This window comes from Curtobacterium sp. PhB137 (assembly GCF_003814955.1).
Lineage (GTDB): Bacteria > Actinomycetota > Actinomycetes > Actinomycetales > Microbacteriaceae > Curtobacterium.
This window is the reverse complement of the sequence record NZ_RKQO01000011.1, coordinates 1-54358: the sequence shown is the minus strand read 5'-3', so window position 1 is coordinate 54358 and position 54358 is coordinate 1. Positions and strand designations below refer to the sequence as shown.

General features: G+C 71.1%; 59 protein-coding genes and 2 pseudogenes (1 of these 61 cut by a window edge). 25 read left to right on the top strand and 36 right to left on the bottom strand.

From position 1 onward, the window contains the following. Positions 1-432, top strand: partial view of a serine hydrolase gene (locus EDF28_RS18500; protein ID WP_123939366.1) — the 3' portion only. It extends 414 nt beyond the left edge of the window; only the last 432 of its 846 coding nucleotides appear in the window; the start codon falls outside the window, past its left edge; its stop codon occupies positions 430-432. A gap of 167 nt (positions 433-599) precedes the next feature. On the opposite strand, the gene EDF28_RS18495 is transcribed toward EDF28_RS18500, so the two are convergent. Continuing rightward, complete coding sequence (locus tag EDF28_RS18495; RefSeq protein WP_123939365.1) at positions 600-1649, bottom strand: methionine synthase; 1050 nt, start codon at positions 1647-1649, stop codon at positions 600-602. A 32-nt stretch (positions 1650-1681) separates the two neighbouring features. Then, the gene (locus EDF28_RS18490) at positions 1682-2656 is read right to left on the bottom strand and encodes a putative oxygenase MesX (RefSeq protein ID WP_123939364.1); all 975 of its coding nucleotides are present in this window, start codon (positions 2654-2656) and stop codon (positions 1682-1684) included. Between the two features lie 119 nt (positions 2657-2775). On the opposite strand from EDF28_RS18490, the gene EDF28_RS18485 reads away from it, so the two are divergent. After that, positions 2776-3717 carry a LysR family transcriptional regulator gene (locus EDF28_RS18485; protein WP_123939363.1) on the top strand — a complete coding sequence of 314 codons (942 nt, stop codon included), beginning with the start codon at positions 2776-2778 and terminating at the stop codon, positions 3715-3717. 75 nt (positions 3718-3792) lie between these two features. On the opposite strand, the gene EDF28_RS18480 is transcribed toward EDF28_RS18485, so the two are convergent. After that, positions 3793-5286 carry a family 20 glycosylhydrolase gene (locus EDF28_RS18480; protein ID WP_123939362.1) on the bottom strand — a complete coding sequence of 498 codons (1494 nt, stop codon included), beginning with the start codon at positions 5284-5286 and terminating at the stop codon, positions 3793-3795. A 90-nt stretch (positions 5287-5376) separates the two neighbouring features. Here EDF28_RS18480 and EDF28_RS18475 point away from each other — a divergent pair, with 90 nt between their 5' ends. Then, entirely contained in the window at positions 5377-6555 is a 1179-nt protein-coding gene (locus tag EDF28_RS18475; RefSeq protein WP_185094301.1) for a GDSL-type esterase/lipase family protein, read from the top strand. A gap of 82 nt (positions 6556-6637) precedes the next feature. Then, positions 6638-7072 (top strand): hypothetical protein, encoded by a 435-nt coding sequence (locus EDF28_RS18470; RefSeq protein WP_123939360.1) that lies wholly within the window; start codon positions 6638-6640, stop codon positions 7070-7072. A 122-nt stretch (positions 7073-7194) separates the two neighbouring features. Here the strand turns inward: EDF28_RS18470 and EDF28_RS18465 are convergent, their stop codons facing one another. The 7 genes from EDF28_RS18465 to EDF28_RS19645 all read right to left on the bottom strand — a co-directional run bounded on the left by EDF28_RS18465 (position 7195) and on the right by EDF28_RS19645 (position 16452). Next, positions 7195-8031, bottom strand: coding sequence for an alpha/beta fold hydrolase (locus tag EDF28_RS18465; protein ID WP_123939359.1), 837 nt, complete (start codon positions 8029-8031; stop codon positions 7195-7197). A gap of 47 nt (positions 8032-8078) precedes the next feature. Beyond that, positions 8079-8795 carry an alpha/beta fold hydrolase gene (locus EDF28_RS18460; protein ID WP_185094300.1) on the bottom strand — a complete coding sequence of 239 codons (717 nt, stop codon included), beginning with the start codon at positions 8793-8795 and terminating at the stop codon, positions 8079-8081. 138 nt (positions 8796-8933) lie between these two features. After that, complete coding sequence (locus tag EDF28_RS18455) at positions 8934-11666, bottom strand: AAA family ATPase (protein WP_123939358.1); 2733 nt, start codon at positions 11664-11666, stop codon at positions 8934-8936. 55 nt (positions 11667-11721) lie between these two features. Next, positions 11722-13188 carry an SDR family NAD(P)-dependent oxidoreductase gene (locus EDF28_RS18450; RefSeq protein WP_123939357.1) on the bottom strand — a complete coding sequence of 489 codons (1467 nt, stop codon included), beginning with the start codon at positions 13186-13188 and terminating at the stop codon, positions 11722-11724. An 18-nt stretch (positions 13189-13206) separates the two neighbouring features. Beyond that, positions 13207-14280 carry a low specificity L-threonine aldolase gene (locus EDF28_RS18445; protein WP_123939356.1) on the bottom strand — a complete coding sequence of 358 codons (1074 nt, stop codon included), beginning with the start codon at positions 14278-14280 and terminating at the stop codon, positions 13207-13209. A gap of 4 nt (positions 14281-14284) precedes the next feature. Further along, positions 14285-14974, bottom strand: coding sequence for an SDR family oxidoreductase (locus tag EDF28_RS18440; protein WP_260155088.1), 690 nt, complete (start codon positions 14972-14974; stop codon positions 14285-14287). Continuing rightward, complete coding sequence (locus EDF28_RS19645) at positions 14971-16452, bottom strand: DUF6421 family protein (RefSeq protein ID WP_260155087.1); 1482 nt, start codon at positions 16450-16452, stop codon at positions 14971-14973. The genes EDF28_RS18440 and EDF28_RS19645 overlap by 4 nt, the downstream gene beginning before the upstream one ends. A 223-nt stretch (positions 16453-16675) precedes the next feature. Here EDF28_RS19645 and EDF28_RS18435 point away from each other — a divergent pair, with 223 nt between their 5' ends. Both EDF28_RS18435 and EDF28_RS18430 read left to right on the top strand, forming a co-directional pair. Continuing rightward, positions 16676-17251: a TetR family transcriptional regulator gene (locus EDF28_RS18435; RefSeq protein WP_123939354.1), complete on the top strand. Its 576-nt coding sequence runs from the start codon at positions 16676-16678 to the stop codon at positions 17249-17251. A gap of 32 nt (positions 17252-17283) precedes the next feature. Further along, the gene (locus EDF28_RS18430; RefSeq protein ID WP_123939353.1) at positions 17284-17505 is read left to right on the top strand and encodes a hypothetical protein; all 222 of its coding nucleotides are present in this window, start codon (positions 17284-17286) and stop codon (positions 17503-17505) included. 46 nt (positions 17506-17551) lie between these two features. Here the strand turns inward: EDF28_RS18430 and EDF28_RS18425 are convergent, their stop codons facing one another. After that, the gene (locus EDF28_RS18425; protein WP_123939352.1) at positions 17552-18196 is read right to left on the bottom strand and encodes a GntR family transcriptional regulator; all 645 of its coding nucleotides are present in this window, start codon (positions 18194-18196) and stop codon (positions 17552-17554) included. Between the two features lie 120 nt (positions 18197-18316). Between EDF28_RS18425 and EDF28_RS18420 the strand changes: the two genes are divergently transcribed. The 4 genes from EDF28_RS18420 (at position 18317) to EDF28_RS18405 (ending at position 22042) form a co-directional block, all read left to right on the top strand. Next, positions 18317-19024, top strand: a complete 708-nt coding sequence (locus EDF28_RS18420; RefSeq protein WP_123291728.1) for a DUF969 domain-containing protein — start codon at positions 18317-18319, stop codon at positions 19022-19024. Then, positions 19021-20091, top strand: coding sequence for a DUF979 domain-containing protein (locus EDF28_RS18415; RefSeq protein ID WP_123939351.1), 1071 nt, complete (start codon positions 19021-19023; stop codon positions 20089-20091). Before EDF28_RS18420 ends, EDF28_RS18415 begins: the two co-directional genes overlap by 4 nt. Next, positions 20078-21133 (top strand): DUF2891 domain-containing protein, encoded by a 1056-nt coding sequence (locus tag EDF28_RS18410; RefSeq protein ID WP_260155086.1) that lies wholly within the window; start codon positions 20078-20080, stop codon positions 21131-21133. Before EDF28_RS18415 ends, EDF28_RS18410 begins: the two co-directional genes overlap by 14 nt. Before the next feature lie 150 nt (positions 21134-21283). After that, the gene (locus tag EDF28_RS18405; protein ID WP_123939350.1) at positions 21284-22042 is read left to right on the top strand and encodes a glycoside hydrolase family 16 protein; all 759 of its coding nucleotides are present in this window, start codon (positions 21284-21286) and stop codon (positions 22040-22042) included. A gap of 11 nt (positions 22043-22053) precedes the next feature. On the opposite strand, the gene EDF28_RS18400 is transcribed toward EDF28_RS18405, so the two are convergent. The 4 genes from EDF28_RS18400 to EDF28_RS18385 all read right to left on the bottom strand — a co-directional run bounded on the left by EDF28_RS18400 (position 22054) and on the right by EDF28_RS18385 (position 24708). Next, positions 22054-22356, bottom strand: coding sequence for a putative quinol monooxygenase (locus EDF28_RS18400; RefSeq protein ID WP_111086660.1), 303 nt, complete (start codon positions 22354-22356; stop codon positions 22054-22056). 80 nt (positions 22357-22436) lie between these two features. After that, positions 22437-23321 carry a biotin-dependent carboxyltransferase family protein gene (locus EDF28_RS18395; RefSeq protein WP_123939349.1) on the bottom strand — a complete coding sequence of 295 codons (885 nt, stop codon included), beginning with the start codon at positions 23319-23321 and terminating at the stop codon, positions 22437-22439. After that, entirely contained in the window at positions 23318-23950 is a 633-nt protein-coding gene (locus EDF28_RS18390) for an allophanate hydrolase subunit 1 (RefSeq protein ID WP_123939348.1), read from the bottom strand. Before EDF28_RS18390 ends, EDF28_RS18395 begins: the two co-directional genes overlap by 4 nt. Continuing rightward, positions 23947-24708, bottom strand: a complete 762-nt coding sequence (locus EDF28_RS18385) for a LamB/YcsF family protein (RefSeq protein ID WP_123939347.1) — start codon at positions 24706-24708, stop codon at positions 23947-23949. The genes EDF28_RS18390 and EDF28_RS18385 overlap by 4 nt, the downstream gene beginning before the upstream one ends. 172 nt (positions 24709-24880) lie before the next feature. Between EDF28_RS18385 and EDF28_RS18380 the strand changes: the two genes are divergently transcribed. After that, a complete protein-coding gene (locus EDF28_RS18380) occupies positions 24881-25063 on the top strand; it encodes a hypothetical protein (RefSeq protein ID WP_123939346.1) in 183 nt (60 codons plus the stop codon). 154 nt (positions 25064-25217) lie between these two features. On the opposite strand, the gene EDF28_RS18375 is transcribed toward EDF28_RS18380, so the two are convergent. Beyond that, positions 25218-25802, bottom strand: a complete 585-nt coding sequence (locus EDF28_RS18375) for a TetR/AcrR family transcriptional regulator (RefSeq protein ID WP_123939345.1) — start codon at positions 25800-25802, stop codon at positions 25218-25220. Between the two features lie 132 nt (positions 25803-25934). Here EDF28_RS18375 and EDF28_RS18370 point away from each other — a divergent pair, with 132 nt between their 5' ends. The 3 genes from EDF28_RS18370 (at position 25935) to EDF28_RS18360 (ending at position 29380) form a co-directional block, all read left to right on the top strand. Next, the gene (locus EDF28_RS18370; RefSeq protein ID WP_123939344.1) at positions 25935-27299 is read left to right on the top strand and encodes an MFS transporter; all 1365 of its coding nucleotides are present in this window, start codon (positions 25935-25937) and stop codon (positions 27297-27299) included. A gap of 99 nt (positions 27300-27398) precedes the next feature. After that, the gene (locus EDF28_RS18365) at positions 27399-28232 is read left to right on the top strand and encodes a sugar phosphate isomerase/epimerase (protein WP_123939343.1); all 834 of its coding nucleotides are present in this window, start codon (positions 27399-27401) and stop codon (positions 28230-28232) included. After that, positions 28229-29380 carry a Gfo/Idh/MocA family protein gene (locus EDF28_RS18360; RefSeq protein ID WP_123939342.1) on the top strand — a complete coding sequence of 384 codons (1152 nt, stop codon included), beginning with the start codon at positions 28229-28231 and terminating at the stop codon, positions 29378-29380. The genes EDF28_RS18365 and EDF28_RS18360 overlap by 4 nt, the downstream gene beginning before the upstream one ends. Before the next feature lie 101 nt (positions 29381-29481). Here EDF28_RS18360 and EDF28_RS19460 read toward each other — a convergent pair. From EDF28_RS19460 to EDF28_RS18345, 4 genes and pseudogenes are all read right to left on the bottom strand, one after another. Then, positions 29482-29604 (bottom strand): annotated as a pseudogene (locus EDF28_RS19460) (DivIVA domain-containing protein); the annotation flags it as partial. A 39-nt stretch (positions 29605-29643) separates the two neighbouring features. Continuing rightward, positions 29644-29736, bottom strand: a pseudogene (locus EDF28_RS19455) (DivIVA domain-containing protein); the annotation flags it as partial. Between the two features lie 75 nt (positions 29737-29811). Next, entirely contained in the window at positions 29812-30156 is a 345-nt protein-coding gene (locus tag EDF28_RS18350; RefSeq protein WP_123939340.1) for a hypothetical protein, read from the bottom strand. Between the two features lie 146 nt (positions 30157-30302). Next, positions 30303-31133 (bottom strand): alpha/beta hydrolase, encoded by an 831-nt coding sequence (locus EDF28_RS18345; protein ID WP_123939339.1) that lies wholly within the window; start codon positions 31131-31133, stop codon positions 30303-30305. 64 nt (positions 31134-31197) lie between these two features. Between EDF28_RS18345 and EDF28_RS18340 the strand changes: the two genes are divergently transcribed. Then, complete coding sequence (locus EDF28_RS18340; RefSeq protein ID WP_123939338.1) at positions 31198-31806, top strand: LppP/LprE family lipoprotein; 609 nt, start codon at positions 31198-31200, stop codon at positions 31804-31806. Here the strand turns inward: EDF28_RS18340 and EDF28_RS18335 are convergent. Next, a complete protein-coding gene (locus EDF28_RS18335) occupies positions 31797-32462 on the bottom strand; it encodes a hypothetical protein (protein WP_123939337.1) in 666 nt (221 codons plus the stop codon). The genes EDF28_RS18340 and EDF28_RS18335 overlap by 10 nt on opposite strands. Continuing rightward, the gene (locus EDF28_RS18330) at positions 32459-33142 is read right to left on the bottom strand and encodes a hypothetical protein (protein WP_123939336.1); all 684 of its coding nucleotides are present in this window, start codon (positions 33140-33142) and stop codon (positions 32459-32461) included. The genes EDF28_RS18335 and EDF28_RS18330 overlap by 4 nt, the downstream gene beginning before the upstream one ends. A gap of 57 nt (positions 33143-33199) precedes the next feature. Between EDF28_RS18330 and EDF28_RS18325 the strand changes: the two genes are divergently transcribed. The 3 genes from EDF28_RS18325 (at position 33200) to EDF28_RS18315 (ending at position 35165) form a co-directional block, all read left to right on the top strand. After that, positions 33200-34231 (top strand): YeiH family protein, encoded by a 1032-nt coding sequence (locus EDF28_RS18325; RefSeq protein WP_123939335.1) that lies wholly within the window; start codon positions 33200-33202, stop codon positions 34229-34231. 92 nt (positions 34232-34323) lie between these two features. Next, positions 34324-34935: a hypothetical protein gene (locus EDF28_RS18320; protein ID WP_123291744.1), complete on the top strand. Its 612-nt coding sequence runs from the start codon at positions 34324-34326 to the stop codon at positions 34933-34935. Next, positions 34935-35165: a helix-turn-helix transcriptional regulator gene (locus EDF28_RS18315; protein ID WP_123291745.1), complete on the top strand. Its 231-nt coding sequence runs from the start codon at positions 34935-34937 to the stop codon at positions 35163-35165. The genes EDF28_RS18320 and EDF28_RS18315 overlap by 1 nt, the downstream gene beginning before the upstream one ends. Positions 35166-35243: 78 nt before the next feature. Here the strand turns inward: EDF28_RS18315 and EDF28_RS18310 are convergent, their stop codons facing one another. From EDF28_RS18310 to EDF28_RS18290, 5 genes are all read right to left on the bottom strand, one after another. Continuing rightward, positions 35244-36320, bottom strand: a complete 1077-nt coding sequence (locus tag EDF28_RS18310) for an ABC transporter permease (RefSeq protein ID WP_123939334.1) — start codon at positions 36318-36320, stop codon at positions 35244-35246. Continuing rightward, a complete protein-coding gene (locus EDF28_RS18305) occupies positions 36317-37198 on the bottom strand; it encodes an ABC transporter ATP-binding protein (RefSeq protein ID WP_123939333.1) in 882 nt (293 codons plus the stop codon). The genes EDF28_RS18310 and EDF28_RS18305 overlap by 4 nt, the downstream gene beginning before the upstream one ends. Positions 37199-37566: 368 nt before the next feature. Beyond that, the gene (locus EDF28_RS18300) at positions 37567-38271 is read right to left on the bottom strand and encodes a response regulator transcription factor (RefSeq protein WP_123939332.1); all 705 of its coding nucleotides are present in this window, start codon (positions 38269-38271) and stop codon (positions 37567-37569) included. Next, positions 38253-39527 (bottom strand): sensor histidine kinase, encoded by a 1275-nt coding sequence (locus tag EDF28_RS18295; protein ID WP_228505808.1) that lies wholly within the window; start codon positions 39525-39527, stop codon positions 38253-38255. Before EDF28_RS18295 ends, EDF28_RS18300 begins: the two co-directional genes overlap by 19 nt. A gap of 10 nt (positions 39528-39537) precedes the next feature. Further along, positions 39538-40212 (bottom strand): peroxiredoxin-like family protein, encoded by a 675-nt coding sequence (locus tag EDF28_RS18290; RefSeq protein WP_123939331.1) that lies wholly within the window; start codon positions 40210-40212, stop codon positions 39538-39540. Positions 40213-40359: 147 nt separating this feature from the next. Here EDF28_RS18290 and EDF28_RS18285 point away from each other — a divergent pair, with 147 nt between their 5' ends. Continuing rightward, positions 40360-40698, top strand: a complete 339-nt coding sequence (locus EDF28_RS18285) for a YciI family protein (protein WP_123939330.1) — start codon at positions 40360-40362, stop codon at positions 40696-40698. On the opposite strand, the gene EDF28_RS18280 is transcribed toward EDF28_RS18285, so the two are convergent. Beyond that, the gene (locus tag EDF28_RS18280) at positions 40604-41857 is read right to left on the bottom strand and encodes an MFS transporter (protein WP_185094298.1); all 1254 of its coding nucleotides are present in this window, start codon (positions 41855-41857) and stop codon (positions 40604-40606) included. The genes EDF28_RS18285 and EDF28_RS18280 overlap by 95 nt on opposite strands. 23 nt (positions 41858-41880) lie before the next feature. Here EDF28_RS18280 and EDF28_RS18275 point away from each other — a divergent pair, with 23 nt between their 5' ends. After that, positions 41881-42441, top strand: a complete 561-nt coding sequence (locus EDF28_RS18275; RefSeq protein ID WP_123939328.1) for a TetR/AcrR family transcriptional regulator — start codon at positions 41881-41883, stop codon at positions 42439-42441. A 119-nt stretch (positions 42442-42560) separates the two neighbouring features. Further along, complete coding sequence (locus EDF28_RS18270) at positions 42561-43454, top strand: alpha/beta hydrolase family protein (RefSeq protein WP_221182589.1); 894 nt, start codon at positions 42561-42563, stop codon at positions 43452-43454. Between the two features lie 118 nt (positions 43455-43572). Here the strand turns inward: EDF28_RS18270 and EDF28_RS18265 are convergent, their stop codons facing one another. The 3 genes from EDF28_RS18265 to EDF28_RS18255 are packed head-to-tail and all read right to left on the bottom strand — an operon-like array spanning position 43573 to position 45194. Continuing rightward, on the bottom strand, positions 43573-44055 hold the full coding sequence (locus EDF28_RS18265; protein WP_123939327.1) for a RimK/LysX family protein: 483 nt from the start codon (positions 44053-44055) through the stop codon (positions 43573-43575). Between the two features lie 33 nt (positions 44056-44088). Further along, the gene (locus EDF28_RS18260) at positions 44089-44721 is read right to left on the bottom strand and encodes an RES family NAD+ phosphorylase (RefSeq protein ID WP_123939326.1); all 633 of its coding nucleotides are present in this window, start codon (positions 44719-44721) and stop codon (positions 44089-44091) included. After that, positions 44718-45194 (bottom strand): hypothetical protein, encoded by a 477-nt coding sequence (locus tag EDF28_RS18255; RefSeq protein WP_123939325.1) that lies wholly within the window; start codon positions 45192-45194, stop codon positions 44718-44720. Before EDF28_RS18255 ends, EDF28_RS18260 begins: the two co-directional genes overlap by 4 nt. A 347-nt stretch (positions 45195-45541) precedes the next feature. Here EDF28_RS18255 and rimK point away from each other — a divergent pair, with 347 nt between their 5' ends. The 4 genes from rimK to EDF28_RS18235 are packed head-to-tail and all read left to right on the top strand — an operon-like array spanning position 45542 to position 51574. Next, the gene (gene rimK / locus EDF28_RS18250) at positions 45542-46720 is read left to right on the top strand and encodes a 30S ribosomal protein S6--L-glutamate ligase (protein ID WP_123291758.1); all 1179 of its coding nucleotides are present in this window, start codon (positions 45542-45544) and stop codon (positions 46718-46720) included. A 53-nt stretch (positions 46721-46773) separates the two neighbouring features. Continuing rightward, complete coding sequence (locus tag EDF28_RS18245; protein ID WP_123939401.1) at positions 46774-47880, top strand: 3-oxoacyl-ACP synthase III; 1107 nt, start codon at positions 46774-46776, stop codon at positions 47878-47880. After that, on the top strand, positions 47877-50591 hold the full coding sequence (locus EDF28_RS18240) for an alpha/beta fold hydrolase (protein WP_260155084.1): 2715 nt from the start codon (positions 47877-47879) through the stop codon (positions 50589-50591). The genes EDF28_RS18245 and EDF28_RS18240 overlap by 4 nt, the downstream gene beginning before the upstream one ends. Further along, positions 50588-51574, top strand: a complete 987-nt coding sequence (locus EDF28_RS18235) for an NAD(P)-dependent oxidoreductase (RefSeq protein ID WP_123939324.1) — start codon at positions 50588-50590, stop codon at positions 51572-51574. The genes EDF28_RS18240 and EDF28_RS18235 overlap by 4 nt, the downstream gene beginning before the upstream one ends. Here the strand turns inward: EDF28_RS18235 and EDF28_RS19640 are convergent. The 5 genes from EDF28_RS19640 to EDF28_RS18210 form a co-directional block, all read right to left on the bottom strand. Beyond that, positions 51550-52200 carry a gamma-glutamylcyclotransferase family protein gene (locus EDF28_RS19640; protein ID WP_260155083.1) on the bottom strand — a complete coding sequence of 217 codons (651 nt, stop codon included), beginning with the start codon at positions 52198-52200 and terminating at the stop codon, positions 51550-51552. The two genes, EDF28_RS18235 and EDF28_RS19640, sit on opposite strands and share 25 nt — an antisense overlap. A 73-nt stretch (positions 52201-52273) precedes the next feature. Beyond that, the gene (locus tag EDF28_RS18225; protein ID WP_123939323.1) at positions 52274-52465 is read right to left on the bottom strand and encodes a hypothetical protein; all 192 of its coding nucleotides are present in this window, start codon (positions 52463-52465) and stop codon (positions 52274-52276) included. A 38-nt stretch (positions 52466-52503) separates the two neighbouring features. Beyond that, a complete protein-coding gene (locus EDF28_RS18220) occupies positions 52504-52920 on the bottom strand; it encodes an MFS transporter permease (RefSeq protein WP_123939322.1) in 417 nt (138 codons plus the stop codon). Continuing rightward, positions 52917-53999: an Asp23/Gls24 family envelope stress response protein gene (locus EDF28_RS18215; protein ID WP_123939321.1), complete on the bottom strand. Its 1083-nt coding sequence runs from the start codon at positions 53997-53999 to the stop codon at positions 52917-52919. Before EDF28_RS18215 ends, EDF28_RS18220 begins: the two co-directional genes overlap by 4 nt. 76 nt (positions 54000-54075) lie before the next feature. Then, positions 54076-54249, bottom strand: coding sequence for a CsbD family protein (locus EDF28_RS18210; protein WP_123291762.1), 174 nt, complete (start codon positions 54247-54249; stop codon positions 54076-54078). Between the last annotated feature and the right edge of the window lie 109 nt (positions 54250-54358).

The following is a 54358-nucleotide window of genomic DNA, read 5'->3' as shown; positions in this document are numbered from 1 at the left end:
GAGGTACACGGCGACTGGTTCGCCGCCGTGCGCCAGCAAGTCTTAGACCCGGTGGGGATCAGCTCGGCGGCCCTCGTGCCAGCGGACGCAGACCGCGTGGTGCCGAAGCTGTTCGGTCGTCCGATCAGGCCGTGGGCGCTCGGAGAATCGTCGTTCGCGGCGGCTGGCGGCGTCTGGTCCACGTTCGACGACCTCTGCCGCTACGCCGATTGGGCGCTCGAGCCCGGCGCTGCGCATTCCCGCACGGTGAGCTGGCAGCGGGAAAGGGCATCGATCTGGATCAACGGAGAGGTGCGAGCGGCAGGTGCGGTCATCGCCAACGCGGCAGGAGTCACCGCCGCGGTCCATGCGCTCGCGAAGGCTCCGCACGCGGCAGACAGGATCGCCACGGCGCTCATCGAGCAGGAGGTGCGGTCGACACGCGACGGCTGATGTCCGCGGTTGACGGGCGGTGAAAGGTGACGCCGGTACCGACGCGACCCGTCAGCCGGACGGCAGCCGCGCCTCCAGACCGGATCGCGAGCCGGCCACGGGAAGGACGCAACGAACAGAGCGGCCCTCCTCCTTCCGGAGGGCAGCCGCCCTGCAGATGGTGACGGCTAACGCGCCGACGGGACCGCCGTTCCGACGAGCTCGGCCCGCACGATGGCCGCCCCAGCGGACAGCGCCCCGAGCTTGTCCAGCGCGGCCCCACGGGCGAGGGGAGCCATCCCGCAGTTGGAGCTGGGGATGAGCTTGTCGGCGTCGACGAACTCGAGCGCCCGACGCAGCACCTCCGCGACCTCCTCCGGCGCCTCCACGGTCTCGGTCGCGACATCGATCGCCCCGAGCATGACCTTCTTCCCACGGATCAGCTCGACGAGGTCGAGCGGCACGTGTGAGTGGATGCACTCCAGCGAGACGATGTCGATCGACGACTGCTGCAGGAGCGGGAACGACTGCTCGTACTGCCGCCATTCGGCCCCGAGCGTCTCCTTCCACTTGTTGTTCGCCTCGATGCCGTAGCCGTAACAGATGTGCACGGCGGTCTCGGCGCGCAGGCCCTCGGTCGCGCGTTCCAGCGCGGCCACACCCCAGTCCTGCACCTCGTCGTGGAAGACGGTGAAGGCGGGCTCGTCGAACTGGATGATGTCGACGCCGGCGGCTTCGAGTTCGCGCGCTTCCTGGTTGAGGATCGTGGCGAACTCCCACGCCAGCTTCTCGCGGCTCTTGTAGTGCTGGTCGGAGAGGGTGTCGATCATGGTCATCGGGCCGGGCAGTGCCCACTTGATCGGCCGGTCGGTCTGCGCGCGCAGGAACTTCGCGTCCTCGACGAACACCGGCTTCCGGCGACTCACGGCACCGACCACGGTCGGGACGGCCGCGTCGTACCGGTCACGGATCCGGACGGTCTCCTTGCGCTCCAGGTCGACGCCGTCCAGGTGCTCGATGAACGTCGTGACGAAGTGCTGGCGGGTCTGCTCGCCGTCGCTGACGATGTCGATGCCGCGGCGCTCCTGCTCGTGGACGGCGGAGCGGAGTGCGTCCTGCTTGCCCTCGGTGAGTGCTGCGCCCTGCAGGTTCCAGGGGGACCAGAGCTTTTCGGGCTCGGCGAGCCAGGACGGCTTCGGCAGGCTGCCGACGATCGAGGTGGGGAGGAGGGACGTCATGCGGGTGCGGGTCCTGTCAGGAGGGAACGAGGTCAGAGGGAAACGGCGGCGTCGGCAGCGAAACGCGAGAGGAGCGCGTGGTGCGGCGTCACGAGGTGCTCCTCGGTCCACCGACCCTGGGTGATCCCGAGGCGGCTGCGCTCCGCACGGTCGTAGGTGACCGGGGTGGGCGTGAAGTCGGTGTGGTCGAGGGTGGGGCGGTAGGTGCTCCCGGCCGGGGTGTTCGCGGCGTAGATCTCCGGGCGGTAGATCTTCTGGAACGTCTCCATGGTGGCGATCGTGCCGATGAGCTGGAGGTCGGTGTAGTCCCCGGTCAGGTCGCCGCGCGTGTAGAACGCGAGCGGGGCCGACGCTCCGGCGGGCTGGAAGTACCGGACCCGCATGCCCATCCGACCGAAGTAGTCGTCGGTGAGCGAGGAGTGCTCGTGCTCGTACTCGGCGCCGAGGACTGGGTGGACGTACCCGGTCCGGCGGTAGGTCTGGCTCGTCGAGACGCTGATGCAGACGACGGGCTCGGCACTGAAGTCCGAGCGGAACGCGGAGGACTCCAGGAAGCGCTGGAAGAGCGCCCCGTGCAGCGCCCCGAAGTCAGACGGCAAGCCCGGCGATGACGGCAGCAGCACCGAGAAGTCGTAGTCGCGCAGGTACGACGAGAAGTTGTTGCCGAGGATGCCGTGGTGGTGCTCGCCGGTGTGCTGGTCGACGATCGTGACGTCGAGCATCTCGAGCAGCGGGAACTCGGCGTCCGATCCTCCGTCGGAGAACGCCAGTGCGGCCGAGACGATGTCGAGCTGCAGTCGGTAGCGGTCACCGGCAGCGCCAGCAGAAGCCCCCGCGAGGTCGTTCGCGCGCCCGTCGATCATCGCCAGCGCAGCACGGAGGTTCTGCTGACGGTGCTCGCCGCGCGCCAGGTTGGCGAAGTTCGTGGTCAGCCGGGAGCTGTCGGCGGGGGAGTAGTCCTCGTCGAACCGGGTCCGGGTGATGCTGAAGGTGAGGTCGTTCGCCATGGTCGGCAATCTGTTCGTCGAGCGCCCGAGGGCACTGGGGAAGGGGTACGTCGATCATGACGGGAACCGCAGGCCATCAGGTAATACCGAGACGCTATGCGGCGGTATAGCCTCGGCCTATGGCTCGGGTCCCGAACGACATCACCCTGCAGCAGCTCCGGTACTTCATCGAGGTCGCGACCGAGGGCTCGATCAGCGCCGCGGCCGATCTGCTCTACGTGTCGCAGCCGACGATGTCCGCGGCGATGAAGGATCTGGAGACGCGGATCGGGCGCCCCCTCTTCGTCCGCTCGGCACGGGGCGTCGTGCTCACCGTCGACGGTGTCGAGTTCCTCGGGTACGCCCGGCAGGTCATCGAGCAGGTCTCCCTGCTCGAGCAGCGGTACGTCGGCCGGCAGCGGTCGCGCCGGCTGCTCGGGGTGTCCTCCCAGCACTACTCGTTCGCCGTGGAGGCCTTTGTCCGCATGGTCGAGGGCGCGGCCGCGGACGAGTACGAGTTCTCGCTGCGCGAGACACGCACCTGGGACATCATCGAGGACGTCCGCACCCTGCGGAGCGAGGTGGGCATCCTCTACCGCAACGACTTCAACAAGCAGGTGCTCGGCAAGCTGCTGCGGGACGCAGGGGTCGTGTTCACGCCGCTATTCGTCGCCGAGCCGCACATCTTCGTGGCCCGCCGGAACCCCATCGCGTCACGGGAGCGTGCGACCCTCGACGACCTCGCCGACCTGCCGCGGCTGACGTTCGACCAGGGCGCGAACAACTCCTTCTACCTGGCTGAGGAGATCCTGTCGACGATGTCGAGCAAGCGGGAGATCCGCGTCTCGGACCGGGCGACGATCTTCAACCTCATGATCGGCCTCGGTGGGTACACGATCTCCACCGGGCTCATCAGCGACGACCTCGATCCCGAGATCGTCGCCATCCCCCTCGACGTCGACGAACGCATCGAGATCGGCTGGATCGCGCACGCTTCGGTTCCGCTCACCGTGCAGGCGCAGACGTACCTGGACGAGTTGCGCGCGGTGGTCACCAGTTACGGCGTGGAGCCGCTGGGGTAGGTCCGGCGGTGGATCCGGCGGGTCCGGTTGGTCCGGCTGTTCCGGCGGTCGGCCTGGAGGCCCGTCACGCGTCCGTCAGGAGGCTGCGGTCTCGATCATCGCCTTCACGTGCGGCGCGCTCCACCGCAGGAGCGCGTCAGCAGGTGGACTCTCGAGGTCCTCGCCCCAGATCGCGACGGCCGCGCCCGACATCGGAGCAGCGAGACGTGCTCCGGAGTCGCCGTCCCACGTCCGGAGCGACCAGTGCTGGCGGAGGTCGGCGACGGTGTACTCGCTGTCGGCCGGGTCGAGGTCGGTCGGCACCTCGTACAGGTAGTACGAGTTGTAGTTGAGCAGGTCGATCCCGGCCTGCTGCAGGTCGACCGCACTCGCCCGTCGCGCTCGGCGTTCGCGGCGCTCGGCTGCGTCCTCGGTGTCACCGTCGAAGCTCCAGTACGTGACGTGGATGCGCGGATCCAGTCGCCCGACCGCAGCGCGATCGATCCCGTCGTTCCAGGCCCACACCTCGCGGTTGCCGAGCGCGGCCGCCATCGCGTTCATCCACGCGACGCGTTGGACGGCGGTGACGTCGCCGCCCCATTCGTCTCCACCGATGTGCACGGTGCGACTGGACGGGAACGTCCGCTGCACCTCGGCGTACAGCTTGGTCGCCAGCGCGAGACTGCCCGGCGCCGACGGGTCGAGCTCGCTCTCGCCTGAACGGATGCGGTCGACCCACTTCGTGCCGTGCTCCGCCTCGAGCAGGGCGAAGGCGGCAGCCATGTGGCCGGGGGTGTCGACCTCGGGCACGATCGCCACGCCCCGCTTCGCCGCGTACTCGGCGATCGTGCGTGCCTGTGCGGCGCTGAGGAACGGACGACCGGTCACGCGGCTCGTGTAGACCCCGTGGTCGAGATCGGCGTTCGCGAGGGTCTGACCGAGGACCTTGCTCTCGATCCCGACGTTCTGGTCATCGGTGAGGTGCAGGTGCAGGAAGCGGCCGCCGTCGTCGGCGAGCAGGTCGATGTACCGCTTGATCAGTGCCACGGGGTAGTAGGCGCGAGCGACGTCGAGCATCACGCCGGTCTGGGGACGTGGTCGGGGCGTCGGCTTGGTGGTGACGGTCGAAGCAGACGTGCGGCAGTGCTGCCCGGAGTACGCACCCACGCAGGCGAGGACCGAGTACTTCCCGGCCGCGGCACGGGAAGGCGTCGTGCGGACCGCGCTGACCGTCGTGCTCGAGCCCGGGGCGAGTGGTTTCACCGCGACCCGGCCGAGCGAGTACTTCTCCGTGCCGGTCGACAGGGAGAGCCAGGCCGACGAAGCTGGCTTCCGCACCGAGGTGGTGTTCGTGACCTTCAGGGTGGCCCGCACGGCGCTGCCGGTCGAGGTGACGGTGGACGCCGCGGTGACCTTGGTCACCGTCACCGGCGACGCCGCGGTGTCAGCGGACCCGGCGACCGCATCGATGCCGACCAGCGCTGCTGCCGACACGGCGATCGCCAGACCGACCGCGATGGTCCGTCTGACGGAGTGCGGCGCGGTCGGCGGACCGGCAGTCGGGTCCGGAGTTCCGGTGGAGGAGGGCACGGAGACGACGGTAGTTCACCAGGGTTGCGCGGTTAGCATTGCCCGACCCGGCGCCCGGTCGCGGACCACATCCCACCCAGGGGAGACAACGTGAACGGTCACGAGCGCACCACCGATCGCGGTCGGCGTCGCGGGGCACCCCGGCTCGTCGCTGGCCTGGTCGTCGCACTCGTGTCGATCGTCGCGACGGGGTGCTCCGCGGAAAAGCCCCCGGAGGTCGCCGAGCCGCTCGCGACCTGGAACGCCGCCGTGGCCGACCGGACCGAGGCGCCCGCGAACTGGGTCGCCCTGGGGGACTCGATCACCGAGGGGCAGGGCGCCTCGTCACGCTCCACCCGGTGGATGGACCTCACGCTCGACCAGCTGCGCACGGAGCACCCGACGGACGGGGTCGCCGGAGGGGCCGGGTACCTGCCGGCACAGTTCGCCGTGTACGCACCGGACTCGACCTGGGGTGACTGGGCGGCCGCGCGCACGGGGGAGAGCCAGTTCGACATCACCACCCCCGACCTCGGCTACCGATCGGTCGCGATGCAGGCGGGCGCCTCGCGGAGCTACGGCTTCACGGGCACCGGGATCGACATCTGGTGGGCGCGCTACCCCGGGTCCGGCGACTTCACCTACAGCGTCGACGGAGCAGCACCGACGACCGTCGCCACCACCGGGACTGCCAGTACCGGGACGATCACGAAGGTGGACGGACTGTCGAGCGGGGAGCACACGGTGACCGTCACCGCCGTCGCGCCGTTCTCCTTGCTGGGGTTCACGATCTACGACGGTGACCGGGACAAGGGGATCCACCGCTACGACTCCGCGCACTCGGGCTCGACGATTGCGACGTTCACCGATGACCAGGAGGGCTTCCTGACGGCGATGCGTCGTGCTGCACCGGACCTCATCACCATCACGCTGGGTGGCAACGACGCGGCGAACCTCACACCCGACGAGCTCGGCGCCCAGTACGTGGCGTTCCTCGAGACGCTCGCGGCGCTGCCCACGAAGCCCTCGCTACTCGTGATCGGCGAGTTCACCCCGGCCTCGAGCATGACGGACGGCATGTCGGAGCCGTGGTCGAACTACCTCGCCGAGATCAAGCGTGCCGCAGCGAAGGGCGGAGCCGCGTACGTCAGCATGGCTGACACCTTCCCCGAGGCCGACACTTCCGGGACGGGGATCTACTCGACGGACGGCATCCACCCCAACGACGAAGGGCAGCGTCGGATCACGAAGCTCGTACTCGCCACCCTGGCTGCGCACGAGGGCGACTGAGGGGCGGAGCTGCTCCGTGCGGCCGTCGAGCCCTGGACCGAGGCATCCCCGGAGTGGTGCGACGATCCACTACCGTGAGCGCATGGGGGAACAGCGCAACCAGTGGTTCGGCCCCGATGAGGACGCGTACCTCCGCCCGGCACGAGCGCAGCCTCGGACACCGTACGTCCCGACGAAGCCCGGCGCGATCGACCTCGTCGTGACCGCTGTCACGCTGGCCGTCACCTACGTCGCCGCGCCCCTCGCCTGGTTCTGGGTCGTGCTCAGCCAGATGGCCTTCGTCGGGTGCACGGGCACCGCGAGGAACTGCAACTACGACGCGAGTTCGATCGTCCTCATCGCGTATCCGCTCGTGTCGGGTGTCATCGCCGTCGTCGGGACGTGCTGGGTCGTCGCCCGTCGGCGCCGGTGGCAGCCGGGGTCCTTCGCCGCTCTGGGCACGCTCGCCGGCCTCCTGGCGGCCTTCGTCGTCGCTGAGTTCGTCACGGACGTCGCGTCCGGCGGCTACCTGTTCTGAACCGCCGGCCGGTCCGCTGACGCACGGTGGGCAACGGACTGGAGGCGCGGTGCAGGTGAGTCGATCGACTCACCTGTACCGCGCCTCCAGTCCGGGTCGCTGCGAACGCAGCGTCAGCGACGTCAGCCGCGGATGAACGCGAGGATGTCGGGGTTGATGACGTCCGCGTGGGTCGTCAGCATGCCGTGCGGGTAGCCCTCGTAGACCTTCAAGGTCGAGTCGCCGAGGAGTTCGGCCTGCTTCAGCGAGGCGTCCGCGTAGGGCACGACCTGGTCGTCGTCGCCCTGCAGGACGAGGACGGGCACGGTGATCGCGCGCAGGTCCTCGGTCTGGTCCGTCTCCGAGAACGCTTTGATGCCCTCGTAGTGCGCGACGGCACTGCCCGTCATGCCCTGACGCCACCAGTTGGCGATGACCGGCTCGGACGGCGTCACGCCGTCTCGGTTGAAGCCGTAGAACGGGCCGGAGGCGACGGCCTGGAAGAACTCGGCGCGGTTGGCGGCGAGTGCCTGGCGGAACCCGTCGAAGACCGCGATGTCCGTGCCCTCGGGGTTCGCGTCGGTCTTCACCATCAGGGGCGGCACGGCGGACACGAGGACGGCCTTGGCGACCCGGCCCTGCGGCTGACCGTACTTCGCGACGTAGCGGGCGACCTGGCCACCACCGGTGGAGTGTCCGATGTGGATCGCGTCGTGCAGATCGAGGTGCTCGACGACGGCGGACACGTCGCTGGCGTAGTGGTCCATGTCGTGGCCGGTGCCGATCTGCGAGGAGCGCCCGTGACCCCGTCGGTCGCTCGCGATCACGCGGAAGCCCTCGGCCAGGAAGTACAGCATCTGCGCGTCCCAGTCGTCGGAGGACAGCGGCCAGCCGTGGTGGAACACGATCGGCTGCGCATCGGCGTTGCCCCAGTCCTTGAAGTAGATCTCTGCACCGTCGTCGGTGGTCACGTAACCCATGGTCGGTCTCCTGTGGCTGGTGTTCGGTTGTGGTGGTCGGTGGGTGGTCAGCCGAGTTCGGCGATGGCGTCCGTGATGAAGGCCGCGACCTCGGCGGGGTGCGTCTGCATCACCAGGTGTGGTCCGTCGATCTCGACCACCTTGCGGACCCCGGCGCGCTGGTAGCCGAAACGCTCGACGTCCGGGTTGATGGTGTGGTCGGCGCTGGAGACGATGCCCCAGGACGGCTTGGTCTTCCACGCCGCGACGGATGCGGGTTCGCCGAACGCAACCGCGGACAGCGGGCGCTGCGACACTGCGAGGACCTTGGCCTTCTCGAGGTCGAGGCCGCCCGCGAAGACCGCGGGGAAGGCGTCGATGGCCACCGAGACGTCGGTGCCGGGCTCGGCGCCGTCGACGGGGTAGGGCGCGTAGACGAGGTTCGCCGCGAGGTCGCTGTCGGGGAACCCGCCCTGGAGGGCGCCGAGGCTCTCGCCCTCCTCGAGCGCGTAGGCGGCGACGAACACGAGCCCGACGACGTTCTCGGCGATGCCTGCGACGGTGAGGATCGCGCCGCCGTAGGAGTGCCCGGCGAGCAGGACCGGTCCGTCGATCTGCTCGACGAACGACTTGATGTAGGCCGCGTCGCCGGACAGGCTGCGGTTGAACACGGGCGGAACGAGGACCTCGTGCCCCTGATCGAGGAGGAGCTTCGTGACGGGCGCCCAGCTGGCGGCGTCGGCGAAAGCTCCGTGGATGAGCACGATGGTGGGCGATTCGGTCACGGTGCGGTCCGTCCCGGTCCGCAGCCGGTGCCGTGGACCTCCGTCGGTGGTGGAAGCATCTGCTTCCCTCCGTGACGCTAGGGCCGCGGGCCGGCGGTGCACATCGGTCACGATGACCGAGATGTGGCGTCGTGTGACTTAGTCGTCCGCCGCGGTCGCCCCGGGTGCCAGGACCGACGGCAGCTGCTGCCTGGTCGAGATGCCGAGCTTCTGGAACGCCGCGTACAGGTGGGCGCCCACCGTCCTGGGGGAGACGAAGAGGTGTTCGCCGATGGCGCGGTTGCTCAGGCCCTGGGCTGCGAGCGTGCAGACCCGGAGCTCCTGCGGGGTGAGCAGGTCGATGCTGCGTTGCCCCGTCGTCGGCAGGCGCTCGCCCGTGGCCCGGATGGCGTCTCGTGTCCGCTCTGCCCAGATCGGTGCGGGCATCGCCTCGAACAGGTCCAGGGCTGCGTGCAGGACTGCTCGGGCGGTGGTGCTCCGCCCTGCGCGACGCAGACGGCGACCGAGTCGGAGGAGCGCTCGCGCTTGCACGTACGGGACCGGCCAACGATCGTGCTGCAGGGTCGCCCACGCCGACTCGAGGTCGTCGTCCGACAGGAGCGCGGTCCGGGCGGAGTGGACGGCCGTGCGCACCAGGGGAGCGTGCCACCGCTCGTGGAGCCGCTCGAGGTCCGCCAACCGCTGCTCGGCGTCCGGTCGGTTGCCGGACTCCAGCGCGGCATCGACGTAGTCGTGGGAGGTCAGCACGGCGAAGGTCGGGTTGAACGCGTCGTCGTCGGGGTCGAAGAGACGTCGCAGGGGCTCGAGTGCGTCCGCTGCCCGGCCGGAGACCAGGTGCGCCAATCCGGTCGCGCCGAGCAGCGTTGCGCGCATCGCACTCGAGCGGAGCACCTGCGCGCCCGCCTCGGTCCCGCCGGCGATCCGCTCGGTGTCGGGCTGTTCGCCCTCGAGGGCGTCGAACCAGGCGAGCGCGCACCGCGCCGCGGCGGAGAACCCGGCGTCGCCCAGGTCCCGTCCGAGCGACGCGGCCTGCTGCGCGAGGGCGCGCGCCCGGGCGACGTCCCCGGCGAGGTACGTGGTCATCGAGGTCCCCATGAGGGCCTGCGGGAACGTCCGCAACTCGCCACGCGTCTGCATGCTCGCGAGGGCACGGTCGAGCAGGACACGAGCCGTGTCGATCTCGCCCACGAGGTTGAGCGCGTACCCGAGGAGCCACGCTGTCTCTTCGTCCAGGGCCGCGGGCGCCGCCGCCAACGCGAGCTCCAGCACACGATCGCCCCGGGCCAGCGGCTCGGTCCGGGCCGCCAGCAGGATCGACCGCGGGTCGTCCTCTGGAAGCGCGAGGGCTTCGACGACGACGAGCATCGGGTCGCCCGGGTCCGCCTCGGCAGTGTGGTCCCAGGCGATCGCGGCCAGGTGGAGCAGTGCGGCGGTGGCGTGTTCGACCCCGCCTGCCAGCTGCATCTCGGAGACGGCGTGGAGCGCCGGTCCGAGGTCGCCGACTGCCAGGCCCGTCCGACCAGTGGGCAGGGTCTCGGTGACCCACGCTGCGCGCGCCGCGAGCAACCCGGGAGGCGCCTCGTCGCGAGCCTGTTGCACCAAGAGCGACGCGTCTGAGGTCCTGCCGGACAGCCCGGCGAGTTCCGCCGCGACGATGCGACGCTCGACGCGTCGGGCCACGTCCGACGTCAGCTCGGCGGCACGCTCGTACGCCCGGCTCGCGACGAAGGTATCGGACATCGCGGTCCGTTCGTCGCCGAGCGCGGCGATCTCGTCCGCGAGGGGATCGTCGTGACCGGTGGCGAGCTCGGCGCGCCACCAGATGGTCCGCGCCGGGTCGTCCTGGTGCTCGAGCACGAGCGACCGGAGGACCGCGGTGCGTTCCGGCGGTGACGCCACCGACAGGACCGCCGACTGCACGAGCGGATGCCGGAACCGGATTGCACGGGGTGCGACCCACTCGAGGAGCGAGGCCGCTGATGCCTGCTCGGTCCAGGTCGGCGTCGGGAACCTGCCGATTGCGCGTGCGGCGACTCGGGCGGCTTCCTCGGCAACGGTGCCGCCGGACAGTGCCACGGCGAGGATCGCCAACCGGACCCCTTGGTCGAGCTCCGTGTACCGATCCGCGAACTCCTGCTCGACCCGTCCGACGACGGGTCGTTCCCGCGTGCGCTCGGCCGCCGCAGTAGACCGGCCGAGCTCGTGCAGTGCCAGGGGGTTGCCCTCGGCGCGGAGCACGAGGTCGCGTCGCGCCTGCCCCGTCGGCGCTCCAGGCACTCCGTCGAGCAGTTCGTCGGCAGCGGACTGGTCGAGTGGACGGAGGTGCAGGCGTCGGATGCCCGGGTTCTCCACCGCATCGGTGTTCCGCGTGGTCATGACGATGACGACCGGGTCCTCACCGACGCGACGGGCCATCATGCGGAGCGCCCACTCGGAGGGTGCATCCATCCAGTGCAGGTCCTCTGCGACGATCAGGAGCGGACGTTCGGCCGCCGCGTCCGAGAGCAGGGTCAGCGCGGCGAGTCCGGCGAGGAGCGGCGACGGCTGGATTCCCGTGGCGACCCCGAACGCGACGTCCAACGCCCGTCGCTGCGGCGACGGCAGGTTCGCGATGCCGCCGCGCAACGGGTACAGGAGCATGTGGAGCGCTGAGTACGGCTCCGCCGACTCGGCGAGGGTGCCGGTCGTCGTGAGCACTCGCAGTCCGTGGAGGCTCGCGTGCTCGAGTACATCGGCGACCAGCGACGACTTGCCGATGCCCGCTTCGCCGTCGATCACGAACGCGGAACCACCGCTGTCCACGTGACCGACCGCGTCTCGGAGAGCCGAGGTCTCCCGCTCACGCCCGATGACGGGCTGCGCCTTCGTCACGTCGTCAGTATGGCAGCGCTGCTGGACCGCAGTGAAGCGGCTCCGGCCGCCGAGCTCACCAGGAACTGGGCTTGTAGTCCTTCAGGAACACGCCGAACACGTCCTCGCCCGCCTCGCCCCGCACGATCGGGTCGTACACGCGGGCAGCCCCGTCGACGAGGTCGAGCGGCGCGTGGAAGCCTTCTTCGGCGAGCCGGACCTTCGTCGGGTGCGGTCGCTCGTCGGTGATCCACCCGGTGTCGACGCTCGTCATCAGGATGCGGTCGGTCTCGAACATCTCCTGCGCACTCGTGCGGGTGAGCATGTTCACGGCAGCCTTCGCCATGTTCGTGTGCGGGTGCCCCGGTCCTTTGTAGGCGCGGCCGAACACGCCCTCCATCGCGCTGACGTTCACCACGTAGGTACGGTGCGCTTCGCTCGCCGCCATCGCGGGGCGGAGCTTCGAGATCAGGATGAAGGGGGCCGTGGTGTTCGCGAGCTGGACCTCGAGCATCTCGAGCGGGTCGACCTCGTCGACGGCCTGCGTCCACGAGTTCACGTCGTGCAGGTCGGGCACGAGGCCACCAGCATCGATCGCGGTGCCCATGGCCAGACGCTCGAGCGAGCTCGACCCCGGAGCCATGGCCCGCTCGGTCAGCTCGTCGGCGCGGGCTGCGGCGGCCGCGAGGATCGGGTGCGCCGTCACCGACCGGGCGAGCGCCTGCGGGTGCTGGTCGTTCGTGTGCCCGAAGGTCACGAGCTCGGGCAGCGGGCCGTCCGGCAGCGGCGCGAGTTCGGCGTCGACGAGGGGTTGGTACGCGCCGGGCGACCGGCGGACGGTCTGCGTGGCGTTGTTGATCAGGATGTCGAGCGGGCCGGCAGCGGCGACGTCCTCGGCGAGACCGATGACCTGGGCCGGGTCGCGCAGGTCGATGCCGACGACCTTGAGGCGCGAGATCCAGTCGGCCGAGTCCGGCAGGCTCGTGAACCGGCGCACGGCGTCGCGGGGGAACCGCGTCGTGATGGTCGTGTGGGCGCCGTCGCGCAGCAGGCGGAGCGCGATGTACATGCCGATCTTCGCGCGGCCACCGGTCAGCAGCGCCCGCTTGCCGGTCAGGTCCGTCCGGGCATCACGCTTCGCGTGGCTCATCGCCGCGCACGAGGGGCACAGCTGGTGGTAGAACGCGTCGACGACCGTGTACTGCTGCTTGCACATGTAGCAGGGGCGTGACTTCAGCAGGGTGCCGGCGGTGGACGCCGTGGTCGAGGTGCTGATCGGGACGCCGCGGGTCTCGTCGTCGATCCGGTCGGCGGCTCCGGTCGCGGTGGCGGCGATGACGAGGCGGTCGGCCTCGGCGATGACCGCGCGCTTCTCGAGCCGGTGCGCACGCTTCACGGCCTTGAACATCTTCGCCGTGGCCTGACGCACCCGCACGAAGTCGGGGTGCGTCTCGTCGATGTCGCTCATCTGCTCGAGCACCCGGAGCGTGGCGTCGAGGTCCTCGGGGAGGATGCCGCTGGGTTCGGGGTGCTCGGAGATCACACGGGATTCTACGTTGGATCAGGCCGCGTCGAGCTCCCGCGTCAACGCCGCCACGAAGTCGTCGATGTCCTGCTCCGACGTGTCGTACGCGCACATCCACCGCACCTCGTTGCGGCTGGCGTCCCAGTCGTAGAACCGGAAGTGCTTGCGCAGCCGCTCGGCCACCCCCGCGGGCAGGGTCGCGAACACCCCGTTGGCCTGGGTCTCCTGGCTGAACCCGACGCCCTGGATGCTGCCGTCGGCGATCCGGGCCTCGAGTGCGCCGCGGAGTCGGGCGGCCATGGCGTTGGCGTGCCCGGCGGAGCGCAGGTACAGGTCGTCGGACAGCAGCGCGATGAGCTGCGCCGAGACGAACCGCATCTTCGACGACAGCTGCATGTTCATCTTGCGCAGGTAGTGCAGTCCCTCTGAGGCGTCGGGGTTGAGCACCACGATCGCCTCGCCGTAGAGCATGCCGTTCTTCGTGCCGCCGAAGCTCAGCACGTCCACGCCGGCATCGGTGGTGAAGTCGCGCAGGGGCAGGCCGAGGGTCGCAGCGGCGTTGGAGATGCGCGCGCCGTCCATGTGCAGCGTCATGCCGAGCGGGTGGATGTGGTCCGCGATCGCCCGGATCTCGTCGACCGTGTAGGCGGTGCCGAGTTCGGTGGTCTGCGTGATCGAGACGACGAGCGGCTGGGCGCGGTGCTCGTCGCCCCAGCCCCAGGCCTCCTTGTCGATGAGCTCGGGGGTGAGCTTGCCGTCGGGGGTCTCGACCGGCAGCAGCTTGATCCCGCCGATGCGCTCGGGAGCGCCTGCTTCGTCGGTGTGGATGTGCGCGGTCGTGGTGCAGACGACGGCGCCCCACCGCGGCAGCATCGACTGCAACCCGACGACGTTCGCGCCGGTCCCGTTGAACACCGGGAACGCCTGCGCCTGCGAACCGAAGTGGTCGCCGATCACCTCGTTGAGACGGGCCGTGTAGACGTCCTCGCCGTAGGCGATCTGGTGGCCGTCGTTGGCCGCGGCGATCGCGTCGAGGATCTCGGGGTGGACACCGGCGTAGTTGTCCGAGGCGAAGCCCCGCAGGTCCAGGTCGTGGAGTCGAAGGGTCACTGGTTCATCCTAGGTTCGAGGCCGCAGCTGGAGCGGCCGAGAGCGGGAGACGGGCGCCGTTCACGTCGGCCGGCGGTGCCGTCCAGAGCCGCACGACCTCGTCGCCGAGCCGCTCTTCGAGACCGGCCAGAGCGCCGACGACGAACACGGTGGCTGCCGCCGAGTCCGGTGCGTCCTTCCGGAAGCCCTGGGCGACGGCACGGACCCACGCGTCGGAGGCGGCCTTGGCGGCTGCGTAGTTCGCGGCACCCGCGGTGGGGGAGTCGACGGTGGTGGACGAGACGAACGCGAGCCGTCCGGCCGGCGACGCCACCAGGTCGTCGTAGAAGACGCGTGTGGTGTTCCGCAGGGTGCGGAACGCCCGGTCGAAGAAGTCCCAGTCGTCGTCCGACTGGCCGGCGATGCCGCCGCCCCCGCGCCACCCACCGACCAGGTGGACCAGCCCGTCGACCGATCCCGCCGTCTCGTGGACCGCAGCCGCGAGCGCGGTGACCGCGCCGAGGTCTGCGAGGTCGCACGTGTGGGTCGTGACGCCCGGGACGGAGGCGTGCAGGGCCTCCAGTGCGTCTGGTCTGGTGCCGACCGCGACGACGGCCGCCCCGGCGGAGGTGAGTGCGCGCGCGACCGCCGCGCCGCTGGTGCTGGTCGCGCCCGCGACCAGCACCGTGCGACCGGACAGGGAGCCAGCGCTCACGCGGCGACGTCCGGAACGGACGGAGCAGCGGACGGGGCGGCCGACGACGAGCCGGTGATGCCGGCCGTCGAAGCGATGACCGCAGCCATCTTCTTGTTCAGCGCCTCGTAGAACATCGACAGCGGGAATTCGTCGTCGAGCACGGCGTCGGTGTAGCCCTTGGGCATTCCGGCGAGCGTTTCCTCCGGCAGTCCCCGCGCCCATTTCGACGCCGGGTGCGGCGTGAGCGTCCGGGTCAGCATCTCGTACGCGGCGAGCCAGTGCGCCGATTTCGGCCGGTCGATCGACCGCCGGTACAACTCGTTGATCTGATCACTGAGCGCGATGATCACGTCGGGAACGGCATCCCAGTCGATCGTGAGTTGCGTGTCCGTCCAGTGCAGGACATCGTGCTGGTGCATCCACGCGAACAACAACTGCCCGCCGAGCCCGTCGTAGTTCCGGACGCGGCTGCCGGTGATCGCGAACCGGAAGATGCGGTCGAAGACGACGGCGTACTGCACCAGGTGGGCGTGGTCGCGGATTGCGCGTTGCGCCTCGTCGAGATCTGCATCCGGCACCGCGGAGAGCGCGCGTTCGAGCCGCACGGATTCCCGGAACGCCGTCAGGTCGCAGCGGAGTTCTTCCAGCGAGTAGAGGAAGAACGGCATCCGCTGCTTGATCATGAACGGGTCGAACGGCAGGTCTCCGCGCATGTGCGATCGGTCGTGGATGATGTCCCACATCACGAAGACCTGTTCCGTCAGCTCCTGGTCGTCGAGCATTGCTGCAGCGTCGTCCGGCAACTCCAGTTTGGTGATCTCCGCAGCGGCACGGACGACTCGGCGGTAGCGAGCGGCTTCGCGGTCCTGGAAGATCGCGCCCCACGTGAACGTCGGGATCTCGCGCATCGCGACCGTCTCGGGGAACAGCACCGCAGAGTTCGTGTCGTACCCGGGCGTGAAGTCGACGAACCGCAACGCGACGAAGAGCGTGTTGCTGTAGTCGCCCGCTTCGAGTTCCGCGATGAACTCCGGCCAGATGACCTCGACCAGGACGGCTTCGACGAACCGCGAGGAACTGCCGTTCTGCGTCACCATCGGGAAGACGACCAGGTGGCCGAGTCCGTCGATGCGGTGCTGTTGCGGCTGGAATGCGTTGAGGGCGTCGAGGAAGTCGGGAACGCCGAAACCGTCGCGTTCCCAGCGTGCGAAATCGCGCTGCAGTGCAGCGAGGTACGCCGCATCGTGCGGAAAGAACGGGGCCAGTTCGGCAACGGCCGGGAGGATCGTGGCCAGGTGCTCGGAAGCGGTCGCGTGGTCCGCATGGTCGGGTATCGAGCCGTCGGCCGTTTGCAGCGCACGGAACGACACGACAGCGGCTTTCAACCGCTTCCACGCGGGATGCTCGGCGACCTCGCGCACCGACGTGCGGTCCTCGACGACCTCGGGTTCTCCGACGATGGCGCCCTGCGTGAACTCCTGGACGAACTGTGACATGTCGAACCTCCCGTCATTGGGCCGGCCGCGGATCTGCGGCGTGGTGGTGCGCTTGTCATGAGCCTAGGGAGGATCGGGGGACGCATTCTTGCCCATCCGCGGGGGTTTCGTGCGCCGGGGCATTCTCCGCGCACGCGATGCTGTTCGGCGCGCAACGTTTCGTCGCTGCGGCGTGGATCTGGCGGTCGAGCGCGGTGCGGACTCGGTCGATACGGTTGTCTGCATGGCACGCTTCACGCCCCCAGCCGCCGACGCGATGCGCGCACGACTCCTGCTCGCAGCACGCGACGAGTTCGCCGCGGCTGGGCTCGTCGGCGCCAAGATCGAGCGGATCGCCGCGGCGTCGTCGAGCAACAAGGCGCAGATCTTCCACTACTTCGGCAGCAAGGAGGGGCTGTTCGACGCCCTCCTCGCCCAGACCGTCGCCGAGACGTTCGACGAGGTCCCCGTCGACACCGACGGCCTCGCCGAGTGGGCTGCTCGCCTGCACGACTCGTACGTCCGGCGTCCTTGGGCCGAACGGCTCGCGACGTGGCACCGCCTCGAGCGGGGGAGTGACGGTGCGCTCGAAGCGGTCATCGCCAGGAATGCCGAGGCCGTCGCCGCGGTCGAGCATGCCCAGCGCGCCGGGGTCCTGCCGCGCAGCTACCGGCCGGCAGTGTTGCTGGGCCTGGTGATGCACCTCGCCGCGTTCTGGAGCTCGGCCTCTTCCGAGTACGGCTCGTTGGTCGCGGCGGTCGCACCTGCGAGGCGTCGGCAGATCGTGATCGACGCGGTGAAGGCACTCGTCGGGGGCTGACGTGGCGCACGCTCGGGCGTAGGGTTCGGCTCATGAGCGGCGACAACCGGTTCCTTCGTGCGACGTTCGGGCGGCCGCTCGTCTGGGTCGGCGTGGTGTGGATCGCGGTCGGGGTGCTCTGGGGTGTCATGGCCGTGATCGGACCGGACGTCTTCCGCACGATCATGGCCGTCGTGTGGCTCGTGCTCGGCGGCAGCATGCTCGCCGTCGCACTCCGCGACAGGAAGCGCGGCCTCGGCCGGTACCAGCGCTAGTCGAGGCGATCCGAGCGCGCAGGCAGGACCCGCACCGGGCCTCCCGTCAGCCCACCGCGCCAGCGGCCACCCGCAGCGTCCGCTCCGCATCGTCGAGGTAGTCCGCCAACAGCGCCGACGCTCGTGCCTGGTCGCCGGCGCGCAACGCCGCGACGATCGCGTCGTTCCGGTCCACGAACTCGGCGTGGAACGACCCCGGGTCGTCGGTCGTCAGGAACGCCAGCCGCATCTCGGCGAGCAGCCCGTCCATCAGGCCGTGGATCCGCGTGCTCGGGACCGCTCGGACGAGCTCGGAGTGGAACCGGATGTCCGCGGTGCCCACGGCGCCCCAGTCGCCCGCGGCGGCAGCGTCCCGTGCAGCCGTGACGGCCGCAGCTGCTGCATCGAGGGCCGGTGACGTCGGCGAGCACGAGCGGACCGCGGCTTCCTCGAGCACCCGCCGGGCGGCGTACAAGTCCGTGACGTCCTCGGCGGAGAGCCGTCGTACGAAGACCCCACGGTTGAACACGTGCTCGACCAGCCGGTCCCGCGCGAGCAGCCGGAAGGCCTCGCGCAGGGTGTTCCGTGACACCCCGAGCTGGTCGCTCAACCGTTTCTCCGACAGCTGTGCCCCGGGGGAGAACTCGCCCGCCGCGATCATGGTGCGCAGCCGGTCGGCCGTCGAGTCGGCACCACTGACGGTTCGGGTCATGTCCCGATCCTGACACGGCCTCGGGCATCGCAGGTGCGAACCCCGCACCGTGTGACCGTCGTGTTACAGAGCAGAACACCCCCTTGCGATTGTTGAACAATGCGGTCCAGACTGTCCCGCATGTTCGTCCTCATCGGCGTCGCCGTCGTCATCATCGGGTTCGCGTTGCGCATCAACGCGCTGCTCGTCGTGACCGTCGCGGGCATCGTCACCGCGGCCATCGGCGGGATCGGTCCCGTCGGCATCCTCACCGCGTTCGGCGACGGCTTCGCGTCGAGCCGGTCCGTCACGACCTTCGCGCTCGTCCTGCCGGTCATCGGTCTGATCGAGCGCTACGGGCTGCAGGACCAGGCCAAGCGCCTGATCGCGAAGCTCGACAAGCTCACGACGGGTCGTCTGCTGGCCGGGTACCTGGCCATCCGGCAGGTCACGGCCGCGGTCGGCCTCACCAGCATCGGCGGGCCGGCGCAGACCGTGCGGCCCCTCGTCCACCCGATGGCCGAAGGGGCGGCGATCAAGAAGTACGGCCGGATCGACGAGCGGATGCGCGAGAAGATCAAGGGCTACTCGGCGTCGTCGGACACCGTCGGGGTCTTCTTCGGCGAGGACGTCTTCGTCGCCGTCGGCTCGATCCTGCTCATCACGACCTTCGTCGACGCCACCTACGGTCTGTCGCTCGAACCCATCGACCTGGCGCTGTGGGCGATCCCGACCGGCATCGCCGCGCTCCTGGTCCACGGCACGCGACTGCTGTTGTTCGACCGCACGCTCGACAAGATGGCCGCCGACGCACGCGTCGACGCCCCGACGCAGGGAGCCGCAGCGTGATCACCAGCGAATGGCTCTACTGGCTCATCGGCGCGTTCTTCATCGCGGTGGCCGTCCTCATCGTCACGGACACCTCGCACGCGAAGCGACTCGGCAACGCGGCGTTCTGGGGGATCCTCGGGGTCTCGTTCTTCTACGGCACCTTCGTCGCCGCGAAGACCGCTCCGTCGTGGGTGCTCGGCTTCGCGGTCCTGGTGATGGTCGCGCTCGCCGGACTCGGGTTCACCGGGACCACCAGTCGCACGCGGGTCGCCAGCATCCCGGGTGCCGGAACGGGGGCGGAAACCGGCCCGGCCGAACCCATCGCTGCGGCCACGAAGCCGTCCGCCAGCACGAGTGTCCTCGCCACCACCAGCCCCGACGAGCGCGCGGCGTTCGCCACCCGGTTCGGCAACAAGCTCTTCATCCCGGCGCTCGTCGTGCCCGTGGTCGCCGTCCTCGTGGCGACGCTCGGTCCGCTCGTCTCGATCGGCGGTGCACCCCTGCTCGCCGAGGGCAGCGCGACCCTGACCGGCCTGGGCATCGGCTCGGTGCTGGCCGTGGTCGTCGCGGTGTTCGTCCTGCGCCCGCCGAGGATCGCCACGCCCATCCGCGAGGGCGGTCGTCTGCTGCAGGCCATCGGGTGGGCAGCGCTGCTGCCGCAGATGCTCTCCACCCTCGGCATCGTGTTCACCCAGGCCGGGGTCGGCGACGCCGTCGGCACGATCATCAAGTCGATCCTGCCCGGCGGGTCGCTGATCGCCGCGGTGGTCGTCTACTGCCTCGGCATGGCGCTCTTCACGATCATCATGGGCAACGCGTTCGCCGCCTTCCCGATCATGACGGCCGCGATCGGCTGGCCCGTCCTGGTGCAGGGCTTCGACGGCAACCCCGCCGCGATCTTCGCCATCGGCATGCTCGCCGGCTTCTGCGGGACGCTGGTCACGCCGATGGCCGCGAACTTCAACCTGGTGCCGGCTGCCCTGCTCGAGATGCGGGACAAGTACGGTCCGATCAAGGCGCAGATCCCGACCGCCGCCATCCTGCTCGTCGTCAACATGGGAGTCATGTACCTTGTCGCTTTCTGATGCTGCCCCGCTCGACCTGACCCGGGCCGCGTGGGCCGACCGCTTCGCGGCCGTCGCAGCCGAGAACACCACCCGCGAGTACCCGTACGCGGCGCACCACACGACGTCCGGCCCGGACGACCGGGCGCTGCCGGTCGAGCTGCACCCCGCCTTCGCCACGTCGTACGACTGGCACTCGTCCGTGCACATGCACTGGCTCGCAGCGCGTCTGGTCGCGCACGGTCTGCCGGCCGACCTGGAGGCCCGGCTCACCGCGATCCTGCAGGCCCACCTGAGTGCGGATCACCTGGCCACGGAAGCCGCCTACTTCCACACGACGCCGCACTACGAGCGCCCCTACGGGTGGGCCTGGCTCGCGAAGCTCGCCGCCGAGGTCTCCGCGTCCGAGGTGCCGGCCATCCGGCAGCTCGCCCCCGGGTTCGCGCCCGTCGTCGACGTGCTCGAGGACCTCGTCACACGCTGGGTCGACGGCGCTGCCCACCCGGTGCGGCACGGGGTGCACTCGAACTCGGCGTTCGGGCTGCTGCTCGTGCTCGAGGCCGCACGGGCGCTCGGCCGCGACGAGCTCGCCGCGACGGTGGAGCGGGCGGCGCGCGAGTGGTTCGGCGAGGACGCCGGGTGGCCGTTCGCCTGGGAGCGCAGCGGACACGACTTCCTGTCCGCCGGACTGGCCGAGGCCGACCTGATGCGCGCCGTGCTGACCCCGGCCGAGTTCGCGACGTGGTCGGACGGCTTCTTCGCCCAGGTGCGGTCGGGCGACGCGATCCTGCAGTCGACCGTGGTCCGCGACGAGAACGACCCGCAGCAGGTGCACCTGTTCGGGCTCGACCTGTCGCGAGCGGGATCGGCCCGGCGCATCGCGGACGCCCTGCGCGCCGGTGAGCTCGACGACGACGGGCTCGCGAGCCTGCTCGACGAGGCGGCGGACCGGCTGCTGGCCTCGGGTCTGGCCGCCAGCGTCGGCGAGGAGTACTACTCCACGCACTGGCTCGCGAGCTTCGCCTGGGACGCCATGGAAGCACGCGAGCACGCCGCGCGCTGACCCTCGAACGAGGGGCATGGTCGCCGGTCCGGCGTGCTGCTGTCAACCCCCTGCATCGGTTGCAGAATGCACCTACCCTCGGTGCGCAGCCGAGATCCGGCTGGGTGCCCGAGGGGAACGGGTGCCACCAGTCACACCAGGGAGTGACACATGCAGCACCGCAGGATCAGGCGGACAGCACTCATCGCCGCACTCATCGGAGCCGTCGTCGTGGCGGCACCGCTCGGAGCGGGAACCGCTGCCTACGCGGGGGTCACCGCCCCGGTCGGCAACGTCGGCAAGTTCAAGCAGACCTTCGTCGAGAACTTCAGCACGACGGCCTCGGCCAACGGCCAGTTCGCGAAGACCTACGCGAACTCGTGGCAGCCCTACCCGGACGGGACGGGCGGCACGTACTACTCGGGCTCGCAGGTCAGCGCCCGCAACGGCTACATGGACGTCACGCTCGACGGCAAGCACGGAGCCGCGGGGACCTTCGGGACCCCGAACGGCGCGTGGTCGCACGTGGGCGGCAAGTTCAGCGTCCGCGCGAAGGCCACCGGCGGCGACGGGAACGGTGCAGCGTTCATGCTGTGGCCGTCGTCGAACGTCTGGTCGGACGGCGAGATCGACTACCCCGAGGCGAACTTCGAGGGGTCGCCGATGCTCCACCACCACTCGATGGTCGCCGGGCAGGAAGCGAACTCGACGAGCATGAGCACCGGGGTGACCTGGCGCAGCTGGCACGTCTACTCGGTCGAGTGGATCCCCGGCAAGTCGGTGCAGTACCTGCTCGACGGCAAGGTCATCAAGACGGTCACGTCGAACGTGCCGAAGACCGCGCACCGGTACATGTTCCAGGTCGGCAACTGGGGTGCCGCCGGGCACCTCGACATCGACTGGGTCAGCACCTACGAGTACACGGGCTGACCCACAGCAGGTCAGCTGATCGCGATCGTCCGGGCGAACGTCCGTGCGACGGGCGGAGCGGCGACGATCGGTCCGATCGCTGCGGCACCGTCCGGGGTCGCCCGCCATGCCTCGTAGGCGTCGTGGGCGGCCCCGCTCGTCCAGGACTCGACGACGACCATGCGCGTCGGGTCGGCGTCGTCGACCAGCACCTCGAGGGACTCGCAGCCGTCGAAGGCCCGGGTCTGCGCGAGCGTCTCGCGGATCGCCGCCTCGACGGTGTCGGCAGGGACGTCGCTCCGGAACTGGACCTCGAGCAGGACGGTGATCGACATGTGGTGCACCTTTCGTCAGCAGTGTCCGACTCAACCCGCAGCGGCGCCGACCTGTTCCGGATCGGTCAGCGAGCCGGTCGTCAGTGGACGAACCGGAAGCGGATGGCGTCGCCCGGGCGGAGCTGCGCGGCACGGTCGACCGACTCCGGCGTGAGGACCGCCACGACGGGGTAGCCGCCGGTGACCGGGTGGTCGGCGAGGAACAGCACCGGGAAGCCCTCGGGCGGGACCTGCAGCGAACCGGTCTCCACCCCTTCGCTCGGCAGCTCGTTCGTCACGGCGCGGACGAGCGGCTGCGGAGCCGTGGTGCGGACCCCCACGCGGTCGCTGTCCGACCCGACGGTGAAGTCCTGAGCGGTCAGTGTGTCGCGCCAGTCCGGCGTGAACCAGTCGTCGCGGGGGCCGGCGATGACGTCGAGGACGACCGGGTCGTCTGGCCAGTGGTCGTCGGGTTGCGGCACGGCGTCGACGATCGGCCACGAAGCGCGCGCGTCGCCGATCGGCAGGACGTCACCCGGCGACGACGGCGGCGGCCCGAGGCGTGCAAGTGAGTCCCACGAGCGACTACCCAGTACGGGCTCGACCGCGAACCCGCCGAGGACCGCGATGTAGGAGCGCAGCCCGGCGGTGGCCGTACCGATCCGGAGCGTGTCACCCGGTGCGAGCATCAGGACCTCGTGCGAGGCTGCACCGCGGACCCGGCCGTCCGCCCGCTCGATCTCGACCGGGCAGGCGGCCCCGGCGGTGGCGACGACCACGTACGCGTCGGTCCGCAGCGTGACGGAGCCGAGCAGGGCCTCCAGGACGGCCGCATCGGGACGGTTGCCGACCAGCCGGTTGGCCAGTGCTGCGGAACCACGGTCGGCGGCGCCCGCCGCGCCGAGGCCCATGTCACTGAAGCCCGGCCGCCCCAGGTCCTGCGTTGCCGCGCCGTAGCCGACCTGCAGGACGGTCAGCGCGCTCATGCCGCACCCGCGTCGACGAACCGGACCCGGGTGCCGGCGGGTGCCAGCGCCGGCGGTTCCCGCTCGAGCGACCACATCGGCACGTCGGTGCGGCCGATGAGCTGCCAGCCGCCGGGGGAGACGCGCGGGTAGACGGCGCTGAACTCGCCCGCCAGTGCGACGGCACCGCTCGGCACGGCGGTGCGCGACGTGCTCCGGCGCGGCAGGTCGAGTGACGGCTCGGTGCCGGTGAGGTAGCTGAAGCCCGGGGCGAAGCCGCAGAACGCGCTCGTCCAGAGCTGGCCGGTGTGCCACGCGATCACGCGGTCGCGGCGCATGCCCGTCAGGGCGACGACCTGGTCGAGGTCCTCGCCGTCGTAGACCACCGGGATGACGAGGGGGTCCGCGGCGCTCGCCGCGTCGGCGTCGGCGGACGGGACGACCCGTTCGAGTGCGCCGCGGAGTCTCACGGCGTCGGTCGTCGCCGGGTCGTAGCGGAGCAGCAGGGTCCGCGCGCCGGACACGACCTCGGTGAGGCCGGGCAGCCGAGCCGCGGTCAGCCCGGCACGGAACGCGGCGACCTGCGGCAGGGAGTCGAAGGTGGCGAGCAAGGCGGTGCGCCCAGCTGGTCGGAGGTCGAGGACGGTCACGGTGCGAACGGCGCGATCGTGACGCCGTGCTCGGTCAGCAGTGATCGGATCGCGCGGGCCATCGCGACGGCACCGGGGGAGTCGCCGTGCACGCAGACGGAGTCGGCGCTGACCCGCAGCTCGGAGCCGTCGACGGCGGTCGCGACCCCATCGGTGACCATGCGGAGGACGCGGGCGGCGACCTCGTCTGGATCGTGGAGCACCGAACCCGGCGTGCCGCGGGACACCAGGGAGCCGTCGGGTTCGTAGGCGCGGTCGGCGAAGGACTCCGCGACCGCGCGGAGCCCGTGGCGTTCGGCAGCGAGCAGGAGTTCGGAACCCGGCAGCGCGAGCACCGCGAGCGAGCTGTCGACGTCGGCGATCGCCCGGACCACGGCCTCGGCCTGGACCGGGTCGGCGCACGCGGTGTTGTACAGGGCGCCGTGGGGCTTGACGTAGGTGACCGCGGTGCCGGCGACCCGCGCGGTGGCGGCCATCGCGCCGAGCTGGTGCACGACGTCGGCGTGGAGTTCGTCCGGGGTGACGTGCACCGGACGGCGACCGAAGCCGGCGAGGTCGCGGTAGGCGACGTGCGCTCCGATGGCGACCCCGCGCCCGGCGGCGGCGCGGGCGGTGGCGAGCATGATCGTCGGGTCGCCGGCGTGGAATCCGCAGGCGATGTTGGCGCTCGACACGACGTCGAGCATCGCGGCGTCGTCGCCCATCGTCCAGGCGCCGAACCCCTCGCCGAGGTCGCTGTTCAGGTCGATCGTCGTCACGGGGACTCCCTGTCGTCGCGGGTTGTTGAACAATCTACCGAGCGGCGACTCCGCTGTCGACCGATCGGGGCACGCGGCTGGTGGGTGGATTCCGAGCAGCGGCACGTAGCGTCCGAGGTCAGCACCTGCCGGGGGCGTCGCCCTCGGTTCGACCACTGCACTGGAGCAGACCATGACCGACAGCAGCAACACGCACGACGACGACGCCAAGGCCCCCGTGAACGACTCCGAGGGCACCGAGAAGCCGGGCGGGCTCGGCGACGACAACACCATCCCCAACGACCCGGACGGCCTCGCCGCTGGGCACGTCGGGGACGACTCGCACTTCAACCCGGAAGAGGACGGCGAGGAGTAGGGGTCGTTCGTCGACTCGGAACGACGTCCTCGTTGTCGTACGACGACGAGGACGTCGTTCCACGTCGACCCGGTGTCGTTCCGAGTCGACCCGGTGTCGTTCCACGTCGACCCGGTGTCGTTCCACGTCGACCCGCCGACCGCCCGAAAGTCCCCTACAACACCCGCTCCAGCAACCGCAGCGTCCCCGCGATGTCGACGTTCCGGTCCAGCAGCCACTGCACCTGCAGCCCGTCGAACGCCGCGATGATGAGCGACGCCACCTGCTCGAGGTCAGCGTCCGAGTGCCGCCTCGACGCCGCGAGCTCGTCGTGCAGCTGGGCGACCAGGTTCCCCCGCGCCTCGTCGAACCGGGCGGCGAAGAACTCCCGCGCCGTCTCGTTGCCGGACTCCACCGAAGCCCCGAGCAGGGTCGTGTAGAGCGTCACGAGTGCCGGCTCGCTGACGTTCCGGTCGGCGACGAAGGCCAGTCGGGTGAAGACCCCGGCCGTGTCGCCGAGTGCCCGGTCCGAGGCGGCATCGCGTTCCCGCAGGACCTCGACCAGCAGCGCTTCGCGTGACGAGAAGTAGTGCTTCAGTGCCGCGTGCGAGACCCCGATCGCATCGCCGATGGCGCGCAGCGAGGTGCCGTCGATCCCGCGCGAGGCGACGACGTCGAGCGTCTGGTCGAGGATCTCCCGCCGACGCTGCACGCCCTTGGCGTAGGGGCCCCTGGTGCCGATTCCATCGTTGGAGGTCACGCGTGCCAATGTACCGGCGCAACAATCGGGACAAAAACTTCCGGTCGGAGGTTTCCGGTGCTACAGTCCCGATCACCTAGCAGCACTAGGTATTCGAGGGCCCCGAAGCCCCCTATGACTCGAGGAGGAGTCATGTCGACACCGACGTCGAAGGAAGAACCCACCCGCGGCATCGCCGGGACCGCATCACCAGCGGTCACCGCAGCCGCCGGTGCCACCGCCTCGGACGCCGCGGCGCCCCGAGCGTTCTCGGTCGAGGGGATCACGCAGTCCGTCAGCACGATGCGTGTGGGCCGCGGCTACCTCTGGGGCCTCAGCTTCGCCCAGTTCGGCCTGTTCGTCGCCCTGCTCACGCCGGTCTTCGTGAGCATGTCGATCAAGGCGACCGAGCTCAACCCCACGAGCCCCGAGACCGTGGTCGGCTCCGTCCTGCCGTTCGGTGCCCTCGGTGCACTGTTCGCAAACCCGCTGTTCGGCGCGATCTCCGACCGCACCCGCAGCCGGTGGGGACGCCGACGCCCGTGGATGCTCGGCGGCGTCATCGTCTTCGTCGGTTCGCTCGCCTGGCTCGCGTTCTCGCCGAACGTCCTGCAGCTCACGCTGGCCTGGGTCCTCGCGCAGGTCACGGCGAACGCCGTCCTCGCCACGCTGACCGCGAGCTTCGCCGACAACGTGCCGGAGTTCCAGCGCGGCAAGGCCTCGAGCGTCATCGCCCTGGCGCAGAACATCGCGATCCTCGCCGGCCTGTACCTGGCCGTGTACCTGGTCGGGAACCTGCCGGTCCTCTTCATCGCCCCCGGTGTCCTGGCGATCATCGCGATCCTCGTCTACTGCTTCGTGGCCCGCGACGACCTGCCGACGACGCCGGTCAAGCCGTTCAGCTGGATCAACCTGATCAGCTCGTTCTGGACGAACCCGTTCAAGCACCGCGACTTCGGACTCGCCTGGTGGGGTCGCTTCCTCATCACCTTCGGCACGTTCATGTTCACGACGTACCGCCTGCTCTACATGCAGGACCGCATCGGTCTGCCGCAGGCCGAGGCAGTCGGGGTCGTCGCGTTCGGTGTCCTGCTGTACACGGTCGCCCTGCTCGTCAGCGCCGCCGTCTCCGGTTGGGTGTCGGACCGCGTCCAGCGCCGCAAGGTGTTTGTCTGGGGCTCCACTGCGCTGACCGCGGTCGGCCTCGTGATCCTGGCCCACGTCGACACCGTCGGCGGCTTCTACTTCGCCGAGATCGTCCTCGGCTTCGCCTTCGGCATCTACGCTGCCATCGACACCGCCCTGATCGTCGACGTGCTGCCCGACCCGGAACGCCCCGGCAAGGACCTCGGCGTCATCAACATCGCGAACGCGCTGCCGCAGTCGCTCGCTCCGGCCGTCGGCCTGTTCCTGCTCGGCATCGGCGGTGGTCAGAACTACACGCTCATGCTCTGGGGTGCCGGCGTCGCCGTCATCCTCGGCGCCCTCGTGATCCTGCCGATCAAGTCGGTCCGGTAGGCACCGCACCAAACCAGCGGCCTGGAGGCGCGGCGTGCGTCTGCAACGCGAGTCGCGCCTCCAGGCAGTCACCTGTACCACCCCCGGAAAGGACCCGACATGGCTCCCGCCATCTCCCTGCAGCTCTACACGGTGAACGCCGCGCTGGAGCCCGACCTCGACGGCGGCGTCCGCCGCCTGGCCGAGATCGGCTTCGACACCGTCGAAGCGTTCGCGTTCGTGGACCGAGCAGCGCAGCTCAAGTCCGCGTTCGACGCCCACGGCATCACCGCGAAGACCGGCCACGCGTTCCTGGTCGAGGAGACCATCCCGCTGCCGGACGGCACCGTGATGACCGCTCCGTCGCACGCCGACACCTTCGCCGCGGCGAAGGAACTCGGCCTCGAGATCGTCATCGACCCGTTTGTCGGGCCCGAGGCGTGGACGACCCGCGAGGGCGTCGAGCGCGTCGCCGCACGGCTGAACGCCGCTGCCGTCGAGGCCGCCGAGCACGGTCTGCGCGTCGGCTACCACAACCACGACCACGAGCTCCGGCCGCGGATCGACGGCCAGCCTGCGCTGCAGGTGCTCGCGTCGCTGCTCGACCCGGCCGTGGTGCTCGAGCTCGACCTGTACTGGGCATCGGCTGCGGGCATCGACGTCGTCGCGTTCATCGAGGAGCTCGGTGACCGCATCGTCGCCGTGCACGTCAAGGACGGTCCGATGCGCGACGACATCTCCACCGCGACGATCCCCACCGACCAGACCCCGGCCGGCCAGGGCGACGTCCGGCTCGCCGAGGCGCTGCGTGCGGCGACGGCGCTCGAGTACGCCGTGATCGAGTTCGACGGGTTCGACGGGGACGTCTTCGACGGTGTGCAGCAGTCGTACGAGTGGCTCGCGGCGCAGCTCGCGCCGGCCGGTTCGTCGTCCGCATCGGAGGTGTCCGCATGACCCGCACCGGACGCGTCGGCATCGGCTTCATCGGCGCCGGCATGATCAGCGAGCAGTACCTGGCGAACCTCACGACGTTCCCCGACGTCGAGGTCGTCCGGATCGGCGACATCGACACGGAGCGCGCCGCGGCGTCGGCTTCGAAGTGGGGTGTCGCGGCCTCGGGCGACGGCGCATCCGTGCTCGCCGATCCCGACGTCGAGATCGTCATCAACCTGACGCTCCCCGCCACGCACGTCGCCGTCTCGATGGACGCACTGCGTGCCGGCAAGCACGTGTGGAGCGAGAAGCCGATCGGTGTGGACCGTGCCTCGGCCGCGTCGCTCGTCGAACTCGCCGACTCCCTCGGTCTGAAGCTCGGCATCGCGCCGGACACCGTGCTCGGTCCGGGGTGGCAGACCGCCAAGCGTGCGATCGAGGCGGGCGCGATCGGCACCCCGCTCACCGCGGTCACGAGCATGCAGTGGCAGGGGCCGGACGTGTTCCACCCGAACGCGTCGTTCCTCTACGCCAAGGGCGCGGGCCCGCTGTTCGACATCGGCCCGTACTACTTCACGGCGCTCGTGCACCTGCTCGGACCGATCGACTCGGTCGTCGCGACTGGGTCTCAGTCGCGGTCGACGCGGCAGTTGGTCGTCGGGCCGAACGCGGGCGACTCGTTCCCCGTCGAGGTGCCGACCCACGTCTCCGTCCTGACCTCGTTCGAGCAGGGTGGCAACGCACAGTCGCTGCTGTCGTTCGACACCCCGCTGTTCCGGCACGGCGTGTTCGAGGTCAACGGGACCGAGGGCACGATCGTCCTGCCCGACCCGAACACGTTCGGTGGTGGGCACCCGATCCGGATCGCGCGACCGCTGACCGCGGACGCGACGTTCCCCTTCTCGCAGGAGTGGGACGTGCTGCTCGACGAGGAGCCCACCGTCGGCCGTGGGCTCGGCGTGCTCGACATGGCGCGGGCCATCCGTGGTGGTGGCTCGCACATCGCGACCGGTGAGGTCGGGTACCACGTGCTCGACACCATGGTCGCGGTCGAGGAGTCCATCGCCGCCCGCTCGTTCATCGAGGTCGAGTCGACCGTCGCGCCGATCGCGTCGCTGCCCGAGGACTTCGACCCGCTCGCGGCGACGCTGGAGGGCGCGCAGGTCTGAGGGTGGATCGACTGCCGGGATCGACCCGGAACGACATCCCCGTTGTCGGACGACGACGGGGATGTCGTTCTGCGTCGGTGTCGGTCTCAGCGCACCGCGTGCTGGCGGAGGGCGACGACGACCTCGTCGAAGAAATCGTCGACCTGGTCCTGGTCGTAGCCCTCGCGGAACTTCGTGGGCTGGAACCGGGCGGCGGACACCTGCTCCGGTGTGAGCGGATCCACCGACCGCCCCTGCTCGTACCCGGCGAGGGTGGTCTGGATCCGGTCGAGGAACGCATCGACCTCGCCCTGGTCGTAGCCCTCCCGCCACTTCGTCGGTCGGAACCGCTTGTCGGACACGTCCTTCGCGAGCATCTGCTCCCCCTTCTGCATGCCCGTCATGCTCTCACGGGCCTGCGAACGGGCAGGGGCAGCGGCGGTACTGGCAGCTCAGCGCTGTGGGAGCCGGCGACCGAACACGGCGTCGAGGAACCGCGCGAAGCGGGACTCTGACGGCGGCGCGGTCGGGACCGCGCGCGTCGGCGACCGGAACGCCAGGTCGTGCAGCATGTTCCGCTTCGAGCCGTCCCAGTTCGCGAACAGGTAGGTGCCGCCGATGAACGACATGCTCCGGACCGGTGTGCGCTTCCAGGAGTCGGCAGCCACGTAGTAGCCGGTGTGGCCGGAGCGGATGTGCTGGATCACGGTGTCGACGTCGATGACGCTGGTGGTCGTCACGACGGCGGTGATGCCCGTGCGGTCACGGGCGACGTACTCGATGAGGTGTTCGGTCACAGTAGGACTCTTCGTCACAGAGGCGGGACGCCACGACGGTGAACGTGGCGAAGGGTGTTCGGAACCGCCGTTGCTTCCGACAGCAGAATACGTCCGGTTCGCCGTGGCGTCACCGGAATGTCCGACGGTCGCACACGCTCGAACGTTCAGACGGGCCGACGGACCATCCACGAAGCGATCAGGTCGACGGCAGCCGCGAAGTCGATGCTGTCCGGTCGGTTGAGGAAGGCGTGCCGGCTGTCGGGCAGGACGTGACGTTCGAGATCGACCCCCGCGGCACCGAGTTGCCGTGCGAACCGGTCGCCGGATGCGCGCATCGTGTCCCGCTCGGCGTCGAGCATCAGGGCGCGCGGGAACGTGCTGAGGTCCTCCGGTGCCGGGAACGCTCCGGCGCCGAGCGGCCCGGCGTAGGTGCGGTTCGCGGCGTCGAGCAACAGCGGAGCGTGCGTGATCCGCCGGTGCCCGCGCACGAGACGCTGCACCGCTGGGTCGCGGGGGATCCGCGCGTGGAAGAACCCGTACACGAGCACGGTGCCGGCCAGCGCGGGTCCGTGAGGGATCGCGGTGGCGGCGAGGCACGCTCCAGCGCTCGCGCCACCGAGCACCAGCCCGGCCGGACCCCCCTCTGCGAGGGAGCGGAGCACCGCCACGACCTCGTCGCGCGCATGCGGTGCACGTCGGCGTGCTCGTGGACCCGTCCGCCCGATCCAGGGCATGCCGGGCAGCGGGCCGAGGCGGTAGTCAACGGTGACCACCGGGATGCCGCGGGCGCTGAGTGCCCGGGCCACGGCGTCCGACTCGGGCAGGTCCAGGTCGCCCCGGAAGAACCCGCCCCCGTGCAGCCAGACCAGGGTCGGAGCGGCTGCCGGGTCCTGCGGTCGGTAGCGCCGGATCGGGACCGGTCCGTGCGGGCCGGGGAGCACGTCGCCCATGACGTCGACCGTCCCCACCGACGCCCCGATGCCCTCTCCCCGCATGCCAGCAGACTACGGGCCGGTAACGATGCGAGCGCCGACACCTCGGTCGGTGCACCGTGGAGTGGTGCGCACCTCGAAGACTGCTCTGTTCATGACCGGCGCGGCCGTGGTCGCCCTGCTGACCGGCTGCTCCGGTGGCGGGGACGGTGGCGACGCGACCCCGACCGTCACCGAGACCGTGACCGCGGCGCCGACGGACACGGCAGCCACCCCGACGTCGACGAGCACGCCGAGCCAGACACCGACGCCCACCCCGACCTGTGGTCCCGCGACCGGCTCCGAGGCAGCAGCAGCGGGGATCGCTGCGCTGCCGTCACCCGCCGGCCTCGAGGACACCAAGTGGGACGCCGCGAACGCCGACTACACCGGCTACGACGCCTGCGCCTCCCTGTCCTGGTCCGTCGTCGCGCCCGAGTTCGGCACCGCCGGGTCGCCGTACGCGATCCTGCTCTTCCACCAGGGCCGGTACCTCGGCACCGCGACCTCCGAGCAGTACGCGTTCGAGCCGGTTGTCGAACGATTGGCCGACGCCTCGATCAAGGTCACCTACACGTACGCGAAGGCGAACGAGGCGAACGCTGACGCCTCCGGTCGCACCACCGCGACGTACATCTGGAACGACGGCACCGAGCGCGTCGACATGACCGGCGAGGTCCCGCCCGCTCAGGGCTGATCGGCGGCAGCACCCCGACCGCCGAGCTCGCGCTGCAGTGCGCGGAGGACCCGAACGATCGTCGCGAGCTTGTCCGGGCCGCCCTCGAACCCGCGTCCGAGCGCTGGTCGTGGCTCCACCACGACGTCCTCGCCGACCGTCGTGCTGATCCAGACGCCGAAGTCGACCCGTTGTCCGCGTGCGTCCTTCGTGGCGACGGAGAACTTCCGGATGTGGGTCCAAGGCAGGTCGAACACCGGCTCCGCCCGCGACGGCGCCCACGCGTGCAGACCGGACGCGTCGACGGTCCAGATCTCAGGTCGGGGGCCCGGCAGGTCGTCGGTTGCCCGCAACCCCGACGCGGAGACCGGCAGGTGGAACCGGGGCGCGCGGCGTTCCCGGATCCGTGCCATGGTGCGGCGATCGGTCCGACCGGCGCTCCAGGTCACCACCGCCAGCAGCAGGCCGAACCCGGCGACGAGCAGCGGCCACAGGACGAAGTTGGCCTGTGTGCGGGCGCTGTCGAGACCGCGCAGGAAGTCCGGCGACGCGAACTCGGCGACGAGCACGCCGAGCCCCGCGGCCGTCGTCACCGCGGCCACGAGCAGGACCGGCCACCGCTTCGGCATCTCGCCGTCACGCAGCCGCTGCACCCACTGCTCGTCGGGTGTCGTCATCGATCGGCCGGGGCTTGACCGGAGCGCCCGGTGTCGTGGTGCGGATCGAACTCCCGCCGCAGCGACCGGAGCACCTGCATCAGGATGTGGATCTTCGTCACGCTCGCGCCGAACGGCCGCCCGATGACTGCGCGCGGCAGCAGCACGAACCGGCCCGCCGCCTCGGTGACGATCCAGATCCCGGTGTCGGTGCGTTGTCCGCGGACGTCCGTCGAGGCCAGCTCGATCGTCCTGACGTCGTCCCACACCAGGTCGAACACGGGCTCGTCGCGCTCGGGTGACCACGCGTGGAGACCCGCCGCGTCGACCGTCCACAGCTCCGGCCTCGGGTCCGGGAAGTCGTCGGCGGCGTACGGGCCCGTGCGGAGGACTGGCAGGTAGAAGCGCGTGGTCGTCCCCTTCCGGCGGATCCGGTCCAGCACCACGCGGTCGCGCCGCCCGCGCAACCAGGACAGCACCGCGGCCACGGGCCCGAACCCGAGCAGCAGCACCGAGAACAACGGCACGGCGAAGGGGCGTCGGGCGTCCGAGTGCAGGATGCCGTCGAGGTGGGTCGCCGAGAAGTACACCCCGATCCCGCCGGCCACCGTGACGATCGTGAGGCCGACCAGGAACGGCCACCGCTTCGGCATCTCGCCGTCGCGCAGCCGCTGCACCCACCGCTCGCCCGAGTACTCCACCGCACCATCCTGCCCGGCTGGACCGCACGACGGCCGCGAGCACGAGATGCTGTTCCCATGCAGTTCGCCCGCACCACCGCACCCGGTGTCGCCGTCGCCGTCGCGATCGGCCTCGTCGCGACCCTGATCGGATCGGTCGTCCCGGTCGTGGGCGGACCCGTCCCCGCCGTCCTGATCGGCGCGGTGCTCGGTTGGCTCGTCCGTCGCCGCACCGGAGGCAGCCTCGCCGTGCTCGCTCCCGGCGTGAAGTTCTCGTCGAGCCGCGTGCTGCAGTTCGCGGTGGTCTTGCTCGGCGCGCAGCTGTCGATCGGCGAGGTCCTGCGCATCGGCGGCGAGACCCTGCCGGTCATGCTGACGACCCTCGTGGTGTGCCTCGGTGCCGCCTGGGGGATCGGCCGTCTGCTGCGGGTGTCGAGCGCCCTCCGCACCCTGATCGGCGTGGGGACCGGGATCTGCGGTGCGTCCGCGATCGCGGCCGTCACGCCCGTCATCGGTGCGGTCAGCGCGGACGTCGCCTACGCGATGTCGACGATCTTCCTCTGCAACATCGCCGCGGTGTTCGCCTTCCCCCTGCTCGGCCACGCCCTCGGCCTCAGCCAGCACGCCTTCGGCGTGTTCGCGGGCACTGCGGTGAACGACACGTCGTCCGTCGTCGCCACCGCGACGGTCTACGGTCGCCAGGCGACCGACACGGCGGTCGTCGTGAAGCTGGTGCGGACCCTGATGATCATCCCGATCGTCATCGGGCTGGCCGGACTGGAGGCCCGACGCGCCTCCCGCGAGCAGCTCGCGCCCGACACGGGGTCGCGCAGCGGGTTCCGCGTGTTCCGGTTGGTCCCGTGGTTCCTGATCGGGTTCCTCGTGGTGGTGCTGCTCCGGACCGTCGGGGTGCTGCCGGCTGACGCTGCCCCGGAGTTCTCGACCGCGGCCTCGTTCCTCATCACGGTGGCCCTGGCGGCGATCGGGTGCTCGACGGACTTCGCGGCGCTGCGACGTGCCGGCTTCCGTCCGATGCTGCTCGGCATCGCGCTCTGGGTGCTCGTGGCGGGCACGAGCCTCGGCGCGCAGGCGGTCTTCGGCCTGCTGTAGGTCGGAGCGGGACGGGTCTTGCACCGGTCTGACCCATCGTTTATCGTTGTATCGAAATTCGATGGTATCGATGATCGACAGGGGAAGACGCCATGACCGCACCCGTGTACGAACCGCCCCGCGGGCGGAACTCCTACCTCGCCTACGTCGCTTGCTGCGTGATCGGCATCGCGCTCGTCGTCTGGCGGTACGTCGACCTGCTCGTCCGCTCGCTCAGCTCCGGGACGGTGTCGGTGCCCGTCCGGATGACCGCGACGAGCGAGGTCCCGCAGCCGCCCGGTGGTGCGACCGTCACCGCCGAACACCTCGTGCTCCGGGCCCCGATCGCGGACGTGCCGGCCGGGGCGATCGGGTACATCCGGGTCGGTGACGCGCTCGAGGTCCTGTTCGTCAGTGCGCTCATCGCCCTGGTGGCGGCGGTGGCGTGGAAGATCTCACGCGGCGGGCTGTTCGATCGGTCGACGACCCGCATCCTCGACTGGCTCGCGGCTGCGGTGCTGGTGGCCGGGTTCGTGCCCCAGTTCGTCCGCCGGATGGGGTGGAACTGGGTGGTGTCGGGGCTCGGCTGGGACGGGCGCCTGCCGACGCCCGACGTCGACCACCAGTTCGTGCCGGTGTACCTCGGCCTGCTCGTCGTCATCTGCTTCCGGTTCGCCCTGACCGCCTCGCAGCGGATGGTGCGCGACCAGTCCGGGCTGGTCTGATGCCCCCGGAACAGGAGGACGGCCACGCGGTCGTCTGCCACCTCGACGAGCTGCTCGCCGCTCGTGGCATGACGCTGACCGAGCTCGCCGACCGGGTCGGGGTGACCGTGGTGAACCTGTCGGTGCTGAAGAACAACCGGGCACGCGCGATCCGGTTCTCCACGCTCACCCGGCTCTGCCAGGAGCTCGGGTGCCAGCCGGGCGACGTTTTCTCGGTGCGCGCGGACTGACGACGGGAGGCCCGGATCACGTGAGCCGATCTGCTCACGTGATCCGGGCCTCCCGTCCGATCTGCCGGGCCGGCGGCGTCAGCCGCGCAGCGCCTCCGTCAGCTTCACGCGACTGCCCGTCCGCAGCAGCGCGTTCTCGTAGACGCGGGCGCCCACCAGCACGACGACGACCACCGCGGCGACCACGATCAGGAGCGACAGGATCGGCTCCCACCACTCGGCCGTGCCGAGGAAGATCCGCATCGGCATGCCGATCGGTGCACTGAACGGCACGTACGACATGATGCCGAGCACGGTCGGGTTGTTGTACGCGACGATGATCAGGATGTACGGGATCATCACGAGCATCATCACCGGCGTGGTGACGCTGCCGACGTCCTCCTGACGCGACACGAGCACGGCCGCCGCGGCGAACAGCGACGCGATGAGCACGAAGCCGACGGCGAAGAACCCGACGAACCACAGGATGCTCGGGCCGAGCATCGAGAACATGTTGTCCTGCCCGGTCACCGCCAGGGTGACGACCGCGGCGATCGCCACGGCGACGATCTGCGCGAAGGCCATCACGCTGTTGCCGAGGACCTTGCCGGCGAGCAGCGCCCTGGCCGAGATCGCGGACATCAGGATCTCCACGACCCTGGTCGACTTCTCCTCGACCACGCTCTGCGCGATCGACTGGCCGAAGGTCACGGCCGAGGCGAAGTACACGACGCCGAACGCGATGGCGATGAGGTAGACGAGTCCGCCGGGCAGCGCGTCCGGGTCGAGCAGTTCGATCCGCGGTGTAACGCTCAGCGCGGAGACGACGTCGGTCGGGGCTTCGTCGAGGCCGACGACCTTGTAGCCGAGCGGGTCGTCGGACGGCACGATCGCCGCGTCGACGTCGCCGTTCTGCACGAGCCGTTCGGCGTCCGCCACCGAGGTGGAGTCCGTGACGTCGAGGCCCGCGGTGGTGGGCAGCGAGACGCTGTCGACCACGGCGACCGGCGTGGTGTCGTCGGCGGTGGCCTTGCCGACGATGCCGCCGACCACGATGGACGCGACGACCATGCCGATCAGGATGAGGGCGGAGACCACGAAGGCCTTGCTGCGGATGCGTGCCTGGATCTCGCGTGCGGAGACGAGCCGCACGGCCTGCACGAAGGAGTCGTTCATCGGATGACCTCCCGGAAGACCTCGCTGAGCCGCGGGACCCGCGGGGCGAACGACCCGACGGTGCCCTGCTGGACGGCCCGCTGCAGGACGTGTTGGGCGGTGGACGGGTCGGCCTCGAAGACGGCGTAGCCGCCGTCGAACTCGCGGACCGTCACACCGGGCTCGTCGCGGAGCCAGGCGACGTCGCCGTCGACCAGCAGCTCCCAGGCGGCGGGCCCGGCCTGCTTGCGGAGTTCGTCCTGCGGGCCGGCGGCACGGATGGTGCCGCCCGCGATCACGACGACGTCGTCGCAGAGCCGTTCGACGACGTCGAGCTGGTGGCTCGAGAACAGCACCGGGACCCCGCGCGCCGCGGTCTCGCGCAGGACGCCGAGCACCGTGTCGACCGCCATCGGGTCGAGGCCCGAGAACGGCTCGTCGAGCACCAGCACCTCGGGGTCGTGAGCCAGGGCCGCGGCGATCTGCACCCGCTGCTGGTTGCCGAGCGACAGCTTCTCGACGGGGTCGTCGGCGTGGCCGGTCAGCTCGAGTCGTTCGAGCAACTCGGTGGTCCGCGTGGTCGCCGCGCGCTTGTCGACGCCGTGCAACCGGGCCATGTAGGTGATCTGCTCGGCCACCGGCATCTTCGGGTACAGCCCGCGTTCCTCGGGCATGTAGCCGAAGCGGCGGCGGTCGGCGGGCCGGACCGCGGTGCCGTCGATCGAGACGGATCCCGCGTCGGCCTGCAGCACGCCGAGCATGATGCGCATGGTGGTCGTCTTGCCGGCGCCGTTGCCGCCGACGAACCCGGTGAGGCGGCCGTTGCCGACCGTGAACCCCACGTCGTCGAGCACCCGGCGGTCGCCGAAGTGCTTGGTCACCCCTTCGATGGTGAGCATGTCGTACCCCTCTCGCGACGGCCTGCGCCGCCTGCGTCGACGCTATTGGCCGGGAGGCACGGGGCGCCTCCGCCATCCGGCGGGACTTGGGTGGGTGGTCGGCTCCACCGCGCGGGGGAGGGGGTGGGTGGGCTGCGTCGTCCCGCGGTGCCGTGGTGTGGCTCGGTGCGGTGCGGTGCGGTGCGGCGCGGTGCCGTGCCGTGCCGGATGCATGTGCATCTTCCGACGTTCCACGCGTCGAACGACTCACGTTCTGTCGGAACATGCACCCGCACGCAATGCGTGTGCATCTTCCGACGTTCCACGCGTCGAACGTCTCGTGGAACGTCGGACTTCGCGGCGGCGGCCGGTCGGCGAGTCGGGCTCGGTCAGCCGGCGACGCCGTGCTCGAACGCCCAGACGACCGCCTGGATGCGGTCGCGCAGCGCGAGCTTCTGCAGCACGTTCGACACGTGGGTCTTCACGGTGGCGTCACCGACGTACAGCTCGGCGGCGATCTCGGCGTTGCTGAGGCCCCGGGCGAGCAGCCGGAGCACTTCGGTCTCGCGCTCGGTGAGTCCGGCGGCTGCCAGCGCGCCGTCCGCGGTCCGCGCGCTCGCCACCGGTGCAGCGGTCGCACGGCTGATCACCCGGCGCGTGACGTCGGGCGCGAGCAGGGCGTCCCCGGCGGCGACGGTCCGGACGGCGTCGATCAGCCGTTCGGGGGAGGCGTTCTTCAGCAGGAAGCCGCTGGCACCCGCCTCGAGTGCCTGGAACAGTGCGTCGTCGCTGTCGAACGTCGTCAGGATGAGCACCGACGGCGGGTCCGGCAACGCTGCGATCCGCCGAGCGGCCTCGAGTCCGTCGACGCCGGGCATCTGCACGTCGAGGCAGACCACGTCGGGGCGCAGGGCCCGGACGGCCTCGACCGCACGGGCGCCGTCGGGGGCCTCGCCGATCACCCGGAACCCCGGCTCGGACTCCAGGATCACGCGGAACCCGGCCCGCACCAGCTCCTGATCGTCTGCGAGCACGATCGTCAGGTCGGTCGCGCCGTTCGGGTCGTTCGTCTCGTTCACGTCGTCGGCAGCCATGCCCGCACCAGGTAGCCTCCCCGGGCGCGTGGCCCGATCTCGATCCGTCCGTCCACGGCTGCGACCCGCTCCCGCATGCCGATGTGCCCGAGGCCGCTGCCCGACGGGTTCCGCGCAGCACGGTCGCCGTGCCCGTCGTCGGTGACCTCGACCTCGAGCCCGTCGTCGAGGTACCTGAGCCGGACGTCGGCGCGGGCGGTGGGCCCAGCGTGCTTCAGGACGTTCGTCACGGCCTCCTGCACGATCCGGTACGCGACGGCGGCGACCGTCGGCGGCACGGGACGCTCGTTGCCCACGACCACGTACTCGGTCGGGTGACCGGCGACCCGAGCGGACTCGGCGAGCTCGACGATGCGTGCGATGCCCTCGGTGCTCGGAGCGTCCCCGACACCGCGGTCACCGGTGCCCGGTTCGTCCGCCGACCGCAGGGTGCCGAGCATCCGCCGGAGTTCCTCGACAGCCGTGCGCGCGCTCTCCTCCACCACGCCGAGCGATGCCGTCGCCTGCGCGGGATCACGGTCGATGACCCGTCGGGCAGCGCCGGCCTGCACGCCCATCAGGGACACGTGGTGCGCGACGACGTCGTGCAGTTCGCGGGCGATCCGGACCCGCTCGATCGTCACGGCCTGGGCAGCACTGCGCTCCCGTTCGGCTGCCAGCTCCGCGGTGCGCTCGTCGAGCTGGTGTCGGGCGACGGCCGAGGCCCAGGCCCGGTTGCCCGCGTACCAGGCGGCGCCGAAGTAGATGACGTTGATCACGATGTTCAGCAGCGAGTACGCGATGTACGGCGGGATGAGGGCGCCGTCGTCGTTGGGCAGTGCGTTCGGTACCGCCCAGCCGAACGAGATCGCGAGGAACAGCCACGCGAACATCCCGCCGATGACGACCCACCGGACCACCTCGGCCCGCACCCGGTCGGCGCACCATGCACCGACGGAGTACAGCGAGATGAACAGGGTGAAGTTGACCAGGAACACCTCGGGCACGTGCAGGAGCTGCGTGGCCGCGAACGCCAGCGCGGACAACACGGCAGCGGACATCGGGAACCGGCGACGGAACGCGATCGGGACCGCGTTCGCGACGATCATCAGGGCCGAGACCCACCAGGCCGCCTGGTCGTCGCCGTAGATGCCGGACGCCCCGTACAGGACGGTGGTGATCGTCAGGCCGGCGGCGAGCACCAGGGCGAGCACGGCGTCCTGGCGGTGCTCGCGGCGCCCCACGGGCAGCCGTGACCACTCCGCTGTCGTCCCCATGCAGCAAACGCTAGCGGGTGCCGCCCCCGTCCAGGCCGTCGAGGGCCGCGAGGACCGTCGTGACCTCGGTGCGCGTCGTGTAGTCGACGTGCACGTCCACGAACCGGACGACACCGTGCTCGTCGATGACGAAGACCGACGGGAACGGGATCGCGGCGGTTCCGTCGGCGTTGCTGTCGGCGACGTCGAACCCGAGCTCCGTGTGGGCTGCTCGTGCCTCAGTGCTCGGCGCCGTGACGACGCCGAACCGACCGGCGAGCACGTTCTCCGGGTCGGACAGGACCGGGAATGCCAGCTCGCCGTTCGCGATCGACTGCTCGGTGCCCTCGGGGGTCTGCGGCGAGACGGCGACGAGTCGTGCCCCGCGTCCCTGCAGCGCGGGGAGCAACTCCTGCTGGTAGGTGCGGAGCGTGAGGTTGCAGTACGGGCACCAGGCGCCGCGGTAGAACACGATCACGGTCGGCGTGTCACCACGCGCGGCGCCCAGTGACGTGGCGGCGCCCGTCGCGTCCAGCAGTGGAGCGTCCGGGGCGTCGTCCCCGACGGCGAGGACACCGTCGGGGACGCCGTCGGCACGCAGGTCGGCCTGTTCCCGATCGAACACGGCGCTGAGCTCGGGGCCGATCTGCGCGGTGAAGCCGTCGTTGAACTCGTCGACTCGACGAGCGATGGTGTCGTGGGGCATCGGGTACTCCGTGGTCGTGGGCGGCCGGGTCGCCGTCGGAGGGAGCGTAGGCACGTCCCGGGGCTCGCGGTCCCGTCGCTCGTCACGGAGCGTCACGGAACCGGGTGGTCGGGGAGTATCCTCCCGCCAACGAGCAGGGGAGTCACCATGCAGTTCCTCGTCAACGTCATCGACGACGGGCAGGCCGACGCCGCCGGTCGCACGGAGTCCGCCACCCAGGCCGAGGCCACTGCGGTCGATGCCCTGAACGAACGCCTGGGCACCGCCGTCGTGTTCGCCGCCGGGGTGTCCGCCCCCGGCGACGGCACCGTCGTCGACGCCCGTGGCGGCGGTTCGGACACCACGCCCGGACAGGTGGCCGACAGTGCCGAGTTCGTCGCGGGCTTCTGGGTCATGGAGCTGCCGGACGCCGAGACGGCGCTCCGTGTGGCGCACGAGGCGTCGCAGGCGTGCAACCGGAAGATCGAGCTGCGTCCGCTGCTGTGACGCGGGCACCGCTCCCCGGCCCGCTCCGCTTCCCGACCACGGCGAGCACGGCGCTCGCCGCCGTGACGAGCGCCCCGACCATGAACGTCGCCGCGTAGCCCGCCGTGCCGACGAGTGCGCCCGACGCCGCCGCTCCCACGGCCTGACCGAGCACGAGCGCGACGAAGAGCGCCGACGTCCCGGCCGACGACCGCGCAGCGTCGAGTTCGGTCGTCCAGGCGATCAACGCGCCGGTCGCCGCCGTGTAGCCCCAGCCGAACACCGCACACGCCAGCATCGCCACCGCCGTGGACTGCGGCGCGACACCGAGTGTGACGACGGCCACCGCCACGGCGCCCGCGGTCACCGCCCAGAGCGTCCGCGCGCGGAGTCCGCTCGTCCACCGAGCTGTCACGGCGACCGCAGCACCGCCGACCCCGAGCGCGATCCACGCCGACACCGACACCACGACGGGCGCGCCCGCGTCGACCAGCGCGGAGCGGCCGTAGGTCCACACGACCGCCGATCCGGCACCGAAGAGCAGCGCGAGCGCGATGACCCGTCGGTGCGCCGCGAACCACGCCGTCCCCGGTGCGGCTGGTCGGCCACCGCCGGACCCGCTCCGACGGGACACCACCAGCAGCACGACGCCGACGACGAGTGCGAAGACCCCGGACCACGCCCAGGCCGTCCGCCAGTCGGGCAGGAGCACGAGTGCGAGCGCCCCCGCGGCGACCAGCCCCGGACCGGTCCCCGAGTTGACGACCGCCTGCGCAGTTCCCTGCACGGGCCCCGGTACCGCGCGCGACACGAGCTGCACGAGGGCCGGTGAGGCGAGCCCGGCCCCGGTCGAGGCGACCACCGCGGCGATCCCGAAGGACCACGTCCCCGGCGCCGCCGCCATCGCGAGCGCACCGACCCCGGCGACTCCGGCGGCTGCGGCGACGAGCCCCCGGGGGACGCGTGCGGCGACCAGGAACCCGACCACCGCGCCGACGCAGTACATCGCAGAGGCCCCCGCGGAGACCCACCCGGCGGCGTCCGGGCGCAGGCCGAGGTCGCGTTGGACGTCGGGCAGGAAGAGCCCGAACGCCAGGCGGACCAGCCCGTACGTCGCGGCGATCAGGGCCAGCCCGCTGCCGAGGAACACCCACTGTCGTAACGAAAACGATCGTTTCACTTTTGAGAGCCTAGGGTGCTTGCATGGCGATGCGTCCAGGAACCGAGCAGCGGCTGCTCGACGCGGCCGAGGAGCTCTTCTTCACGCGGGGAATCGCCGCCACCCCGATCGACGCCGTGCTCGACCGCGCCGGGATCTCGAGCGCCACGCTCTACCGCGGGTACGCGAGCAAGGAAGCCCTGGTCGCCGCGGCACTGGATCGGCGGCACGACGACTGGCTCGCCACGTGGGACCGCGCGGTCGAGGCTGCTCCGGACGACCGTGGCCGCCTGCTCGCGGTGTTCGACGCGCTCGACGACTACCGGTCGACCGCCGCTGGTTCACGCTGGTGCGCGTTCCTCGGGACCGCTGCCGAGTACGCGGACGCCCCCGCCGAGGTGCACGAGGTGCTCGACCGCGAGACCGGGGCGCTCCGGACCCGGCTGACCGAACGTGCCGCGCCCGTCGTCGGCGAGCGCGCCGGGGCCCTGGCCGACCAGCTGCTGCTCGTCGTCTCCGGGTACCTCGCGATGCGCCTGCGCGATCCGTCGGTCGGCACGGCGACGGCGCGTGCGGTCGCCGTGGCGCTCGTCGCAGCAGCCTGACCGCTCGTCAGCGCCCCGGGGTTCTCCGACGCTGCGCTGGGTATCTTGCCCGGTGTGCAGCGACTCTCCCCGACCCTCGTGATGCAGCGCGTGACCCCTGACGGAACGGTGCCCCTCGGATGACCCGTTCGCGTGCGTCGACGATCACCCGTCGGTCGCTGCTGATCGGGGGAGTCGGCATCGTCGCCGCGGGTGCAGCCGCCGAGGCGGTGAACCTCGACCTGCTGCCGGGTCGGTCGACGATGTACCGCGTGCTCGGGCTCAACGGTGCCGACGGCACGATCCCCGACGTCGACCCGGTCCCCTCGGTCTCCGGCACCTTCGTGTCGACCGCGCGGAAGGGACGGACCGTCGGGTGGACCATCGCCGCTCCGGAGTCGGACACCCCGCTGCCGGTGGCCGTCGCGTTGCACGGCTACGGCGACGACCACGCGGCGTTCTTCGGGCGGGCGCTCGGATGGGACCGGTTCCTCGCGGCGCACATCACGGGTGGCGGCGCTCCGTTCGCGATCGCCTCGATCGACGGCGGCAACCGCTACTGGCACCACCGTTCCGACGGGGACGACCCCGCAGCGATGGTCGTCGACGAGTTCCTGCCCCGGATCGCGCGGCGCGGGTTCGACACCGACCGGCTCGCGCTGACCGGGTACTCGATGGGTGGGTTCGGCGCCCTCCGGCTCGGCGGGGTGCTCGGTGCGTCCCGCGTCCGCGCCGTGTCGGCGATCAGTCCGGCGCTCTGGACGTCAGCAGCGGACACCGCCCGCGGAGCCTTCGACGACGCGGCCGACTTCCGTGCGAACACGGTCCTCGGTCGGCAGCGCGCGCTCGAGGGAGTCGCCGTCCGTGTCGACTGCGGCAACGGCGACGGGTTCGCTCCGGCGGCGCACGCCTACGTCGACGGCTTCCCGACGCCGCCCGCCGGGGGCTTCGAGCCCGGCGCCCACACACACGGCTACTGGCGCCGCCTGGCACCGCAGCAACTCGCCTTCCTCGGCCGTCACCTGGGTCGCTGACCCAGCCCGCGCCCTGGGCGGTCGCCGAGGCGGACGGGAGGCCCGTGGCGGCCCCGCACCGCGCCTCCAGGCCGTCGACCGGTCGCGCCCACGGCCCGTGCCGCGTGGTGAGCAGCGCTCAGGCTCGCCCGCGGTTGCGGCGCCGGATCTCCTTCGGCGCCCGACCGGCCATGAAGGACCTCGCAGGATCGACGAGGAAGCCCTGCCGCAGGGCCTCGCGCCCGACGAGCATCCGGAACCCCATCTGGTCGCGGTTGCTCAGGGTGACCTCGGACACGACGGCGCGCCCGGCCAGGGTGATCGTGGTGAGCACGACGATGCGCTCCTGGGTGTGCCCGGTCGAGCTGCGGATGATGCGCCGGTCGTGCACGTCGCACTCGATCGTGACGGCGTCGGCATCGGTGTCCTGCCATGGGTGCACCGAGAACCGGACCCGGTCGCCCGGGAGTTCTTCGAGGTCGAACGCGTGCAGTGCCGAGCTGCGTGCACCGGTGTCGAGCTTGACCTTGATCCACGGCAGCCCGAGGTCCGGCAGGCCGGCCCACTCGCGCCAGCCGGCGACGACGAGCCCGCCGTCGGGGGACTTCGGAGCACGGGCCATGTGCCCATCCTGTCCCATGCGCGACTGTGCCGGTCAGGCGGGCGGGTTCGGCACCATCCGGACGGCGCTCTTCCGCGGCGGCCCGGGCAGCACCGAAACGCCGGCTGCCTCGGCCGCACGTGCTCCGTCGATGACCGCGGTCGCGCCGCCGAGCGACGGTGCCGGCCCCGCGGTCCCGAACAGTGCCCACGCCTCGCCCCCCGGGTCGAACCTCGAGTCGTAGCGGAGCGCATCGACCCGGTCCTTGAACAGCTCGGCCCATGCCTGCGTCACGGCGTAGTCGCCCATGGTCGTGAGTTCGCTCGTGACCCCGAAGCGTGCAGCGCCCGCGCCGCTGACGTGGGCGGAGCTCGCATCGGACGGCGGGGTGATCGTCGAGACGCGGAGGACGGCAGCGTCGGCAGCGCTCACTTCGTTGCGGCGGACCTTCGGGCCGAAGAACTCTCGGACAGCGGTCGAGGCCGCGGCTGCGAAGCAGCACGTGCCGTTCGGTTCCCGGAGGTTGAAGCGGCCGTGGGGGTGGCTGGCGAAGTACCAGGGCGCGAACTCGGCGAGGTGCGCGCGGAACACCTCGGCGGGGAGTCTGCCCCCGTCGGGGAAGCCGGTCAGGTCGAGACCGGCCTGTGGCGCGGTCTGGACGACGTCGGTGCGTGCGACGGCGGTCATCCGAGTCGGAACGCTCCGGCGAGTGCGGCGAGACGGACCGCTTCGTCCGCGCGGTCCGTCCGGAGCGCCTGGGCCGGCGTGAGTCCGTCGAGTTCGTCCGCCGGCGCGTTCAGCCACACGGCATCGCCCCAGGGGTCGACCCGGTCGGGGTCCAGGCCGGCCAGGACGTCGCGCAACCGTGGCAGCAGGATGCCCCGTGCATCGAACTGGAACGACGGGTAGAGCCGGAAGCCGTCGGCCGACAGCACGCAGAGCACGTCGCCGACCTTGGCCTGCGCATCGAGGGTCTGCCGGCTCATCCGGAACCACTTCCGCAGGCCGGCAGTGTCGTAGAACGGTCCGACGCGGTCGTCGAGCACATCGGCGCCGGGGATGCTGGCGAGCATCCGCTCCGCGACGGCGTCCATCGATCCGTTCACCCGCTCGACCTCGGCGAGGTCGATCAGGTCGACGTGCCGCAGGAGTGCGGCCACGAGGCGATCCCTGAGGTCGTCGGCCGGACCGGTGGAGGTCGTGGTCGGTGGCGCGACCGCCTCGGTCGAGGACGGTCTGCGCGATCGGACACGCCACTCGGACGACGCGGGTCGCCGCGACGTCGACCGTCCGGACCCTGCGAGTCGAGGGGTCCGGTTGCTCCGGGTCGCCCGGAGACCGTGCTGGTTCTTCGTCATTGCGCACCGTCCGATCAGTCAATCCAGCGTACCGCACATGCGTCAAAAGAGTACAACGCGCTCGCTCTGCAAGGCGGTCGGCGGCATCACGGCGCGGGCGTGCTTGGATGGACCGTCGCCGTCGATCCCACCCCGCGGAGAACCCCTCGATGAAACTCGCCATCCTGTCCCGCGCCCCGCAGGCGTACTCGACCCAGCGCCTCCGTGCTGCGGCGCTCGACCGCGGCCACGACGTCAAGGTGCTGAACACGCTGCGCTTCGCGATCGACCTGTCCGGCGAGGACCCGGACCTGCTGTACCGCGGCAAGCTCCTGTCCGACTACGACGCGGTGCTGCCCCGGATCGGCAACTCGATCACCTACTACGGCACCGCGGTGGTGCGGCAGTTCGAACAGATGGACGTGTACACGCCGAACACCGCGACGGGCATCACGAACTCCCGCGACAAGCTCCGGGCGAACCAGATCCTGTCTCGCCACCACATCGGCATGCCCGCGACGACGTTCGTGAACAGCCGGGCCGACGTCCGCGGCGCGATCGAACGGGTCGGCGGGGCTCCGGTCGTGATCAAGCTGCTCGAGGGCACGCAGGGGATCGGCGTGATCCTGGCGCCGGAGGAGAAGGTCGCCGAGTCGATCGTCGAGACGCTGCACTCGACGAAGCAGAACGTCCTGATCCAGTCGTTCATCTCGGAGAGCCGCGGTCGTGACATCCGCGCGCTCGTCGTCGGCGACCGGGTGGTGGCCGCGATGCGCAGGACGGCGTCGGGGGACGAGTTCCGGTCCAACGTGCACCGTGGCGGCACCGTCGAGAAGGTCACGCTGTCGCCGGAGTACGAGGCGGTCGCGGTCCGGTCGGCGCAGATCATGGGGCTCAAGGTCGCCGGTGTCGACATGCTCGAGGGCAACGACGGTCCGCTCGTGATGGAGGTCAACTCGTCACCGGGGCTCGAGGGCATCGAGCGTGCGACGGGCTTGGACGTCGCCGGCGCGATCATCGACTTCATCGGCAACCAGGTGGCCTTCCCCGAGATCGACGTGCGCCAGCGGCTCAGTGTCTCGACGGGCTACGGCGTCGCCGAGCTGCTCGTGCACACCAACGCCGACCTGGTCGGGAAGACGATCAAGGAGTCCGGGCTGTGGGACCGGGACATCACCGTGTTGACCCTGCACCGGGGCGCGACCGTCATCCCGAACCCGCGCAGTGGCGTCGAGCTGCAGGCCAGTGACCGGCTGCTCTGCTTCGGCAAGCTCGAGGAGATGCGCTCGATGGTGCCGGACCGTCGACGCCGTCGCAGCAAGATCCGGAAGCTCCCGAAGGACGCCTGACACCGCGCGTCCAGCCGAGCCGGACTGCACACACAGGTGAAATGAGGAAGTATGTGTCGGTGACGATCATGACGGAACGGCCGGTCGACCGGGCAGCGAGCAGTGACCGGGCGCCGAGCAGTGAACCCGAGCAGCCCGGCAACGCCACGGCGAAGCACCACAACGTCTCGCTGCTGTCCGTGGCGACGACGACCGCCGAACGCGTGACGACCTCCGCCGACATCGAGGCCAAGCTGCGCGGCGTGCTCCGCCGCCTCCGTCTGCCGATGGGACTGCTCGAGCGGGTCGCCGGTGTGATCGAGCGCCGCAACTGGGGCGAGGGCCAGACCTTCCAGGACGCCGCCATCGACGCCGGCCGTCGCGCCATGGCCGAGGCGGGGGTGCGTCCGGACGAGATCGGGCTGCTGATCAACACCTCGGTGACCCGTCCGCACCTCGAGCCGTCGGTCGCCGTGCGCCTGCACCACGGGCTCGGTCTGCCGTCGTCCGCGATCAACTTCGACATCGCGAACGCCTGCCTGGGGTTCGTCAACGCCATGAGCGTCGCCGCGGGCATGATCGACTCCGGTCAGATCAAGTACGCGCTCGTCGTCGACGGCGAGGACGCCGACCAGGTGCAGCTCAACACCATCGACCGCCTGAACCAGGGTGGTCGGAACCGCAAGGACTTCATGAGCGAGTTCGCGAGCCTGACCCTCGGGTCCGGTGCCGCGGCCGCCGTGCTGGGCCCGGCGGACCTGCACCCCGAGGGACACCGGATCGTCGGCGGCGTCACCCGCGCGGCGACCCAGTGGTACGACCTGTGCGTCGGCAGCGTGGACGGCATGTTCACGGACGCCAAGATGCTGCTCAAGGGCGGCATGGAGCTCGTCGTCGCGGCCTGGACCGAGGCCCGTGCCCACTTCGACTGGGCCGACATGGACCGCTACGTCCTGCACCAGGTCTCCGACGTGCACACCAACGCGTTCGTCGAGGCCATCGGCATCCCGCGCGACAAGGTCCCCACCACCTACCAGCGCTTCGGCAACGTCGGCCCGGCGTCGATCCCGATCACCTTGGCCGACGAGGTCGAGTCCGGCGGCATCCGCCGCGGTGACCGCGTGTTCCTGGGTGGCGTCGGTTCCGGCATCAACACGGCGATGATGGAACTCCACTGGTGAGGTCCCGGCTGCCCCGCGTCGCCGCGAGCACGGCTCCGGCGACGCAGCCGCCCTCCCTGCCCGGACTCGACCCGGCCTGGTCACGCCTGGTCACGGTGCCGGAATGGTCCGAGAACCGGACGGGAGGCACGGATCGCGCCGCGCGCACCTGGCACCTCCTCGACACGGCCGGGTCCCTGGCCGCGCTCGGCGTGGAACCGGTCGGCACCATCCTGTGCGTGCACGGCAACCCCACGTGGTCGTACCTGTGGCGGTCGGTGCTCCGCACCTCGCTCGAGGTCGCCCAGACCGGTGGCCCGGCCTGGCGCGTGGTCGCCGTCGACCAGCTCGACATGGGCTTCTCGGAGCGCACCGGGGTGGAACGGGGGCTGCCGCAGCGCGTCGCGGACCTCGGTGCCCTGACCGACGAACTCGGGCTGACCGGCCCGGTCGTCACCCTCGGCCACGACTGGGGCGGAGTGGTGTCGCTCGGCTGGGCGGTCGACCACCCCGACGTCCTGGCTGCCGTGATGACGTGCAACACCGCCGTGCACCAGCCCGACGACGCCCCGATCCCGGCGCCGCTGCGGCTCGCCCTGGGGCCGGGGCTGCTCGGCCGTGCGACCGTCGTGACGCCGGCGTTCCTCGAGACGACGCTCGGCATCGCGCACCCGAAGCTCGACCGCGCCGTGGCCGACGGCTACCGGGCTCCCTACCGCGGTGCCGCGCGTCGTGGTGGCGTCGGCGGCTTCGTGGCGGACATCCCCGTCGACGCCCGGCACCGGAGTGCGCCCGAGCTCGACCGGATCGCCGCCGGGGTCGCGGCGCTCGAGGTCCCGGCGCTGCTGCTCTGGGGTCCCCGCGATCCGGTGTTCCTGGAGCGCTACCTCGACGACCTGTCCGAGCGGCTGCCGCAGGCCGACGTCCACCGCTTCGAGGGTGCTGGCCACCTGCTGCCCGACGACGCCGACGTGGCGGGCGCGGTGTTCGACTGGATCGGCGACCGTCTGCCGGGCGGACACGTGCCTGCTCCAGCCGAGAAGGGCCTCCCGGTCGACGTCGACCAGTCGACCGACGTGAGCCGCCCGCTCGGCGCCGCGCTCGAGGACCTGCGCGACAGCGACGAACCCGCCCTCGTCGAGATGGCCGCGGCCGGCGGTCCCCGCACGATCACGTGGCGCCTGCTCGCCCGTCGGGTGGACGAGATCGCCGCCGGGCTGGACGACCTCGGTGTCCGGAGCGGTGACCGTGTCTCGCTCCTCGTCACCCCGGGAGCCGACCTGACGGCCGTCCTGTACGCCTGCGTGCGGATCGGCGCGGTCGTCGTGGTGGCCGATGCCGGACTGGGGCTGCGCGGTCTGACCCGTGCGGTCCGCGGAGCCCGGCCCGACTGGATCATCGGCGCGCTGCCCGGACTCGGAGCCGCTCGTGCACTCGGCTGGCCGGGTCGGCGCATCGCGACCGTCCCGCTGCCCGCACCCGCACGGCGTGCGCTGCGCGTCGAGCACACGCTCGTCGACGTCGCCCGGCGGGGTGCCCGTCGGCTCGCGCACGGTTCCGTGCTGCCCACGGTGCCGGCGTCCGATGCTCCGGCCGCGATCCTGTTCACGTCCGGTTCGACCGGCCCGGCGAAGGGCGTCGTCTACACGCACGGACAGCTCGGTGCCGTCCGCGACGTCCTGGCGGCCCAGTACGACATCGGTGTCGGCACCGGCCTCGTCGCGGGCTTCGCACCCTTCGCGCTGCTCGGCCCGGCCCTCGGGGCCCGGTCGGTGGCGCCGGACATGGACGTCACCGCGCCCCGGACCCTGACCGCGCGCGCCGTCGCGGCCTCGGTGGCCGCTGCCGACGCGACCGTCGTGTTCCTGTCGCCGGCGGCGCTGGCGAACGTCGTGGCGACGGCATCGGTGCTGACCGACGCCGACCGTGCGGCACTCGCGCGCGTCCGGTTGTTCCTGTCGGCGGGCGCCCCGGTGTCGGCCGCGCTGCTGACCGCGGCGACCGAGCTGATGCCGAACGCGAGTGCGCACACCCCCTACGGCATGACCGAGGGGCTGCTCATGACCGACGTCGACCTGGACGGCGTCCGTTCGGCGGCGGCCTCGGACGACGAGGGCATCTGCGTCGGACTCCCGGCGGCGAACGTGCGGGTGCGGATCGCGCCGCTCGACGCCGCGGGTGCAGCGACCGGTGGGCTGACCGACGCGGCGGGCGTCACCGGCGAGATCGTCGTCGTGGCACCACACGTGCGCGACCACTACGACCGGCTCTGGCGGACGAACCGCGTCGCGCGGCTCGGCGTCGAGGACCCGCGCGGACACCGCACCGGTGACGTCGGACACCTGGACGCGTCCGGGCGCCTCTGGGTCGAGGGGCGGATGCAGCACGTGCTCACCACCCCGGACGGTGTCGTCACCCCGGTCGGACCGGAGCAGCGCATCGAGGGCGTACCCGGAGTCGGCCGTGCCGGCGTCGCAGGGATCGGCCCGCGCGGGACGCAGCAGGTCGTGGCCGTCGTCGAGACCACCGGCGGGCGACGTGTCCGACGGCCTGCCCTGGCTCCGCCGGCGTTGGCAGCTTCGGTCCGTGCCGCGGCCGGGGTCCCGCTCGCAGCGGTGCTGACCGTGCCCGTGCTGCCGACCGACATCCGGCACAACTCGAAGGTCGACCGCGCCCGGCTGTCCCGCTGGGCGACCGCGGTGCTGTCGGGTGGACGGATGGCCCGCCCGTGACGGTCCTGGTCACCGGCGCCAGCGGGTTCCTCGGACAGGCGACCGCCGCAGCCGTGCGGGACGCCGGACACGAGGTCCGCACGTTCCAGCGACGGCCGTCCGGGGTCGCGGGCGTGCAGGACGTCGCCGGTTCGATGACCGATGCCGCCGCGGTGGCACGCGCGGTCGACGGGGTCGACGCCGTCGTGCACCTCGCCGCGAAGGTCTCCCTGGCGGGTGACCCGGCCGACTTCGTCCGTGTGAACGTCGACGGCACCCGAGCACTCGTCGACGCCGCACGCCGTGCCGGCGCCCGGCGGTTCGCGTTCGTCTCGTCGCCGTCGGTCGCGCACACCGGATCGTCGCTCGTCGGCGCCGGAGCCGGTGTCGCCGAACCCGATCGTGCTCGTGGCGACTACGCCCGCACGAAGGCCGCGGCCGAACTCCTCGCGCTCGACGCCGACGCTCCTGGGTTCGCCGTCGTCGCCGTCCGGCCGCACCTGGTGTGGGGGCCGGGGGACACCCAGCTGATCGGCCGGATCGTCGAGCGGGCACGGGCCGGGCGCCTGCCGCTGCTCGACTCCGGTGCCGCCCTGATCGACACCCTGTACGTCGACAACGCCGCGTCGGCCATGGTCGCGGCGCTCGAGCACGCGGCCGACGACGACGTGCACGGCAACGCCTACGTCGTCACGAACGGCGAACCCCGGCCCGTCGCGGACCTGCTCGCCGGGATCTGCGCGGCCTCGGGTGTGCCTGCACCGCGGTGGCACGTGCCGGCTGTCGTGGCCCGGGCCGCGGGGTCGCTCGTCGAGGCCGTGTGGCGGGTGCGTCCGGGGCAGGACGAGCCGCCGATGACGCGGTTCCTCGCCGAGCAGCTGTCGACGGCGCACTGGTTCGACCAACGCCGCACCCGAGTCGACCTGCAGTGGTCCCCGTCGGTGTCGATCGACGAGGGTCTCGCGCGCTTGGCGGCGGCTCAGGCCTCGTCGGCCGCCACGTAGACCCAGGCGGACAGACCCGAGGTGAGCTCGACCCGGATGCGCTGGTAGTCAGCGACCTCGTAGTCGTCGACCGCGCGGAGCTGCCACTCGTAGCCGAGGGTCAGAGCGACACCTTCGACGACGTCGTCCGGTGCACCCCGGCGGAGGATCGGGTGCAGGTCCGAGCCGCTCGTCCGGACCACCTCGGGGTCGGTGATCGCCACCCAGTCGAGCCGCCATCCGGGCAGCGTGTCCGGGGTGGTCGGGACGTGGCCGCCGAACAGCGACTCCTGCACGAGCGGCTGCCGCAGCGTGCCGTACGAGAACACCCGGTGAGTCGCACCGGCGCCCGGTGTGGGGCGCTCAGCGGGGCCAGGAGCGATGGCCGGGGTCGAGGTCCAGACGAGCGCACCGGCCAGGCCGGTCAAGCCGAGGTGCAGCAGGCCGATGATGCCGAGGGCGCTGCCCCAGAAAATGCCGGAGTCGTCGCCGAGGCAGCGCTCCTGCGGCCAGACGTCTCCGTCCGAGAGGCACCCGTACCGGTTCGTGACGCCGACGACCAGACCGATGATGCCGACGACGAGACAGAGGAGCGCGAACGCGCCGAGACCGATGACCCAGCGCTGGCCGGGGGAGAGACGCTTCACGTCGCGAGGGTAGCGGACGCGGGGCCCGGATCACGCGCGCCGATCGGCGCAGATGATCCGGGCCTCCAGGTCGTCAGCTGTGCCGCTTGGCGGCCTTGGCGATCTTCTTGCCCAGCTTCTTGCGGGCCTTGCGGGCGTGCGGGTCGTTCCAGGCCCTGCGGACGGTCTCGCCCTTGGACGTCTTGATGACCGGGCGGTTCGCGCGGGAGCCGAACCAGAACCCGATCAGGACGATCAGGCCGATGACGATGATGCGGTTGCGCATGGTGGGACTCCTTGGTCGGTGGTGCAGGTGCCGGCGGATCAGCCGGTGAAGCGTTGCCAGAGCTCGGTGACGATCGGCCACACGTCGCCAGCACGGTCGGCAGACCCGACGGCCACCAGCACCACGGGGACGATCGTGACGGCGATGCTCACCAGGACGGCGAGCACGACCGAGATCGTCGCCGTCGTGGTGTGCCGACGAGTGAGGGCCATGGCGAGGAGCGCCAGCACGACGACCAGCCCGAGGACCGCGACGACCGTGACCCGCACGAACGGGAACGGCACGAGGCCGGCGGTGGTGGCGGTGACGCCGCCGAGGAACCCGACCAGGGGCAGGAACGCCCCGAGCAGGACCCCGGCGACCAGGACCACGCCGATGCCACCGGCGATCCACACACCGCGCGGCCGGGGCTGACGGGTGCGGGGCCGACGACCGCCGGACCAGGCGGTGGTCACGGTCGGTCCGTGGTCGGGGCGGTCGGCTGGTCGGCGTCGCGGGCTGCTGCCCGCGCTGCCTCGCTGGCGTCGGCTGCGGCGTCGGCGGCGTCCTGCGCGGCGTCCTCGGCGGAGTCGGCGGCGCGCACGGCTGCGTCGGCAGCCGTCTCGGAGGCCACGACGGGGGTCGCAGTGTCCTCGTCGACGACGGCCGCACGTGCGCTGCTGGCCGCGTCGCGCGCGGTGTCGGCAGCGTCCCGTGCGCCCTCGGACGCACGGTCGAGCGCGTCGGACGCGGCTTCGTGCACACGGCCAGCCGTGGCGGTCGTCGCGTCCACGGCCTGTGCAGCGGCGTCCGCGGTGACGTCGGCCGCACGCTTCGTGGCATCCGCGGCCTGGTCAGCGGCCTGCTTGGTGACCTCAGCGGTGGCCGAGGCAGCACGCTTGGCGGTGTCGACCGTCGCGTCGGCGGCACGCTTGGTGGCGTCTGCGGTGACCTCGGCCGCCTGCTTCGTGACGTCGGCGGTGGCGTCGGCGGCACGCTTGGTCGCCTCGGCCGTCGCGTCGGCCGCCTGCTTCGTGGCGTCGACGGTCGCCGTCGCCACGCGCTTCGTGGTCTCGCTCGTCGCCTTGGCGGCATCCTGCACGGCATCGCCGACGGCGGTGGCCGCACGCTCGACGGGCGAGGGCTCGTCGTCGAACGGCCCGTGCACGTCGAGGACGCGGACGTCCACGGTCGTCGGCGCGGATGCGACCTGGCCGGCTGCTGCAGCGACCTGTCGTTTCACCTCGTCGGCGACCTCGCGGACGTTCTGCGGATAGGTCACGATGACGGAGACCTGCACCGCGAAGGTGCCGTCCTCGTCGTCGACCTGCACACCGGCGGTCCCGGCGGAGCGGCCGAGCCGCTTCCGCACTTCGTCGGCGGCTCGGGACACGGTCCCGCCGAGGTGGTGCACGCCGGGCACGCCGAGCGCCGTCTCCGCCGCGGTTCGCGCGATGAGCATCGCGGGGGTCGCGTCGTCGGGCAGCGGCTCCGTCAGTTCTGCGGGCAGGGCCACCTCGGTGACCTGCGTGTGCGCATGGGGGTCGTGCTGCATGGTTCCTCCTCGTTCGGGTCCGCGGAACGCATCGGGGCACTCGACGTCGCGAGTGCCCCGACACGCATCGAGCGTCCTAGTTCTTGAAGACGTCCTTGACGTCCTCGCCGGTCTTCTTGACGCTCGCGGAGGCCTGGTCCTTCTGGCCCTCGGCGACCTTGGAGTCGTCGTTCTGGGCCTTGCCCACGGCTTCCTTCGCCTTGCCGGCGAGGTCCTGAGCAGCGTTCTTGATCTTGTCGTCGAGTCCCATGACGGGTCCTTTCATCGGTCGGGCGTGCGCCCGGTGGTGGGTGTTGCGTGGGTCTTCGGTGGGCCGGGAGGCCCGGGGTCGCGTCCGGCTGACGGGTGTCAGTGGACGC

Bases quoted from the DNA above. Each gene is read 5' to 3' on its own strand.
- EDF28_RS18495 (WP_123939365.1), bottom strand. From the start codon at position 1,649: ATGACGTCCCTCCTCCCCACCTCGATCGTCGGCAGCCTGCCGAAGCCG.
- EDF28_RS18490 (WP_123939364.1), bottom strand. From the start codon at position 2,656: ATGGCGAACGACCTCACCTTCAGCATCACCCGGACCCGGTTCGACGAG.
- EDF28_RS18485 (WP_123939363.1), top strand. From the start codon at position 2,776: ATGGCTCGGGTCCCGAACGACATCACCCTGCAGCAGCTCCGGTACTTC.
- EDF28_RS18470 (WP_123939360.1), top strand. From the start codon at position 6,638: ATGGGGGAACAGCGCAACCAGTGGTTCGGCCCCGATGAGGACGCGTAC.
- EDF28_RS18465 (WP_123939359.1), bottom strand. From the start codon at position 8,031: ATGGGTTACGTGACCACCGACGACGGTGCAGAGATCTACTTCAAGGAC.
- EDF28_RS19645 (WP_260155087.1), bottom strand. From the start codon at position 16,452: ATGTCACAGTTCGTCCAGGAGTTCACGCAGGGCGCCATCGTCGGAGAA.
- EDF28_RS18435 (WP_123939354.1), top strand. From the start codon at position 16,676: ATGGCACGCTTCACGCCCCCAGCCGCCGACGCGATGCGCGCACGACTC.
- EDF28_RS18430 (WP_123939353.1), top strand. From the start codon at position 17,284: ATGAGCGGCGACAACCGGTTCCTTCGTGCGACGTTCGGGCGGCCGCTC.
- EDF28_RS18425 (WP_123939352.1), bottom strand. From the start codon at position 18,196: ATGACCCGAACCGTCAGTGGTGCCGACTCGACGGCCGACCGGCTGCGC.
- EDF28_RS18420 (WP_123291728.1), top strand. From the start codon at position 18,317: ATGTTCGTCCTCATCGGCGTCGCCGTCGTCATCATCGGGTTCGCGTTG.
- EDF28_RS18405 (WP_123939350.1), top strand. From the start codon at position 21,284: ATGCAGCACCGCAGGATCAGGCGGACAGCACTCATCGCCGCACTCATC.
- EDF28_RS18400 (WP_111086660.1), bottom strand. From the start codon at position 22,356: ATGTCGATCACCGTCCTGCTCGAGGTCCAGTTCCGGAGCGACGTCCCT.
- EDF28_RS18395 (WP_123939349.1), bottom strand. From the start codon at position 23,321: ATGAGCGCGCTGACCGTCCTGCAGGTCGGCTACGGCGCGGCAACGCAG.
- EDF28_RS18380 (WP_123939346.1), top strand. From the start codon at position 24,881: ATGACCGACAGCAGCAACACGCACGACGACGACGCCAAGGCCCCCGTG.
- EDF28_RS18370 (WP_123939344.1), top strand. From the start codon at position 25,935: ATGTCGACACCGACGTCGAAGGAAGAACCCACCCGCGGCATCGCCGGG.
- EDF28_RS18365 (WP_123939343.1), top strand. From the start codon at position 27,399: ATGGCTCCCGCCATCTCCCTGCAGCTCTACACGGTGAACGCCGCGCTG.
- EDF28_RS18360 (WP_123939342.1), top strand. From the start codon at position 28,229: ATGACCCGCACCGGACGCGTCGGCATCGGCTTCATCGGCGCCGGCATG.
- EDF28_RS18345 (WP_123939339.1), bottom strand. From the start codon at position 31,133: ATGCGGGGAGAGGGCATCGGGGCGTCGGTGGGGACGGTCGACGTCATG.
- EDF28_RS18335 (WP_123939337.1), bottom strand. From the start codon at position 32,462: ATGACGACACCCGACGAGCAGTGGGTGCAGCGGCTGCGTGACGGCGAG.
- EDF28_RS18325 (WP_123939335.1), top strand. From the start codon at position 33,200: ATGCAGTTCGCCCGCACCACCGCACCCGGTGTCGCCGTCGCCGTCGCG.
- EDF28_RS18320 (WP_123291744.1), top strand. From the start codon at position 34,324: ATGACCGCACCCGTGTACGAACCGCCCCGCGGGCGGAACTCCTACCTC.
- EDF28_RS18315 (WP_123291745.1), top strand. From the start codon at position 34,935: ATGCCCCCGGAACAGGAGGACGGCCACGCGGTCGTCTGCCACCTCGAC.
- EDF28_RS18310 (WP_123939334.1), bottom strand. From the start codon at position 36,320: ATGAACGACTCCTTCGTGCAGGCCGTGCGGCTCGTCTCCGCACGCGAG.
- EDF28_RS18305 (WP_123939333.1), bottom strand. From the start codon at position 37,198: ATGCTCACCATCGAAGGGGTGACCAAGCACTTCGGCGACCGCCGGGTG.
- EDF28_RS18300 (WP_123939332.1), bottom strand. From the start codon at position 38,271: ATGGCTGCCGACGACGTGAACGAGACGAACGACCCGAACGGCGCGACC.
- EDF28_RS18295 (WP_228505808.1), bottom strand. From the start codon at position 39,527: ATGGGGACGACAGCGGAGTGGTCACGGCTGCCCGTGGGGCGCCGCGAG.
- EDF28_RS18290 (WP_123939331.1), bottom strand. From the start codon at position 40,212: ATGCCCCACGACACCATCGCTCGTCGAGTCGACGAGTTCAACGACGGC.
- EDF28_RS18285 (WP_123939330.1), top strand. From the start codon at position 40,360: ATGCAGTTCCTCGTCAACGTCATCGACGACGGGCAGGCCGACGCCGCC.
- EDF28_RS18275 (WP_123939328.1), top strand. From the start codon at position 41,881: ATGGCGATGCGTCCAGGAACCGAGCAGCGGCTGCTCGACGCGGCCGAG.
- EDF28_RS18270 (WP_221182589.1), top strand. From the start codon at position 42,561: ATGACCCGTTCGCGTGCGTCGACGATCACCCGTCGGTCGCTGCTGATC.
- EDF28_RS18265 (WP_123939327.1), bottom strand. From the start codon at position 44,055: ATGGCCCGTGCTCCGAAGTCCCCCGACGGCGGGCTCGTCGTCGCCGGC.
- EDF28_RS18260 (WP_123939326.1), bottom strand. From the start codon at position 44,721: ATGACCGCCGTCGCACGCACCGACGTCGTCCAGACCGCGCCACAGGCC.
- rimK (WP_123291758.1), top strand. From the start codon at position 45,542: ATGAAACTCGCCATCCTGTCCCGCGCCCCGCAGGCGTACTCGACCCAG.
- EDF28_RS18225 (WP_123939323.1), bottom strand. From the start codon at position 52,465: ATGCGCAACCGCATCATCGTCATCGGCCTGATCGTCCTGATCGGGTTC.
- EDF28_RS18215 (WP_123939321.1), bottom strand. From the start codon at position 53,999: ATGCAGCACGACCCCCATGCGCACACGCAGGTCACCGAGGTGGCCCTG.
- EDF28_RS18210 (WP_123291762.1), bottom strand. From the start codon at position 54,249: ATGGGACTCGACGACAAGATCAAGAACGCTGCTCAGGACCTCGCCGGC.